Origin of the sequence: Citrobacter sp. Igbk 17, from assembly GCF_028069775.1 — a bacterium.
In the GTDB taxonomy this organism is placed as follows: domain Bacteria; phylum Pseudomonadota; class Gammaproteobacteria; order Enterobacterales; family Enterobacteriaceae; genus Citrobacter.
In genome coordinates this window covers 1-57,671 of record NZ_JANEWI010000013.1, presented here as the reverse complement: position 1 = coordinate 57,671, position 57,671 = coordinate 1, and the positions used below count along the sequence as shown (strand labels likewise).

Below are 57,671 nucleotides of genomic sequence, written 5' to 3'. Positions count from 1 at the left end.
GGCATTGTTGCTTCCGTTCCCTCCAGAGGCGCATCGCCAGGCTGCTTCCAGCCGCTTTCATGGCGTGGCAAATCAACGATAAACAGTTCCGGTACTTTTTCGCCACTGACAGACAACGTATCGCCGATAAAGGCCAGCGTATGATTTCCTACCCAACCCTCTTCATAAGCCCGGTTAATCTCATCGCTGCCCGGTTTGGGTTCCGGTGTAGTCTGACTGACCAGCACACACCAGTGGCTACCGCTGTACTCACGCGGATGATCTGCTGACACAGTCACCGGGCCATAGGGAACAGCCACGCCAACGTTACGTAAATCCAGTGTCGGAGAACGCTCATGCAGCACATGGTCGTTGTAGGTGAAGCTAACAAACTCACCGTTCGGACTAAAGACATGCACATGACTACCGCCACGCAGCGCGCCTGGGGTATATGGCGCGGTAATATCCATCGCATCCAGATTCGCCACTGCGGTCTGGGTTGCAATCACACCACGGCGATGATGAAAGTCGTAATGCCATGTTTCATCTGGGTTTTCTGGTCCATGAATAAAGACATACTGCTCAGACTTAGGATGAACGGTCACCACGCCGACATGTGCGCCTTGTGTAGCACGGTAAATGACGTCAACCTCACCATCCTGCACATTCACTCGCTCAATGGTTTCACCCGTAAATGACGCGCCGGAAGGACGCACATCATAGACCAGCCACTGGCTGTCCGGTGTCCAGGTGTTGATATTGGTAAGTTGATGATTACGCGCTGCAAAGGTGATTTGTTTCATGGCAGTGTCCCGGACAAAAAATACTGCTCCTTTTTACCACGCACAGCGCGTATCCCATAAGCCTTTAGCGGGCCGCAAGCGCATCAGCTTGCTGAGCGTTCACTGCCAAAGTAGGGAAGTCCTCGAAGGTGTAGTAACGAATGGGCGGCGGTAACCGCTCCATTGCTGTACCCGGCCACAGTTGCAGCTCTCCGACAGCATTAAGATCAATGCCCTGCCAGTGGTGCGGCAGCGCCAGTCGCTGCAGAACAGCTTGCTCGCCGGGCACGCGTGTCGGCAAACGATTATCCCCCATCTGATAGTTACGCCGCAGTACCAGATATTTTTCCGGCACCCGACGCCGACTGTTCCACCAGCGACCGTCCAGCATATCGAAATGGAAACGGGTGAGTTCCGGCGACTGAGCGCCAAGATGGACAAGTGCCTGCCGAAGCGCCGTTCCCATCGCCACCTCGTAAACCCCCTGAGAAACCGTTTGCCCCTCCAGAATCAGTGACACCGCCAGGCGGGCACCAAGCAGGTTGGAGTAAAGATCTTCTGGCGAAAAAGCAGAAACACCTTCAGAAAATCCGGGAACAGACTCAAAACCGTACCATTGCGCAATTTCATGCCACTCCGCGACCTGAAAAGCCAGATGAGCGGCCAGCCAGGCTGCCAGCGTATATCGCGCGACTGGATCGGTTGGTGGTGTAAAGGCATTAAACACCAACCGGCGCTGGGCCAGTTCGCTATCCAGATCGAGCGTAAAAGCCTGCCCCAGTTTCGGCAGGATCTGACTAAAGATATAGACCGTCATATCAGCGGTATCACGAACGTGGGCGGTATCAATAAAACCGCCACGGGCGGTATAGAGAATACCGTTATTCTCACGGCTTAAACCGCTCAGGTTTTCCAGCCCGGCCAGCATGCTATCGTTGTACTGATGCAATCCAAGGTGGCCTGCCGGGACCACGTTATCCAGCTGATAAAACGGTACCGGCATGCCCAGAAATTCCGCATGCAAGTTGTAGCCAAATGCACAGCAAGGACGTAACCCTTTAGGCAGTGGCTGTGGCGGCATAGCAGGCCACGCGGTGGTTGCCCTCGCTGTTGCCTGCGGAGCCAGATCTAATGCCACCGGTAATACCGCCCCAGCACTGCCTGCGAGAAGTAATGCCAGTAACGACGTGGTTTTCAGCAACCTGCTCAAAATGCCTCTCCAACCTGAAAATAGAAACCGCTGCTGCCTTTGCCGATGCCATAATCCAGGCGTACGTTGACGCGCGGCTTGAATTCAAAGCGATAACCGACTCCTGCCGAGGGCAGCCAACGTCCGTCGTCCAGCGCACTAAATGATGGCCCCATAGTACCTGCGCCCAGCCAACCGACCACGCCGTGCCGCCAATCGAGCTTGCGGCGATACTCAAGTTGTCCGCTGACAACATTCTTATCCCGATAGCGCCCTTCGTAATAACCGCGCATGCGTTGATTGCTACCGAGCAGCGGCATCATGCTCCACGGCACCGATCCCTGGGTAAACGTGCCATCCGCCTCCCATGCCAGCACGTTTTTATCGTCCAGCGAGTGGTAACGACTGTAATGCAACTGATATTCATCAAACCGGGTATCACTCCCCACCTCCGGATTAAAGCGGGTGTAGCGCACATCGGCATACTGTCCTTTACGCGGATTAGGGACGAAATCACGATCGTCCCAACTCAATTCTACGCTGCTCCCGGAACTGAGAACCGATGCCCCCTGCGGCGTATTTTCAATTTTCGGCGGATCGTTGTCGTCCATTTGCGCAGCATGCTGAGTATTCAGCGACCAGCCGAGTCCCAGATAGATGTTAGGTGCTAGCCGCCGGTATAGCGTTGGACGCAAATCCAGGACCTGAGCGGTATATTGCTGTTTTTGGCTATCTTTATCTCCGGCGCTAAAACCCTGTCCCCAGTAGTAGGTTGGGGTATCTGTTAATGCGCCATTAAGAAAGAAACGCCAGCGATCGTCGGCGAAAAAAGCATAATTTTGCATCGTGATGCCGAAAGCCCCCGTTGAGCTAAAGTAACCGCTCAGCGTCAGCGTCGAGTTTTGACTCACCGTATCGTTCGGATCGGGTCGATACATCCCCACCACCGCCGTACCGATCCCCAACCCCAGTTCCGGGGTATAAAACGGCCCAGGCATCACTCCCCAGTCGATACCTTTACTGGCGTTAAAGTTATCGCTGGCGCCCAGTTTTTTCAGCCAGCCGTCAACCTCGTTACGGGTCGGCAGCGCCGACTGAACGTATCCGGCAAACAGGCAGAAAAACAGAAGCAGGCCGATGCGCGTCAAAAACGATACTCTCCCGCAGCAAAGAAGCTATTACGATCGGCAAAGCCAATTTCGGTGGTGATATTAAAGTTGCGGGTCAACTCATATTGCGCGCCTACCAGCACATTCCAGGGTGATTGCAGGTGCTGTTTAACATCGAAGCGACCATTGCCATCCTTGTTCGCAATATCCACCATTTTTTGCAGTGCTGCAGAAGGCATTGTGAGATCGTTCAGGCTGCCGCTAAATTCTTGCTGCACATCCTGATACATGCTGCCCACCCACAGATTTAACTTGCCGGATGGCATGTGCAGGGCCTCCACGCCGGGAGTGGTAAAGCGATAACCTACACGCGGAGAGACGGTAAAGGCATTAATACTGCCATCAAGGATATCGAACTGCGTTTGCGTATAGTTGGCATCAAAAGCCGTAAACCAGTTGCCCACTCCGCCAACCAGAGTCGTTCCTACACCGTAGGTTGTACCTTTAAAGTCGAGCTGAAATGCCAGATTCTGCAAATTAGCTGGTGTGCGGTATTTACGTGGTCCTTTGACTCCTACACCTATCTGCGAAACAGAGTGCCCGTCGGTATAGCCAATCAGGCCATAGACGTTCATAAAAGGCAGTAGCCAGGCATCCAGTTTTAAGGTTTCGGTTTTACTTCTCTCTCGGGTATTGCCAACGTTGATTTTAAACGCGTTATCCAATGAGTGACCGCGCAGGGAAAGACCGTTGAAATTAATACTGTCTACATTAATATTTTGCCTGATATTCATGTAGTTAATATTCACGCCAAACGGCTCAGGCAGGTCGTAGCCACGTTTACGTGCCTCCTCACCTAAAAACGGCAAAACAGAGTGGCTTGCGGTTGGTTTAGCCGCGGGTTTTGTTGGCAAAGAAGTAGCCTGACCATCGTCCTGATAGTCATACAGCGGTGTCAATGTTGAGCCAGAATCCGTCGCAGCCCAGGCTTGAAAAGCCAAACAGGAAGACGTCATCAACACCAGGCGGATGCGTGTGTTAGTCATAAGGAAACATAGTTGCAGGCAGGAATCGCCCGAATATAAAAGAAGGGGGGAGAGTATAGAAGTTACGTGCTAAGTGGGGGGATTAATGTGCGATTTCACATCTGATAATACAAACATGATTTTTATAACATTCTTAATGTTCTATGCCTGGCCGAAGCCAGGCACAACGAGTATCAGGAGAGAACGTATTTCTCAATTGCCCAGGCAACGCCGTCTTCAAGATTGGATTTCGTCACGAAGTTAGCCACTTCTTTCACCGACGAAATAGCATTATCCATTGCAACACCTACGCCTGCGTATTCGATCATCGCGATATCATTTTCCTGATCGCCAATCGCCATAATCTCTTCTGCTTTAATTCCCAGCGCATCGGCCAGTGATTTTACGCCCGTCCCTTTATTGACGCGCTTATCCAGAATTTCGAGGAAGTACGGCGCACTTTTCAGCACGGTGTACTTCTCTTTTACCTCTGCTGGAATACGCGAGATAGCTTTATCGAGGATCTCTGGTTCATCAATCATCATCACTTTCAGGAACTGGGTCGCCGGGTCCATTTTCTCTGCTTCACAGAACACCAGTGGGATGGTCGCGACGAAAGACTCATGTACCGTGTAGTAGCTGATATCACGGTTGGCGGTATACAGCGTATTGCGATCGAGTGCGTGGAAATGCGAGCCGACCTCCCTGGAGAGTTGCTCCAGGAAACGGTAATCATCATAGCTCAGCGCGGTTTGCGCGACGGTACTTCCGTCTCCGGCTTTCTGCACCAGTGCACCATTGTAGGTAATGCAGTAATCACCGGGTTGTTCCATATGCAGTTCTTTCAGATAGCTGTGGACGCCAGCATACGGGCGCCCCGTGGTCAGCACCACATTCACACCTCGCGCGCGCGCAGCGGCAATGGCCGTTTTGACCGCAGGTGAAATGGTGTGATCGGGCAGCAGAAGTGTGCCATCCATGTCGATAGCAATAAGTTTGATAGCCATGAGTTCCCCGGATTAAATGAGTCCGTCCTCATGCTAACGCGATTCCGCTCAAAAAACAGCTACGAAAAGGGGGATAGAAAGGGGAATCGGGATTCCCCTTTTTGTAGATGGGTTGCCGTTTGTAGGCCTGATAAGCAACGCGCCATCAGGCACAATACAACGTCTTGCCGGATGGCGGCGTAAACCGCCTTATCCGGCCTACAGATTGGCTTAAATATCGATATTCGCCGCTTTCAGGGCGTTTTCTTCGATAAATGCACGACGTGGTTCAACAGCATCACCCATCAGGGTGGTGAAAAGTTGGTCAGCCGCAATCGCATCCTTCACAGTCACACGCAGCATACGGCGGCTTTCCGGATCCATGGTGGTTTCCCACAGCTGTTCCGGGTTCATCTCGCCCAGGCCTTTATAGCGCTGAATAGCGAGGCCGCGACGGGACTCTTTCACCAGCCAGTCCAGCGCCTGCTCGAAGCTGGCAACCGGTTGACGACGCTCGCCACGTTCGATAAACGCATCGTCTTCGATCAGGCCACGCAGTTTCTCACCCAGCGTGCAGATACGACGATATTCGCCGCCGGTCACAAACTCGTGGTCCAGTGCGTAATCGGTATCCACGCCGTGCGTACGCACGCGAATAATCGGTTCGAACAGCCCTTGTTCAGTGTTTTCCTGAATGTCGAACTTCCACAGGCTACCGTGCTGTTCATTTTCATTCAGTTCCGTCACCAGCGCATTAACCCAACGGGTAACGGTCTGCTCGCTCGCCAAGTCGGCTTCTGTCAACGTTGGCTGATAAACCAACTCTTTCAGCAGCGTTTTCGGGAAGCGGCGTTCCATACGGCCGATCATTTTCTGCGTCGCATTGTACTCAGAAACCAGTTTTTCTAACGACTCACCGGAAAGGGCCGGCGCATTAGCGTTGGTATGCAGCGTTGCGCCATCCAAAGCGATGGAGATCTGGTACTGATCCATCGCTTCATCGTCTTTAATATACTGTTCCTGCTTGCCTTTTTTCACTTTGTACAGCGGCGGCTGCGCAATGTAGACGTGACCGCGTTCCACGATTTCTGGCATCTGGCGATAGAAGAAGGTCAACAGCAGCGTACGGATATGCGAGCCGTCGACATCCGCATCGGTCATGATAATGATGCTGTGATAACGCAGTTTATCCGGGTTGTACTCGTCCCGGCCAATACCACAGCCCAGCGCGGTGATCAGCGTCGCCACTTCCTGGGAAGAGAGCATCTTGTCGAAACGCGCTTTCTCAACGTTGAGGATTTTACCCTTCAGCGGGAGGATCGCCTGATTCTTACGGTTACGGCCCTGCTTCGCAGAACCGCCCGCAGAGTCCCCTTCCACAAGGTACAGTTCAGACAGTGCCGGGTCACGTTCCTGACAGTCAGCCAGTTTGCCCGGCAGACCTGCTAAGTCCAGCGCGCCTTTACGACGGGTCATTTCACGGGCACGACGAGCCGCTTCACGCGCACGCGCAGCGTCAATAATTTTGCCGACAACGATTTTGGCGTCAGACGGGTTCTCAAGCAGGTATTCGCTCAGCAGTTCGTTCATCTGCTGTTCTACCGCCGATTTCACCTCTGAAGAAACCAGTTTGTCTTTGGTCTGAGAGGAGAATTTCGGATCCGGTACTTTTACCGATACGACGGCAATCAGGCCTTCACGGGCGTCGTCACCGGTGGCGCTAACTTTCGCTTTTTTGCTGTAACCTTCTTTGTCCATGTAGGCATTCAGAGTACGGGTCATCGCCGCACGGAAGCCTGCAAGGTGAGTACCGCCGTCACGCTGCGGAATATTGTTGGTAAAGCAGTAGATATTTTCCTGGAAGCCATCGTTCCACTGCAGCGCAACTTCAACGCCAATACCGTCTTTTTCGGTGGAGAAATAGAAGATATTTGGGTGGATCGGCGTTTTATTTTTGTTGAGATACTCAACAAATGCCTTAATACCACCTTCGTAATGGAAATGGTCTTCTTTGCCGTCGCGCTTGTCGCGCAGGCGGATGGATACGCCGGAGTTCAGGAAGGACAGCTCGCGCAGACGCTTCGCCAGAATGTCGTATTCGAACTCAACGACATTAGTGAAGGTTTCGTGGCTTGGCCAGAAACGAACCTGGGTACCCGTCAATTCTGTTTCACCGGTTACCGCCAGCGGTGCTTGTGGCACACCGTGCACGTAAGTTTGCTGATGCACTTTGCCTTCACGACGAATCACCAGCTCCAGTTTTTGCGACAGGGCGTTAACGACGGATACACCTACGCCGTGCAGACCACCAGACACTTTATAGGAGTTATCATCGAATTTACCGCCTGCGTGCAGAACGGTCATGATAACTTCCGCCGCCGAAACGCCCTCTTCCGGGTGGATACCGGTTGGGATACCACGGCCATCATCAGTAACGGACACGGAGTTATCAGCGTGAATCGTCACAACGATATCTTTACAGTGACCCGCGAGCGCTTCGTCGATAGCGTTATCTACCACCTCGAATACCATGTGGTGCAGACCGGTGCCGTCATCCGTGTCGCCGATATACATACCCGGGCGCTTACGCACCGCATCCAGCCCTTTCAGGACTTTGATACTGGAGGAGTCATAAGAATTCGACATCAACGTTTCTCGCTCATTTTATCTTGGGTTAATCCGTTATTTTACCCTTTTCCACGGTAAACATCTTCGAATTTTCATCGGACATGTCTATAACGTGTTCAGCGCTGATTGCGCTGACAAAGACCTGAGATTGCGTGGCTTTTAAGCGGCTGGCCAGCAGCCCGCGACGCGCATCATCCAGTTCAGAGGCAAAATCATCTATCAGGTACAGGCAGCGCCGTCCGCTTTCACGGGTCAGGAACTCCCCTTGCGCCAGACGTAAGGCGCACATCAGCAGCTTTAGCTGCCCACGCGACAACGTATCTTCCACCGGCGCACCGTCGGCACGAATGCGGAAATCCGCCTTGTGCGGACCGTGCGCGGTGTAGGTCAACATGCGGTCGCGTTCAAAACTGCGTTCCAGCACCTCAGCATAATCTGTCTCCTTCTCCCAGCCACGCTGGAAAGAGAACGAGAGAGAGAATTCGGGAAGAAACTGCTGGCAGGTATCTGCCATATCCTGCGCGATACCCGCGCTGTACTCCGCGCGCCAGGTGCTGATTTGTTCCGCCAGCGGGATAAGTTCTCTATCCCACGGGCGCAGTTGCTCATAACGACTCACCTGGCGCAGTGCCGCATTGCGCTGCTTGAGCAGTCGCTTCAGGTTGCTCCAGGCGGTGAAAAATCCAGCTTCATTGTGAAAGCATCCCCAGTCAAGGAACGCTCTTCTGTATTTGGGGCCGCCGTTGAGTAAAGTAAACCCTTCAGGCGTTATCAGCTGCATCGGCATCAGATGCGCCAGTTCTGCGACCTTATGCCCGTCAGTGCCATCAATGCGTACTTTACTGTCGCCCTGTTTGTCTTTCGTCAGGCCAATCGAGGTCTCGCGTTCCTCACCCTGTAAACGCCCGTGGAGGACAAACGATTCCTGCTCGTGGCGAATCACACGGCCAATCTGCAAACTGCGAAACGCCCGGCCATGGCCGAGTGTATAGATGGCTTCCAGCACACTGGTTTTGCCGCTGCCGTTCGCGCCAACCAGGAAGTTAAAGCCAGGGGATAAAGCGAGATCCGCGTTTTCGATATTGCGGAAGTCTTTGATTAGTAGTCGGGATAGCGACATATCAACTCGTCATCATTCAAGGGGCGTGGGTGTCGCAGCCAGTTCGTCTACCGCCAGCGCGCAGAAAGCGGAGCGTACACGAAGTACGTGAGCATTTCGAGCACTGCCGGAAGGCGAAATGGCAAGTAAACCAGCCCCTTTGCAGATTCTACAATCTCATAGGCATGACGACATAGGCTGCGGATTGTGACGCTGCATCTTCAATCTGTACGCTCGATACGGAATCGGTCAGCATAATGCGCACATTTTCGCACTTCAGCGCATTAAGTACGTCCAGCACGTAGCTGACGTTAAAACCGATTTCCAGTTCAGTGCCCGGATAGGTGACGTCGAGGATCTCTTCCGCCTCTTCCTGTTCCGGGTTGTTGGCCGTGATTTTGAGCTGATTTTCACTGACATACAGACGCACGCCGCGGAATTTCTCGTTAGAAAGAATTGCCGCTCGGGCAAACGCCTGTTTGAGAATATCGCAGCCCGCCTCCAGATGTTTGTCCGGGTTCTTCGGCAGTACACGACGGTAATCCGGGAAGCGGCCATCCACCAGTTTGGAGGTAAAGATGAAATCGCCCACGTGTGCGCGAATGTTATTGCTGCCGATCTGCACACGCAGCGGATTGTCGCCGCCGTCGAGCATACGCATCAATTCAATCACACCTTTACGCGGTACGATCACCGAATGGTTAGGCAGAGACTGACCAACCGGCATAGAACAAACAGCCAGACGGTGACCATCGGTCGCCACGGTACGCAGCTCTTCGCCTTCAGTTTCAAACAACATACCGTTTAAGTAATAACGCACGTCCTGATGCGCCATTGAGAACTGCGTGGCTTCAATCAGACGCTTCATCGTTGCCTGCGGCAAGGTGAATTCGACTTCGCTCTGCCAGTCATCCAGATTCGGAAAGTCAGCAGCAGGTAATGTGGACAGCGAGAAACGGCTGCGGCCAGAACGCACCAGCATACGGTCGCCTTCCAGTTGAACGGCAATTTCCGCACCTTCCGGCAACCCACGACAAATGTCGAAGAATTTACGCGCCGGAACGGTGGTTGCACCAGGCTCATGAGCCTGGATCAGCGCCACGCGTGCCACCATCTCCATTTCGAGATCGGTACCGGTCAGAGAAAGCGTTCCATCCGCAACCTGTAGCAACAGGTTTCCGAGGATCGGCAGTGTAGGACGACCACCCAGCGGGCCGCTGACCTGCTGAAGCGGTTTTAATAAATGTTCACGTTCAACGGTAAATTTCATAGCGTCACGAAGATAATGTTCTGATTAAATTGGAGAAATCTTCTTTAATATCATGGCTTTCTTCACGCAACTGCTCAATCTTGCGACAGGCATGAAGCACGGTAGTATGGTCACGCCCACCAAACGCATCGCCAATTTCCGGCAGACTGTGGTTAGTGAGCTCTTTTGCCAGCGCCATCGCCATCTGGCGCGGACGAGCTACCGAGCGAGATCGACGCTTAGAAAGCAGATCCGCAATTTTGATTTTGTAATACTCCGCCACCGTCTTTTGAATATTGTCGATGGTGACCAGTTTTTCCTGCAATGCCAGCAAATCGCGCAGTGCTTCACGCACGAAATCGATAGTAATCGCCCGGCCAGTAAAGTTAGCGTTGGCGATCACGCGGTTCAGTGCGCCTTCCAGTTCACGCACGTTAGAGCGTAGGCGCTTGGCAATAAAGAACGCCACCTCACCCGGCAGACGAATGTCGTTTTCATCTGCTTTTTTCATCAGGATCGCTACGCGCGTCTCCAGTTCAGGCGGTTCGATCGCGACGGTCAGCCCCCAGCCGAAGCGGGATTTCAGACGATCTTCAACGCCGTTGATCTCCTTCGGATAGCGATCCGATGTCAGGATGATCTGCTGATTACCTTCCAGCAGGGCATTAAAGGTGTGGAAAAATTCTTCCTGCGAACGTTCTTTATTGGCAAAGAATTGAATATCGTCAATCAGCAACGCATCAACGGAACGGTAATAGCGTTTAAACTCTTCGATCGCATTGTTTTGCAGGGCTTTAACCATGTCCTGCACAAAACGCTCGGAGTGCATATACACCACTTTTGCGTTCGGCTTACGCGCCATAATACCGTTACCTACAGCGTGCAGCAGGTGGGTTTTACCCAGACCTGTACCACCATAAAGGAATAACGGATTGTAGGCGCCGCCAGGATTGTCCGCCACCTGACGTGCCGCCGCGCGCGCCAGTTGGTTAGATTTACCTTCAACGAAGTTATCAAACGTATGTTTGACGTTGACGTTAGAGCGATAGGTAGGTTCTGCCGGGGCTGGTACGTTATCCCAGCCGGGACGCGCCGCCGGAGCGGCTCGTTGCGGTTGCACTTGTTGAGCCACATGCGCAGGTGTAACGATGTTATTCACCGGCGTCTTCAGCGTTTGCGTGACAGGTTTAGTGCCAACCTCAAAACGCAGCTGTGGGGCATCTGCTCCGCAGAAACTATTCAGCAATCCATTAATATTATTGAGGTATTTATCCCTTACCCAATCGAGCACAAAACGGTTTGGCGCATACAAAGCCAGCGTGTTATCGCTCAGTTCCGCCTGCAACGGGCGTATCCACATACTGAATTCTGTGGCTGGTAACTCATCCTGCAATCGGGCAAGACACTGCTGCCAAAGCGAAAGTGACACGGCGGACTCCACTCGAACAAAAGTCGATAAATGACAAAGGCTGAAACATTCATGATTGTTGACGCACATCGACAAGACCCTATGCAAAGGGTGACGTGCGAATTGCTATCTGCAATTTTTACCCGATCAGGATCCAATGAAACGATCAGGACCGCGGATCATAGCGTAAACTGAGAAAGAGATCTTCTGTTTCTCACAGATTCTTCCCGATTTATCCACAGGATGATCCAGAATCGGCTAAGTGTAAACGATCCTGGAGAAGTGCTGCAGGTTTTCGCGCGCATATTGAAAAAATTAATGAGTAAAGATGCTTTACTGCTTAAACGATCTAATAAAGATCCCGAGCGATCCTTGCGCTTTATCCACCAGCCCGTATAATTCTTACCCCCAGCGAGTAACGGTCGCCTTACGGCGTCAACGCTGCCTGTTTTTTACACAAAACCACGTGAAAAAAAACGGGATATAAGGAAAGAGAATTGACTCCGGAGTGTACAATTATTACAATCCGGCCTCTTTAATCACCCACACTGTGGCGTAAGTCGTTCGAAATTCGTTCGGGTATACGCAAAAGTCAGTGAATTTATTCAAGTTTAGGTAGAAATCGCCATGAAACGCACTTTTCAACCGTCTGTACTGAAGCGCAACCGTTCTCACGGCTTCCGTGCTCGTATGGCAAATAAAAATGGTCGTCAGGTTCTGGCACGTCGTCGTGCTAAAGGCCGTTCTCGTCTGACCGTTTCTAAGTAATAAAAGCTAGCCCCTGAGTGGTTAAGCTCGCATTTCCCAGGGAGTTACGTTTGTTAACTCCCACTCATTTCACATTCGTCTTCCAGCAGCCACAACGGGCTGGCACGCCGCAAATCACCATCCTCGGCCGCCTGAATTCGCTGGGGCATCCCCGTATCGGTCTTACAGTCGCCAAGAAAAATGTTAAACGTGCGCATGAACGTAATCGGATTAAACGTCTGACGCGTGAAAGCTTTCGTTTACGTCAGCACGAGCTTCCAGCAATGGATTTCGTGGTGGTGGCTAAAAAAGGGGTTGCCGACCTCGATAACCGTGCTCTCTCGGAAGCGTTGGAAAAATTATGGCGTCGCCATTGTCGCCTGGCTCGCGGGTCCTGATAGCCCTCATTCGGGTCTATCAACGCCTTATCAGTCCGCTGCTTGGGCCGCATTGCCGTTTCACTCCAACCTGTTCGAGCTACGGAATTGAGGCATTGCGCAGGTTTGGAGTGATAAAAGGCAGTTGGTTGACGGTGAAACGCGTATTAAAATGCCACCCTTTACACCCTGGTGGTGACGATCCCGTCCCGCCCGGACCATTTGATACCAGAGAACACTAACGATGGATTCGCAACGCAATCTTTTAGTCATCGCTTTGCTGTTCGTGTCTTTCATGATCTGGCAAGCTTGGGAGCAGGATAAAAATCCGCAACCTCAGGCCCAACAGACCACGCAGACAACGACCACCGCAGCGGGTAGCGCCGCCGACCAGGGCGTACCGGCCAGTGGCCAGGGGAAACTGATTACGGTTAAAACTGACGTGCTTGATCTGACCATCAACACCCGTGGTGGTGATGTGGAACAGGCTTCACTGCCAGCGTACCCGAAAGAACTGGGTTCAACCGAACCGTTCCAGTTACTGGAAACCACGCCACAGTTCATCTACCAGGCACAAAGTGGCCTGACAGGTCGTGACGGCCCGGATAATCCGGCTAACGGCCCGCGTCCGCTGTACAACGTCGAAAAAGACGCCTTTGTACTGGCTGATGGTCAGAACGAACTGCAGATCCCGATGACATATACTGACGCAGCGGGTAACACATTCACGAAGACGTTTGTCCTCAAACGTGGTGAATATGCTGTCAACGTTAACTACAGCGTGCAGAACGCCGGCGAGAAACCGCTGGAAGTCTCCACCTTTGGTCAGTTGAAGCAATCCATCAATCTGCCCTCTCATCGCGACACCGGTAGCAGCAACTTTGCACTGCATACCTTCCGTGGCGCAGCGTACTCCACGCCTGATGAGAAGTATGAGAAATACAAATTCGACACCATTGCTGATAACGAAAACCTGAACGTCAATGCTAAAGACGGCTGGGTTGCAATGCTGCAACAGTATTTCGCAACGGCATGGGTTCCGCGTAACGACGGCACCAATAATTTCTACACCGCTAATCTGGGTAATGGCATTGCCGCTATCGGTTATAAATCTCAGCCGGTACTGGTACAGCCAGGTCAGACTGGCGCGATGACCAGCACCCTATGGGTCGGCCCGGAAATTCAGGATAAAATGGCGGCCGTTGCACCGCACCTGGATCTGACAGTGGATTACGGCTGGTTGTGGTTTATCTCTCAGCCGCTGTTCAAACTGCTGAAGTGGATCCATAGCTTCCTGGGTAACTGGGGCTTCTCCATCATCGTTATCACCTTTATCGTTCGTGGCATCATGTACCCGCTGACCAAAGCGCAGTACACCTCCATGGCGAAGATGCGTATGCTGCAGCCGAAGATTCAGGCAATGCGTGAGCGTCTGGGCGATGACAAACAGCGTCAGAGCCAGGAAATGATGGCCCTGTACAAAGCTGAGAAGGTTAACCCGCTGGGTGGCTGCTTCCCGCTGATCATCCAGATGCCAATCTTCCTGGCGTTGTACTACATGCTGATGGGCTCCATTGAACTGCGCCATGCGCCGTTCGCACTGTGGATCCATGACCTGTCTGCACAGGACCCGTACTACATCCTGCCGATCCTGATGGGCGTGACGATGTTCTTCATCCAGAAGATGTCTCCGACCACCGTGACCGACCCGATGCAGCAGAAGATCATGACCTTTATGCCGGTCATCTTCACCGTGTTCTTCCTGTGGTTCCCATCAGGTCTGGTGCTGTACTATATCGTCAGCAACCTGGTAACCATTATTCAGCAACAGCTGATTTACCGTGGTCTGGAGAAACGTGGCCTGCATAGCCGCGAGAAGAAAAACTCCTGATTCGGTGTAGGCCGGATTAGGCGAAACCGCCATCCGGCAAACGGAACATAAAGCAAAGGGCGGTCATTAGACCGCCTTTTTTATTGCATGACAAAGAGACATATCATGAGCCATAACGACACCATCGTCGCTCAGGCAACCCCACCGGGACGTGGTGGTGTGGGTATTCTGCGCATCTCCGGCCTGAAAGCCCGCGAGGTCGCCGAAACCGTACTGGGTAAACTGCCAAAACCGCGTTATGCCGACTACCTGCCATTTAAAGACGCGGATGGCAGCGTGCTGGATCAGGGGATTGCGCTGTGGTTCCCTGGCCCGAACTCCTTTACCGGTGAAGACGTCTTAGAGCTTCAGGGTCACGGCGGTCCGGTCATTCTCGATCTGCTGCTTAAACGTATTCTGACCATTCCCGGCCTGCGCATTGCCAGACCGGGTGAGTTCTCCGAGCGCGCATTTCTTAACGATAAGCTCGATTTAGCCCAGGCTGAAGCAATTGCCGATCTGATCGACGCCAGCTCTGAGCAGGCGGCACGCTCGGCGCTAAATTCCTTACAGGGTGCGTTTTCTGCACGAGTCAATCATCTTGTGGAAGCACTCACTCACCTGCGCATCTATGTGGAGGCTGCGATTGATTTTCCTGATGAGGAAATTGACTTCCTGTCTGACGGCAAGATTGAAGCCCAGCTCAATAGCGTAATAGCCGATCTTGATGCCGTGCGTGCCGAAGCCCGTCAGGGCAGCCTGCTACGCGAAGGCATGAAAGTGGTGATTGCCGGGCGTCCTAACGCCGGTAAGTCAAGTCTGTTGAACGCCCTCGCTGGCCGTGAAGCAGCTATTGTCACCGATATCGCCGGCACCACCCGCGACGTGCTGCGTGAGCATATCCATATCGACGGTATGCCGTTGCACATCATCGATACCGCCGGTCTGCGCGACGCCAGTGACGAAGTTGAACGCATTGGTATTGAACGCGCCTGGCAGGAGATCGAACAGGCTGACCGCGTACTGTTTATGGTTGATGGCACCACCACCGACGCAGTTGACCCGGCAGATATCTGGCCAGACTTTATTGCGCGTTTACCTGCAAAACTGCCGATTACCGTCGTGCGTAACAAAGCGGATATCACGGGTGAAACGCTGGGTCTCAGCGAAGTAAATGGCCACTCACTGGTTCGCCTCTCTGCGCGTACCGGCGAAGGTGTTGACGTACTGCGCAACCATCTCAAACAGAGCATGGGCTTTGAAACCAATATGGAAGGCGGCTTCCTGGCGCGTCGTCGTCATCTGCAGGCACTGGCAGAAGCAGCGGAACATCTTCAGCAGGGTAAAGCGCAGCTATTAGGAGCATGGGCCGGAGAGTTGTTAGCAGAGGAGTTGCGCCTTGCACAGCAAAACCTCAGTGAGATAACTGGAGAATTTACTTCCGACGATCTGCTGGGGCGGATTTTCTCCAGCTTCTGTATTGGTAAATAACGATGTGTTACCCGGTGGCACGATGCTTACCGGGCCTACAGGCCCCGTAGGCCGGATACGGCAACAAGTGATTTCCCATAAGGAAATCACTGTTGTCCAAATGGCAACTCGCACAGGCATTCCTCTCCCCGTATTCTTAGCGCCACTTTCCTGATGAGGTCGCTATGACACGCTTTCTAATCTGCAGTTTTGCCCTGGTTCTCCTTTATCCCGCCGGGATTGATATGTATCTGGTGGGATTGCCCCGTATTGCTGCCGATTTACAAGCCAGCGAGGCTCAGTTGCATATCGCGTTCTCGGTCTACCTGGCGGGGATGGCGACGGCAATGTTGTTCGCCGGTAAAATTGCTGACCAGTCGGGTCGTAAACCGGTCGCCATTGTCGGTGCGGTGATCTTTATTATCGCCTCGGCCTTATGTTCATTCGCCGAGAGCGGTACGCCGTTCCTGGTCGGCCGTTTTGTTCAGGGCATCGGGGCAGGTTGCTGCTACGTGGTGGCCTTCGCCATCCTGCGCGATACACTCGACGATCGCCGCCGTGCGAAGGTGCTGTCGCTGCTAAACGGTATCACTTGTATCGTGCCGGTACTGGCTCCGGTGATGGGGCATCTGATTATGCTCAAATACCCCTGGCAGAGCCTGTTCTACACGATGATGGGTATGGGTGTGGTCGTTTGCCTGCTATCAGTGTTTATCCTGCGAGAATCGCGCCCAACGACGCTCCCGGCATCTGTGCAAAAGAACCAAACTACCGAATCACTGGTAAACCGCTTTTTCCTTAGCCGCCTGGCAATTACCACCCTCAGTGTGTCGGTCATCCTGACCTTTGTGAATACCTCTCCGGTGCTGCTGATGGAGGTGATGGGTTTTGACCGCGGTGAGTACGCCACGACAATGGCGATGACCGCGGGTGTCAGTATGGCAGTCTCCTTCTCAACGCCATTCGCACTGAGCATTTTTAAACCCCGCATCCTGATGCTGACTTCACAGGTATTGTTCCTGGCAGCGGGCATCGTGTTAACCCTTGCCAGTACGCACGCTGTAACGTTGTTCGGGTTAACCTTAATCTGCGCCGGATTCTCAGTCGGTTTCGGCGTTGCCATGAGCCAGGCGCTGGGGCCATTCTCGCTGCGCGCAGGCGTCGCCAGCTCGGCATTAGGCATTGCCCAGGTTTGCGGTTCATCGTTATGGATTTGGTTGGCCGCCATCCTCGGTCTCGATGCGCTGAATATGCTGATCGGGATTCTGATTGGCTGTAGCATAGTGAGTATCATGCTGATTATCACTGTTGCACCAAACCGGTCCACGCCAACTCATGAAGAAATCCCTCAGCAGTCTCGATCTTAATTTACTGCTCTGCCTGCAGTTGTTGATGCAGGAACGCAGTGTCACTAAAACCGCCAAACGGATGAACGTCACGCCGTCGGCGGTCAGCAAATCGCTGTCGAAGCTGAGGGCCTGGTTTGACGATCCGTTGTTTGTTAACACCCCGCTGGGGCTAACACCAACGCCGCTGATGCTCAACATGGAACAGAGCCTGGCGGAGTGGATGCAGATGGGCAATCAATTGCTCGATAAGCCACACCATGAAGCACCACGTGGGCTGAAGTTTGATTTGGTGGCTGAAACGCCGCTGGTGATGATCATGTTTAACGCGCTCTCCCAACAGATCTACCAGCGTTATCCACAGGCAACGATCAAAGTGCGCAACTGGGATTACGATTCGCTGGATGCCATTATCCGTGGCGAGGTCGATATCGGCTTTACCGGGCGTGAAAGTCACCCGCGCTCACGAGAATTGCTGAGTCTGCTACCGTTATCGATCGACCACGAGGTCCTGTTTTCCGATCTCCCCTGCGTCTGGTTACGTGAAGACCATCCGGCATTGCAGGAAGAGTGGAATCTGGAAACATTCCTGCGCTATCCCCATATCAGCATTAGCTGGGAGCAGAGCGACACCTGGGCACTGGACGATGTGCTTCAGGAGATGGGGCGTGCGCGTAACATCGCATTGTGTCTCCCGGGCTTTGAGCAATCGCTGTTTATGGCCGCGCAGCCCGATCACGCATTAATAGCCACCGCCCCGGTCTATTGTCAGCGTTACAACCAACTCCACCAGCTTCCGCTCGTGGCACGTCCAATGCCTTTTGATGCTGCGCAACTGGAAAAAATGCGCGTACCGTTCACCCTCCTTTGGCATAAACGCAACAGCCACAATCCTAAGATCGTATGGCTGAAAGAGACGATCAAGGCACTCTATCGCGAGATGTCATGAAGATCCTTTGCTATATTGTTGTTTTATTGACCTCCCTGGCTGTGGAAATGTAAATGTCGCGTAATGTATCCCGATTCCGTTTACTTTTTGGGCAGTAAAGCCTGCCTATAAGCTGCGTAAATGTTACTCTGATAATAATCACGGACCATTAATCACGGAGCGAAAAATGGCGACACATTTTGCCAGAGGGATTCTTACGGAGGGACACCTGGTTTCAGTTCGTCTCCCTACTCCATGTCATTTTGAAGCAAGAAATCTCCCCACTCACCGCCGAACACGCTTTCTGGCCTCCCGAAGCCTTCTCGCTGAACTGATGTTTATGCTTTACGGCACCAGCACATTGCCTGAGATTGTTACCGAGGCGAAAGGGAAACCCATTTTTCGCGATAAAAACCTGCCTGGTTTTTCGATTTCCTATGCCGGGAATATCGTCGGCGTCGCGATTACTACAGAGGGTTCATGCGGCCTGGATATGGAGCTTCAGCGAGCAACCCGCGGGTTCCATACCCCGAATGCTACAGAAACCTACCGCTTTTCCAGCAACGAAAATCTGTGGATCAATAACCAAAACGACCCCAATGAAGCACGTGCTCAACTCATTACGTTACGCCAGAGCGTTCTCAAGCTCACTGGCGACGTGTGCAATGACGATCCACGTGAACTCCAGCTATTACCGGGTGCGGGCCGTCTGAGATGTGCTCACGTTACGCAGATAGAAGCCATTTGCGATGCCGAAGATGTGCTGGTGTGGTCGGTCGCGGTCACGCCAACCATTGAAAAACTCAAGGTTTGGGAGTTTGATGGTAAACAGGACTGGAAAAGCTTGCCTGATATCCAGACCCGCGCGAATGAGCCAACGGGTCGCCTGATCCGGTTTTCACAATTATCCGCAGCAAAAAGCCATACGCTTAACTGATTTGACCTTCATGATGAAACAGGAGTAACCATGTCTGAAACATTGAATGTTGTTACGTTACTGGGGAGCCTGCGCAAGGGTTCGTTTAATGGAATGGTTGCCCGTACGCTGCCAAAAATTGCCCCCGCGGGGATGGAAGTGAATGCGTTACCGTCGATTGGGGATATTCCTCTGTACGATGCCGACCTTCAGCAGGAAGAGGGGTTTCCGGCAAGTGTAGAAGCGCTGGCGGAACAAATCAGGAAGGCTGATGGCGTCGTTATCGTCACGCCGGAATACAACTATTCTGTTCCTGGCGGGCTGAAAAACGCCATCGACTGGCTGTCTCGTCTGCCCGATCAACCATTATCAGGCAAGCCAGTACTGATCCAAACCAGCTCAATGGGCGCCATTGGCGGCGCTCGCTGTCAGTATCATCTGCGCCAAATTCTGGTATTCCTCGATGCGATGGTGATGAACAAGCCAGAGTTTATGGGCGGCGTTATTCAGAATAAAGTAGACCCGCAGACCGGCGAAGTGATCGACCAAAGCACGCTGGACCATCTGACTGGCCAACTGACCGCGTTCGGTGATTATATTCAGCGCGTAAAAGCGTAAAAGAAAAAGCCCAGCGATATGCTGGGCTTTTTTTGCTATGGTCGAATAGACAGCGATTAATGCGCGTCGATAAACACAATCTTCAACACAAACAGCAGCGCAACAACGATGACGCACGGGCTGAGATCGCGGAAACGGCCAGTACCAATTTTCATCACGCAGTAGGAAATAAAGCCCAGCGCGATGCCTTCAGTGATGGAGAAGCTAAACGGCATCATCACAGCGGTAATAAACGCCGGAACAGCTTCAGTCAGATCATCCCACTTCACGCGCGACAGGCTGGACGTCATCAATACGCCCACGTAAATCAGCGCACCCGCTGCGGCATAGCCCGGCACCATTCCCGCCAACGGTGACAGGAAGATAACCAGCAGGAACAGCAGACCGACAACCACGGCTGTCAGACCTGTACGTCCACCGACAGAAACCCCGGAAGAGGATTCAATATATGCGGTAACGGAAGAAGTGCCGATAAACGCACCGGTAACAGACGACACGCTATCGACAAACAGAGCCTGCTTCATGCGCGGGAACTTGCCCTTGGCATCTGCCAAACCCGCTTTATCTGTGACGCCAATCAACGTACCGGAGGAGTCAAACAGGTTCACCAGCATGAACGAGAAAATAACGCCCGCCAGACCAATGTTAAATGACCCCGCCAGGTCAACATGACCAATAACAGACGTGACGCTCGGCGGCGCAGAAACGATACCGCTGTAATGAACATCACCCAACATCCATCCTAACAGCGTGGTCACAATAATGGAGATCAGCACTGCCGCGTGAATGTTGCGTGATGCCAGAATCGCGATGATAAAGAAGCCCAGAATCCCCAACAGCACGCTATGGGAAGTCAGGTTACCGATGGAAACCAGCGTGTCTTTGTTCGCAACAATAACACCGGCATTTTTCAGCCCCATCATGCCGATGAACAGGCCGATACCACTGGTGATGCCCACGCGCAGACTGACCGGGATATTCGCAATCATCCAGTAGCGTACGCGGAAAATCGTCAGCAGCAGCAGACCAATTGCGCCCCAGAAGATCGCGCCCATACCAATCTGCCATGGCAGCCCCATCGCACCGACCACCACGAAGGCAAAGAATGCGTTCAGACCCATAGCAGGTGCCAGCGCAACCGGCAGGTTGGCAAACAGCCCCATCAGGATGCTACCAAATGCAGCAATAAGACAGGTGGTAACAAAGACGGCGCTGGTGTCCATGCCAGCTACGCCAAGAATTTGCGGGTTAACAAAAACGATATACACCATCGTCAGGAAGGTGGTTAAACCGGCGATCACTTCGGTCCGTGCCGTCGTGCCATGCTCGCGCAGTTTGAACACGCGTTCCAGCATCCCCTGGCCAGAAGCCTGGGTTGTGTGTTGTTGACTCATTATCAATTTCCGAACAAGGAGGGAAAATTCGTCGCTATCCTATACCAAAATGCGACAATAGGGTTGGGTTATGAGCAACTTTTTTCATTGATTTTGCTTATACGGCAACGATTGCGTCCCCCCAATATGCATTACGAAAACGTTAAACTTGTTAAAATGGAAATGACATGTCCCAGATAGAAGCCGTATTTTTTGACTGTGACGGTACCCTTGTCGACAGTGAAGTAATTTGTTCTCGCGCGTATGTCAGCATGTTCCAGGCGTTCGGCATTACGCTCGATCTTGAAGAGACGTTTAAACGCTTCAAGGGGGTAAAGCTCTACGAAATCATCGACATTATTAACGAAGAACACGGTGTCGAACTGGCAAAAGCCGAGTTAGAACCGGTTTACCGTGCTGAGGTCGCACGTCTGTTCGATACCGAGCTGGAAGTCATTGCTGGTGCGAACACGCTGCTGGACAGCATGGCTGTGCCAATGTGCGTGGTGTCTAACGGTCCGGTCAGCAAAATGCAGCATTCATTGGGTAAGCTGGGCATGTTGCATCATTTTCCTGATTTACTGTTCAGCGGTTATGATATTCAGCGCTGGAAGCCTGACCCGGCACTGATGTTCCATGCGGCGAAAGCGATGAACGTCAACGTTGAGAACTGTATCCTGGTCGATGACTCCAGTGCGGGTGCCCAGGCGGGGATTGCTGCAGGAATGGAGGTTTTTTACTTCTGCGCCGATCCGCACAACAAACCGATCGATCATCCTAAAGTGACGACCTTTACCGATTTGGCACAGTTGCCGGAATTGTGGAAGGCGCGGGGTTGGGATATTACGCGGTAATTTTTTGTAGGCCCGGTAAGCATGCGCCACCGGGCGAATGGCGCAGAATGCCGGATGCGGCTTAACGCCTTATCCGGCCTACAATAGCGACGCCGGGGGATCCCGGCGAACGCAACAAGCCGCTTATTCCTTCGGATCTTTACCCGCCAGCAGCTTATCCAGCTCATCCCCGCCCACGTGACGGAAATCTTGCCCCTTCACGAAGTAGAAAATGTATTCGCAGATATTCTGGCAACGGTCACCGATACGCTCGATAGAACGCGCGCAAAACAGCGCGGTCAGCACGCTTGGAATAGTGCGCGGGTCTTCCATCATGTAGGTCATCAGCTGGCGCACAATGCCTTCATATTCCTGGTCGACTTTCTTATCTTCACGGTAGATACGTACCGCTTCATCCAGATCCATACGCGCAAAGGCATCCAACACGTCGTGCAACATCTGCACGGTGTGACGGCCCAGCGACTCCAGACTGACCAACAGCGGTTGATGCTGCTGGGAGAATTTCTCCAGCGCAGTACGGCAGATTTTATCCGCGACGTCACCAATACGCTCCAGCTCAGCGATGGTTTTGATGATCGCCATCACCAGGCGCAGGTCGCTCGCTGTCGGCTGACGTTTGGCGATGATACGCACGCAGGCTTCATCAATCGCCACTTCCATCATGTTGACGTTTTTATCGCCCTCAATGACGCGCTTCGCCAGATCGCTGTCCTGATTGTGCATGGCGGTAATCGCATCAGAAAGCTGCTGCTCAACCATGCCGCCCATGGTCATCACCTGGGTACGAATGCTCTCCAGTTCAGCGTTGAACTGACCGGAAATATGTTTATTAAGGTTAAGGTTATCCATCATTTCTCCAGATGCCCGGGCATATCAACCGTAGCGGCCAGTAATGTAGTCTTCTGTTTGTTTCTTCGCGGGTTTGGTGAACAGATCGTCCGTGTTGCTGAACTCAATCAACTCGCCCAGGTACATAAACGCCGTATGGTCAGAACAACGCGCAGCCTGCTGCATGTTGTGGGTGACGATAACGACGGTGTAATCCTCTTTCAGCTCAGTGATCAGCTCTTCAATACGCCCGGTGGAGATCGGGTCAAGCGCTGAACACGGTTCATCAAGCAGAAGCACTTCCGGGCGAATGGCGATACCACGCGCAATGCACAAACGCTGCTGCTGACCACCGGAGAGAGAGTATCCGCTCTGGTGTAATTTATCTTTGGTTTCATTCCACAGTGCGGCTTTGGTCAACGCCCACTGCACGCGCTCGTCCATATCGGCACGGGAAAGCTTCTCAAACAGACGCACGCCAAACGCGATATTGTCGTAGATAGACATCGGAAACGGCGTTGGCTTCTGGAAAACCATGCCGACTTTGGCACGCAGCAGCGCGATATCCTGGGTATTGGTGAGAATATTGTCACCATCCAACAGGATTTCACCTTCCGCACGCTGCTCCGGGTACAGTTCAAACATTTTGTTGAAGGTACGCAGCAGCGTTGATTTACCACAGCCTGACGGCCCGATAAACGCCGTTACCTGGTTCTTCGCAATATCCAGGTTGATGTTCTTCAGGGCATGGAATTTGCCATAGTAGAAGTTCAAATCACGAACCTGAATCTTACCTGGGGCAGTATCAACCATACTCATTTCAATCTCTTCCTCATCCGGCGCCGCATCAGCCACGCCGTAAAAATTAACCGTGTTTCTTCTTCGCGAAAATCACGCGCGCCAGAATGTTCAGCAGCAGTACGCACAGGGTAATAATCAGTACCCCAGCCCAAGCCAGTTGCTGCCATTCAGCAAATGGGCTCATCGCAAACTTAAAGATAGTGACCGGCAGGTTGGCGATTGGCTGCATCATGTCAGTGCTCCAGAATTGGTTGGAGAGCGACGTAAACAGCAGCGGAGCCGTTTCACCAGCAATACGGGCAATTGCCAGCAGAATACCGGTAATAATGCCCGACACAGACGCCTTCAGGGTGATCGCGGAAATCATCTTCCACTTTGGTGTACCCAACGCATAGGCGGCTTCTCGCAGACTATCCGGCACCAGTTTGAGCATGTTCTCAGTGGTTCGAATAACGATAGGTACCTGCAGCAGCGCCAGCGCAATCACGCCCGCCCAGCCGGAGAAGTGTTCCATTTTTGCCACCACGATGGTGTAAACGAACAGACCGACCACAATCGATGGTGCAGACAACAGGATATCGTTGATAAAGCGGATGACTTCAGCCAGCCAGGACTTACGCCCGTATTCCGCCAGGTAGATGCCCGCCATAATACCGAGCGGTGTACCAAACACGGTCGCCCACAGAATCAACAGCCCACTCCCGGCAAGCGCGTTCGCCAGACCACCACCCGCGGTGTTCGGCGGCGGAGTCATTTCAGTGAACAGTGCCAGCGACATACCGTCAATGCCACGGGTAATCGTGGACATCAGGATCCAGATAAGCCAGAACAGACCAAATGCCATCGTCGCCATCGAGAGCGTCAGCGCGATGCGGTTCTTCAGACGGCGACGCGCCTGCATTTTACGGCGTGATTCTGCCAGTGCGGCGGTGTTTTGCATTTCCAGCGTAGCCATTAGCGTGCCCCCTCGTTTTTCGCAAGGCGCATGATCATGAACTTAGACGCTGCCAGTACGATGAAGGTGATCACAAACAGGATCAGACCCAGTTCCATCAGTGCCGCAACATGCAGACCCGATTCCGCTTCAGCAAATTCGTTTGCCAGCGCAGAGGTGATACTGTTGCCCGGCATATACAGCGATGCGCTGTCGAGTTGGTAGGTGTTACCGATGATAAAGGTCACCGCCATGGTTTCACCCAGCGCGCGGCCAAGCCCCAGCATTACGCCGCCAATCACACCGTTTTTAGTGAACGGCAGAACGATACGCCAGATAACTTCCCAGGTAGTACAGCCAATACCGTAAGCTGACTCTTTCATCAGTACCGGCGTTTGCTCGAACACATCACGCATAACCGCCGCAATGTACGGGATGATCATGATGGCGAGGATCACACCAGCAGCCAGAATACCGATACCAAATGCAGGGCCAGCAAACAGTGCGCCAACAAACGGAATGTTGGAAAGAATATTACCGACCGGCTCCTGGAAATACGTCGCAAACAACGGGGCAAAGATAAACAGACCCCACATGCCGTAAACGATACTCGGGATCGCCGCCAGCAGTTCAATAGCGATACCCAGCGGGCGTCTCAGCCAGCCAGGTGCAAGTTCCGTCAGGAACAAAGCAATACCGAAACTCACCGGAACTGCGATCAGCAGTGCGATAAGTGAGGTGACCAACGTACCGTAAATCGGTACCAGTGCGCCGTAGATATCATTTGGCGCATCCCAGTCTTTGGTCCAAAGGAATGAGAAACCAAATTTCTGGATGCTTGGCCAGGAGGAGATGATCAGAGAGACAATAATGCCACCCAACATCAATAGCACAATCAGCGCAGCCAGTTTTACCAGCGCGCTGAATATCATGTCACCCTTTTTACCCGGCGGGTTAAAAGCAGGCTTGGTTGCAGCCATAAATCACTCTTCTGTTTGAGACGTCTTACGAATATGCCCGGTGGCGCTGGCGCTTACCGGGCCTACAGGATGAACCGTAGGGCGGGAAAGCACCAGCGCCACCCGCCATCTTCGTCAAAAATATCCTGTTAGTACAGCGCTTTACCGCTGCTGTCTTTCACGTTGGTCTTCCATGCAGCACGAATCTGCTCAACCACGCTGTCCGGCAAGCTGGCGTAATCCAGGTCGTTAGCCTGTTTGCCGCCATTTTTATATGCCCAGTCAAAGAATTTCAGCACTTCAACGCCTTGCTCTGGTTTCTTCTGCTCTTTATGAACCAGGATGAAGGTGGTGGAAGTGATTGGCCACGCATTGTCACCTTTCTGGTTCGTCAGATCCTGAGCGAAGGTTTTGCTCCAGTCAGCACCTTTAGCCGCATTGGCAAAGTTTTCTTCTGTCGGGCTTACCGGTTTGCCATCAGCAGAAACCAGTTTGGTGTATGCCAGGTTGTTCTGCTTAGCATAAGCATACTCAACGTAGCCAATAGAGCCTGGCAGACGCTGTACGAACGCAGCGATACCGTCATTACCTTTACCGCCCAGACCGGTCGGCCAGTTCACAGTAGAGCCTGCGCCAATTTTAGATTTCCACTCTTCGTTCACTTTCGCCAGGTAGCTGGTGAAGACGAAGGAGGTACCGGAACCATCTGCACGACGCACAACGGCAATGTTCTGAGAAGGCAGCTTCAGACCCGGGTTCAGTTTGGTGATGGCTTCATCATCCCACTTCTTAATTTTGCCGAGGTAGATATCGCCCAAGGTTTTACCGTCAAGCACCAGTTCACCGGACTTCAGGCCAGGGATATTCACCGCCAGCACCACACCGCCGATCACTGTCGGGAACTGGAACAGGCCTTCCTGAGCCAACTTCTCGTCAGATAACGGCGCATCTGATGCACCGAAATCAACGGTATTTGCGGTAATTTGTTTTACACCACCGGAGGAGCCGATACCCTGGTAGTTTACTTTGCTACCGGTCTCTTTCTGATAAGTATCAGCCCATTTGGCATACACTGGCGCAGGAAAAGTTGCACCAGCACCTGTCAGGCTCGCTGCAGCAAAGGCAGAGAACGCGCTCATAGATAAGGTCGCGGCGACAACAGTTGCGACAGTGGTACGCATAACTTTCATAATGTCTCCTGCAAGATTTTCGTAAATCATTGTTTAGTGGCTACGATGAGCAAAATAGGACAAACAGGTGACAGTTAAATGTACGAAATATGACAGTTTTATGACAATGAAAAATAATGCGCCAGGAACAATTAAAAATCTCATAAAAACAGCAAATTAACTGATTGTACGACAATCATATTTCGGCAAAATTTTCTTTTTATGACACTGAAAACAGTAGCTGAAGATGACGGACTGTCACATAAAACAGGCGGGATAATTGATTAAAAACAGAACACGTTTAAAAAAATGCCCCGCTTTGAGCAGGGCATTTTCAGTTCAGCGAGGTATTGCTTATTCCACAGTAACCGATTTTGCCAGGTTACGCGGCTGATCCACGTCAGTACCTTTAATCAGCGCGACGTGATACGCAAGCAACTGCAGCGGAACGGTATAGAAGATCGGTGCAATCACCTCTTCCACATGCGGCATCTCGATGATGTGCATATTTTCATTACTGATAAATCCTGCATCCTGATCAGCGAAGACGTACAACTGGCCGCCACGGGCACGCACTTCTTCAATGTTGGATTTCAGTTTTTCCAGCAACTCATTGTTCGGTGCAACCACGATAACCGGCATATCAGCGTCAATCAGCGCCAGCGGACCATGCTTCAGTTCACCAGCGGCATACGCTTCTGCGTGAATATAAGAAATCTCTTTCAGCTTCAGGGCGCCTTCCAGCGCAATAGGGTACTGATCACCACGACCAAGGAACAGTGCATGGTGTTTGTCAGAGAAGTCTTCCGCCAGTGCAGCAATACGTTTGTCCTGTGACAGCATCTGCTCAATACGGCTCGGCAGCGCCTGCAACCCGTGAACAATCTCTTGTTCAATAGACGCATCCAGCCCTTTCAGACGAGACAGCTTCGCCACCAGCATCAACAGAACTGTCAGCTGGGTGGTAAATGCTTTCGTTGAGGCCACGCCGATTTCGGTCCCGGCATTTGTCATCATCGCCAGGTCAGATTCACGAACCAGAGAAGAGCCAGGAACGTTACAGATTGCCAGCGACCCCAGATAGCCCAGCTCTTTAGATAAGCGCAGACCCGCCAGGGTATCCGCCGTTTCACCGGACTGAGACAGGGTAATCATCAGACTGTTACGACGCACAGCGGATTTGCGATAACGGAACTCAGAAGCGATTTCCACATCACAGGGAATGCCAGCCAGCGACTCAAACCAGTAACGGGATACCATGCCTGAGTTGTATGACGTACCGCAGGCAATAATCTGAATATGCTCAACCTGAGACAGCAACGCGTTGGCATTAGGGCCAAGCTCACTTAAATCCACTTCGCCATGACTGATACGCCCGGTCAGCGTATTTTTAATCGCGTTCGGTTGCTCATAGATCTCTTTCTGCATGTAGTGGCGATAAATACCTTTTTCGCCCGCGTCATATTGCAGATTAGATTCAATATCCTGACGTTTTACTTCAGCGCCAGTCTTGTCAAAAATAGAGACTGAACGACGCGTTACCTCGGCGATATCACCTTCTTCCAGGAAGATAAAGCGACGGGTTACCGGCAGCAGCGCCAGCTGGTCGGAAGCGATAAAGTTTTCACCCATGCCCAGACCGATAACCAGCGGGCTACCAGAACGCGCCGCCAGCAGTGTTTCAGGATTACGGGTATCCATAATCACCGTACCGTATGCGCCGCGCAATTGCGGAATAGTACGCAGTACCGCTTCACGCAGTGTACCGCCCTGTTCCAGCTCCCAGTGCACCAGGTGAGCAATCACTTCGGTGTCCGTTTCAGATACGAAGGTGTAACCACGCGCTTTCAACATTTCACGCAGCGGTTCATGGTTTTCGATGATGCCGTTATGCACCACCACAATGTGCTCAGAAACATGCGGATGCGCGTTCGCTTCTGAAGGTTCGCCATGTGTTGCCCAGCGGGTGTGGGCGATACCCGTACCACCGTGTAACGGATGTTCTTCCGCTGCAGCAGTCAGCATCTGAACTTTACCCAGACGACGCAGACGGGTCATGTTACCTTCAGCATCAACAACAGCCAGGCCGGCTGAGTCATAACCACGATATTCCAGACGACGTAAACCTTCGAGAAGGATTTCAGCTACATCACGCTGCGCGATAGCGCCAACAATTCCACACATATTTTTTGATTCCGAATTTAGGCATTGTGCCTGTCGTTGTCGGTCAACCTGTTTCCCCTTCGTCTTTCACTCCGTAGCTACGTTGGTTACGCTTGCTACAGCACGAAAAACTTTGGGTAATCCCCGTATTCCGGGTGCCCCGAGCCTTGTAGAGAGTGGGGTTATTTTTATAGGTACTGCTTTTAGAGTGGAGGATTATGTTATCCCCTCATCTCCTGTCTGCCTGATAGCGTAAGCACTTATTAACCTACAAAACGTCGCCGCACGTAGGCCGGATAAGGCAAAACCGCCATCAGGCAAAAATTATTACTTCTTCTTCACCGGGCGCTGCCAGCCCTGTTTATGGACCTGAGGTACACGGCTTAATACCAGCTCGTTATCAGCAATATTACGCGTCACTGTGGTTCCGGCAGCGATCGTCGCGCCTTTACCCACGGTGACGGGAGCCACCAGCTGAGTATCAGAACCGACAAAAACATCATCGCCAATAATGGTTTTAAACTTATTAGCGCCATCGTAGTTACAGGTAATCGTACCCGCGCCGATATTCACGTTATCGCCAATTTCAGCGTCGCCGAGATACGTCAGATGACCCGCTTTAGAACCTTTACCCAGACGCGCTTTTTTCATTTCGACGAAGTTACCCACGTGCGCACCTTCCAGCAGCTCAGCGCCTGGGCGCAGACGCGCAAAAGGCCCGATTGTACAGGCCGCTTCCAGATGGGCATCTTCCACCACGCTGTACGGGCTAAGCTCACAGCCATCGCCAATTACGCTGTTTTTGATAATGCAGCCAGTACCAATCTTGACGCGATCGCCAAGGGTTACGTTGCCTTCAATGATAACGTTAGTATCAATTTCAACATCGCGCCCGTGAATAAGCGAACCGCGAAGATCAAAACGTGCTGGATCGCGCAGCATAACGCCTGCTAACAGCAGTTTCTCTGCTTGTTCGGACTGATAGACACGTTCAAGACGGGATAACTGAAGACGGTTATTCACCCCTTCGGTTTCGCTAATACGTGCCGGATGTACCGCAGCAATTTCGCGACCTTCCTGGTACGCCATCGCAATGATATCGGTGATGTAATATTCACCCTGCACGTTGTTGTTGGTCAGTTTAGACAACCAGCGCTTCATATCAGCGCCATTGGCAATCAGGATGCCGGTGTTAATTTCCTGGATCTGGCGTTGCTCGTCGGTCGCATCTTTGTGCTCAACGATGCCAGTAACTTTGCCGTTATCACGCGTAATACGCCCATAGCCGGTTGGGTCGTCCAGTTTTACGGTTAATAAGCCAATACCACCCTGAGGTTTAGCATCGCGCAGGCGGCGTAACGTTTCGGTGGAGATTAACGGCACATCGCCATAAAGCATTAAAATGTCTTCGTCATCACCAAAGAACGGTGCAGCCTGCTGCATTGCATGACCGGTTCCCAACTGCTCTGCCTGCAGAACCCAGTTCAGATTGCCATCTTTCAACGTCTGCTGAAGCAAATCACCACCATGCCCGTAGACCAGGTGTACATGAGTTGCGCCTAATTCATTAGCGGCATCAATAACATGCTGCACCATCGCTTTTCCTGCGAGAGTGTGCAGCACTTTAGGAAGATCGGAATACATACGTGTACCTTTGCCTGCGGCAAGGATCACGACGCTCATAGCATTATTCAACATACACATCCTGACTGTCATTTGAGAACGAATTTATACCCTTTCACATTGAAAATACTACATTTTTTTCATCATGAAATGGGCCGAAGATAAAACGTTCAATAGGGGAAAATCCCTAACTATTAACTCACTATTTTCGACTATATCGGCGCCTTTTGTCTCCCAAAAACCAGGAGCATGCTCTTATTAAAGCCTTAGGTTAATGTTTTTGCTATTTTTTTGCCCCATGAATAAAGAATTGGGTAAGCAACGCACGATTTTTTTATATGATTCAGTGACAAGCAGAAAAATGGAGAAGGTAACAATTAGGGGGAGAGGAGGAGTGTACAAACAAGAGGGTAAGGAGCTAAATAAATGGCGCTTGCTCTCAACGATGTGAAGCCTCGCGCCACATAACAGACAGGTATGACTAAACGTCCATACTGCTGAAAAGGGCGATGATTTTGTTGAACAATTTCATGTTGGTATCCTGTTTTTATCTGAGTTAATTATGTGACATACATCACAAAAACAAGTCTACGCTTCATTTTTTAATCGATCAATAGTTATGTGATGCAGATCACATAAAATCAAAACGCCTTTTCAGTTTCAAAATATCTAAAACACAGGCAAAAAAAAACCAGCCTGCGAGCAGACTGGTTTTCGTATTTTCAAGCCGGTGTTACATCGCTTTTTTGGTCAACTCGATAACGCGCAGTTTCGCGATCGCTTTGGCCAGTTCCGCAGATGCCTGAGCGTAATCCACGTCACCATGAGAGCTCTTAATATGCTCTTCAGCCTTGCGTTTCGCTTCCAGGGCTCTCGCTTCATCGAGATCCTGACCGCGAATCGCGGTATCAGCCAGTACGGTCACGTTGCCAGGCTGCACTTCAAGAATGCCGCCGGACAGATAGATAAACTCTTCATGACCGAACTGTTTAACGATGCGGATCATACCAGGCTTAATGGCGGTGAGCAGCGGTGCGTGACCCGGGAAAATACCCAGTTCACCTTCACTACCCGTTACCTGGATTTTTTCGACCAGACCAGAGAACATTTGTTGCTCTGCGCTGACGACGTCCAGGTGGTAAGTCATTGCCATATCACCCTCCGATTAAGGCGTTAAAGTTTTTTGGCTTTTTCTACGGCTTCGTCGATAGAACCAACCATGTAGAACGCCTGCTCTGGCAGGTGGTCGTATTCGCCTTCCATGATGCCTTTAAAGCCACGGATGGTGTCTTTCAGGGAAACGTATTTACCCGGAGAACCGGTGAATACTTCCGCAACGAAGAACGGCTGGGACAGGAAGCGCTGGATCTTACGCGCACGAGCTACCACCAGTTTATCTTCTTCAGACAGTTCATCCATACCCAGGATGGCGATGATGTCTTTCAGTTCCTGATAACGCTGCAGCAGGGACTGTACGCCACGCGCAGTGTCATAGTGTTCCTGACCAACAACCAGCGGATCCAGCTGACGGCTGGTGGAGTCCAGCGGATCAACTGCCGGGTAAATACCCAGAGAAGCGATCTGACGGCTCAGTACCACGGTTGCATCCAGGTGAGCAAAGGTGGTTGCTGGGGATGGGTCAGTCAAGTCATCCGCAGGTACGTATACCGCCTGAACGGAGGTGATAGAACCGGTTTTGGTAGAAGTGATACGTTCCTGCAGAACACCCATCTCTTCCGCCAGGGTCGGCTGGTAACCTACCGCTGATGGCATACGACCCAGCAGTGCGGATACTTCCGTACCGGCCAGGGTGTAACGATAGATGTTATCGACGAACAGCAGTACGTCACGACCTTCGTCACGGAATTTCTCAGCCATGGTCAGACCGGTCAGCGCAACGCGCAGACGGTTTCCCGGCGGCTCGTTCATCTGGCCATAAACCAGGGATACTTTATCCAGAACGTTGGAGTCGGTCATTTCGTGGTAGAAGTCGTTACCCTCACGAGTACGTTCACCCACACCCGCAAACACAGAGTAACCGGAGTGCTCGATCGCGATGTTACGGATCAGCTCCATCATGTTTACGGTTTTACCTACACCCGCACCACCGAACAGACCAACTTTACCGCCCTTAGCGAACGGACACATCAGGTCGATAACTTTGATGCCGGTTTCCAGCAGTTCCTGAGAGCTGGACAGCTCTTCATAGGAAGGTGCTGCGCGGTGGATAGCCCAACGCTCTTCTTCACCGATATCGCCTTTCATGTCGATCGGGTGACCCAGAACGTTCATGATACGACCCAGAGTTGCTTTACCTACCGGGACTTCGATCGGGTGTTCGAGGTCTTTAACTTCCAGACCACGACGCAGACCGTCGGAAGAACCCATGGCGATGGTACGTACGATACCGCCGCCGAGCTGCTGCTGAACTTCCAGCACCAGGCTCTCTTTACCATTCATAACCTCAAGAGCATCGTACACGCGCGGTACGGCATCCTGAGGGAATTCGACGTCAACCACGGCGCCGATTACCTGGACAATTTTTCCAGTAGCCATCTTGAATCCTCTACGAATTAACCTGGTTATACCGCGGATGCACCACCGACGATTTCGGTGAGTTCCTGAGTAATGCTGGCCTGACGAGCTTTGTTGTATACCAACTGCAGCTCTTTAATCAGGCTGCCGCCATTGTCGGTCGCGGCTTTCATCGCCACCATACGTGCGGCCTGCTCGCTGGCCAGGTTTTCTACCACGCCCTGATAAACCTGAGATTCAACGTAACGACGCAGCAGGGTATCCAGCAGCGGTTTCGGGTCTGGTTCATACAGGTAATCCCAGGCTTTTTGTTTTAACTCTTCATCTTCTGAAGCCGGTAAAGGCAGCAGCTGAGTGAGAGTCGGAACCTGAGACATGGTGTTAATAAATTTGTTGCTGACAACGTACAGTCTGTCCAGACGACCTTCATCGTAGGCCTGCAGCATCACTTTAACCGGGCCAATCAGTTCGGACAGGGAAGGGTTATCCCCCATACCGGTTACCTGAGCAACCACGTTACCGCCTACGGAATTAAAGAAAGACACGCCCTTAGAGCCGATCATTGCGATGTCGCACTGAACGCCTTTATCGGACCATGTTTTCATATCCGCCAGCAGCTTTTTAAACAGGTTAATGTTCAAGCCACCGCACAGACCACGGTCGGTCGACACCACCAGGTAGCCCACGCGCTTAACGTCGCGTTCTTCCAGGTAAGGGTGCTTATATTCCAGATTACCATTCGCAAGGTGACCAATCACTTTGCGCATGGTCTCTGCATAAGGACGGCTGGCCGCCATGCGATCCTGCGATTTACGCATTTTGGAAGCGGCGACCATCTCCATCGCTTTAGTGATCTTCTGCGTGTTCTGGACGCTTGCGATCTTACTACGTATCTCTTTTGCGCCGGCCATGAGCTTCTCCTCAATGCCTTGCGGTCCGTCCTAAGACAGACCGCCAGACGTTACCAGGACTGGGTTGCTTTGAAGGAATCGAGGATAGCTTTCAGCTTGCCTTCGATTTCATCGTTATAGCCACCGGACTGGTTAATCTCTTGCATCAGCGGAGCGTGATCACGGTCAACGTAAGCCAGCAGAGCCGCTTCGAAGCTACCGATTTTCGCCAGTTCCACATCTTCGAGGTAACCGCGTTCAGCCGCAAACAGCACCACACCCTGCTGTGCAACAGACATTGGGGCATACTGTTTCTGCTTCAGCAGTTCAGTTACTTTCTGACCGTGGCTCAACTGCTTACGCGTAGCTTCGTCAAGGTCGGAAGCGAACTGAGAAAACGCTGCCAGTTCACGATACTGTGCCAGAGCGGTACGGATACCACCGGACAGTTTCTTGATGATCTTGGTCTGCGCTGCACCACCTACACGAGATACGGAGATCCCCGGGTTAACTGCCGGACGAATACCGGAGTTGAACAGGTTGGTTTCCAGGAAGATCTGACCATCGGTAATGGAAATTACGTTGGTCGGAACGAACGCAGAAACGTCACCCGCCTGGGTTTCGATAATCGGCAGCGCGGTCAGGGAGCCGGTTTTACCTTTGACTTCACCATTGGTGAATTTCTCAACGTATTCCGCGTTAACGCGGGATGCGCGTTCCAGCAGACGGGAGTGGAGGTAAAATACGTCACCTGGGAATGCTTCACGTCCTGGTGGACGACGGAGCAGCAGGGAAACCTGACGGTAAGCAACAGCCTGTTTGGACAGGTCATCATAAACGATCAGTGCATCTTCACCGCGGTCACGGAAGTATTCGCCCATTGCGCAACCGGCATAAGGTGCCAGGTATTGCAGTGCAGCAGATTCAGACGCGGTCGCCACAACAACGATGGTGTTGGACAGTGCGCCATGTTCTTCCAGTTTACGAACCACGTTAGAAATGGTGGACGCTTTCTGGCCGATAGCCACGTACACACATTTGATGCCGGAGTCACGCTGGTTGATGATGGCATCGATTGCCATCGCGGTTTTACCGGTCTGACGGTCACCGATGATCAACTCACGCTGGCCACGACCGATTGGGATCATGGCATCAACGGATTTATAACCGGTCTGTACCGGCTGATCTACGGACTGACGTTCGATTACGCCTGGTGCGATAACTTCGATTGGCGAGAAGCCATCGTTATCAACCGGACCTTTACCGTCAATTGGGGAACCCAGAGTGTTCACCACACGACCCAGCAGGCCACGGCCAACCGGAACTTCCAGAATACGCCCCGTACACTTAACCTTCATGCCTTCGGCGAGGTCAGCGTACGGACCCATCACAACTGCACCTACGGAGTCGCGCTCCAGGTTCAGTGCGATAGCGTAACGGTTACCCGGCAGAGAGATCATTTCCCCCTGCATACAGTCAGCAAGACCGTGGATGCGGATAACACCGTCACTTACAGAAACAATAGTACCTTCGTTGTGAGCTTCACTCACAACACTGAACTGAGCAATGCGCTGCTTGATCAGTTCGCTGATTTCGGTGGAATTCAGTTGCATGCTCCAGTCCCCTTAAGACTGCAAGACGTCTGCAAGGCGCTCAAGACGGCCGCGTACGCTGCCATCAATGACCATATCACCCGCACGGATGATTACGCCTGCCATTACAGACTTATCGATTTTGCAATTCAGCTTAACTTTGCGTGACAGACGTTTTTCCATCGCTGCACTAATCTTCGTAAGCTGTTCATCACTCAGTGCATTGGCAGAAGTGACTTCTACCTCAGAGATAGCCTCACTGGCTGCACGCAGGTGAATAAACTGCTCAAGAACATCCGGGAGCGCATTAAGACGGTTATTTTCAGCCATTACCTTAATCAGGTTTTGACCGCTTTCGTCTAACTGCTCACCGCAGATTGCGATAAACGACTCAGCGAGCGTTTCCGGCGCCAGTGCGCCAGAGAGAAGCTCTGCCATTTGTTCGTTCTTCGTCACCTCAGCGGCAAACGTCAGCATATCCTGCCAACGGTCAACGCTTTGGTGCTCAACGGCAAAGTCAAAAGCTGCTTTGGCGTAGGGGCGAGCTACCGTAATAAATTCAGACATCAGCCCCTCCCTCCTTACAGTTCAGCGACAAGTTTGTCCACGATGTCGCTGTTAGCAGCTTCATCCACGGAACGTTCGATGATCTTCTCGGCGCCAGCAACAGCCAGGACAGCAACTTGCTTACGCAGCTCTTCGCGAGCACGTTTACGCTCGGCGTCAATTTCCGCCTGCGCTTGTGCCACGATTTTAGTACGTTCCTGCTCTGCTTCAGTTTTAGCTTCGTCCAGGATCTGAGCGCGGCGTTTGTTTGCCTGCTCGATAATTACCTGAGCTTCCGCCTTCGCTTTTTTCAGCTGGTCAGTCGCGCTGGCCTTTGCAAGGTCAAGATCCTTATGTGCTCGTTCAGCAGAAGCAAGACCGTCAGCAATTTCTTTTTGACGTTTTTCGATGGCTGCCATTAATGGCGGCCATACGTACTTCATGCAGAACAGAACGAACAGGACAAACGCGATGGCCTGGCCGAGGATTGTTGCGTTAAGATTCACAGCACAATGCCTCTATCTAGTTAACGTTCTGATATTGCTCTTAATTCAAGCAACGCTTACTACGCGACAGCGAACATCACGTACAGACCCAGACCTACAGCGATCATCGGGATAGCATCCACCAGACCCATAACGATAAAGAACTGAGTACGCAGCAGAGGAATCAGATCAGGTTGACGCGCTGCGCCTTCCAGGAATTTACCCCCGAGGATGCCGATACCGATCGCAGCACCGATTGCCGCCAGACCCATCATCACAGCGGCAGCCATGTACAGCAGATCCATATTCAGGTTTTCCATGACAGTCTCCAGTTTGTTTCAGTTAAAACGTAGTAGTGTTGGTAAATTAATGCTCTTCAGACGCCATCGACAGATAGACAATCGTCAGAACCATGAAGATGAAGGCTTGCAGCGTGATAATCAGTATGTGGAAAATGGCCCACGGCACATTCAGAATCCACTGTGACCACCACGGCAACAGACCAGCAATCAGAATGAAAATCAGCTCACCAGCGTACATGTTGCCGAACAGTCGCAGACCAAGAGAAACTGGTTTGGACAGCAGGCTTACCCCTTCAAGGATTAAGTTGACAGGAATGAACGCCCAGTGATTGAACGGCTGCAGCGTCAACTCTTTCGCGAAGCCGCCGATGCCTTTCATTTTGATGCTGTAGAACAGAATCAGGATAAACACGCCCAGCGCCATCGACAGGGTGATGTTTACGTCCGCAGACGGAACTACGCGCAGCGCCGGCAGGCCCAGTATATGCTCAGCAATATACGGCAGCAGGTCGATTGGCAGTAAATCCATCAGGTTCATCAGGAAGACCCAGACGAAGATCGTCAGGGCAAGCGGTGCGATAACCTTGCTTTTGCCATGGTACATGTCTTTGACACTGCCATGAACAAAGCCGATTACCAGCTCAATCGCGGTCTGAAATTTCCCTGGTACGCCGCTGGTTGCCTTTTTGGCCACGCTACGGAACATAAGCAGGAACAACAGACCCAGCACCACCGAGAAGAACATGGAGTCAATATTGAGCGTCCAGAAGGTGGCTGGGGGGTTATGCGGATCTACCAGCGAGAAAGTACGCAGGTCCAACTGAAGGTTATTCAGATGGTGCCCTATGTATTCCTGCGGCGTCATATTTTCAGAAGCCATGATGCCTTTTACCCTTTGTTGTTAATTACAGCCGGTGCCAGTATCTGAACCACCAGCACCAAAACCCACGTAACGATCAGCGGTAAGAACACCGCCTTCAAAACCGCCAACGCCACCACAAGCAAAACCAGCATCGCTAACACCTTGAAGGCTTCGCCGAAAGCGAACGACCAGGCCACTCGGCCCTTTGCTGGTGTATGTGCCTGGTGACGCCAGGCAAATATCATAAACAACATATTAGGCAGTAACACTGCCAATCCCCCGCACAATGCGGAGATGCCCCAGAAAGGGTCTTTGAGGCTAAACAGCAATCCACTTGCTATTACCGCCAGAAGCTGTGTGAGCAGAAGCTTACGAGCAACGTTTCGACTCAAGAGCGACATAGACATCACGTTTTTACTCCTGCTCCCTTCGAGGTATGCCGCGTGTCGTATAAAACGTTCTTTATGGCTTAGAGTCAAGCATCAAAAAGCGGTCAAATTATACGGTGCGGCTTCGTGATTTCAAACAATAAGTAGCTAAAAAGTGAATAAATGTTTAAATATTTTTCTCCAGGCCACATTTATTACTTTTCGGCAAACTGTGAACGATCATGCAAAACTGCAAATACCGCGTAAACACTGGCGACAAAGCGTGCACCAGATCACATATTGAACATATTCACCTTCGCACAATTAATTTACGTGGCAAATGATGCCTTTTCATCTTTTTGATATTTAAGCGTAAAAATCGTCACTATTTTAGAAATAGACCCTAACAACAAAAAAACCGCTCATTGACATTTATAATAAATAATTAACACAAAACGGTGATTCTTAGGTTCTATTTTTAGCAGACTGATATTTTCACAGTTGACTTGTTTCGCTTTTAACAAAAAACGGTACGTTATAGTTATGATGCAAAACAGTAAGACAGAGGTGAAATGTAACACCACTTCCCCCCTCTATAACCCCCGGTATTTAACACCTGCAGGGCTGCTTTTTTTCTGTTTTTTTTGATAAATATTAAATTTTGTTTGGCTTAATAACCACCAAATGGCGCTCACCATCCAGTTGCGGAACCCGTAATTTTACAACTGATTCTACGCTGAACGCCGCAGGCAGTGTGGCGATCTCATCTTCCGGTAATTGCCCTTTTAAAGCATAAAAACGCCCGTTCTGACCGGGTAAATGGTGGCACCAGCTCAGCATGTCGTTAAGAGACGCAAAAGCACGACTTATCACGCCATCAAAAGGTGGCTCGGAAGGGAATTCTTCTACCCTGCTTTGTACTGGAGTGATGTTGTCCAGTTTAAGCTCATGTTGTACCTGACGCAGAAAGCGTACGCGTTTTCCCAGACTATCCAGCAGAGTAAAATGCGCCTCAGGACGCACGATAGAAAGTGGAATTCCCGGTAAGCCCGGTCCCGTGCCGACATCAATAAAACGCTCGCCCAGCAGATGGGGGGCAACAACAATGCTGTCCAGAATATGGCGCACCAGCATTTCGTTGGGGTCCCGCACCGATGTCAGGTTGTACGCTTTATTCCATTTGTGCAGCATATCGACATACGCAATCAGCTGATTTTTCTGGTGATCGGTAAGAGAAATACCAGCATCAGCCAGCAGACGAGAGAGTTTGTTGAGCACGGTCGTTACCTGTTAATAATCAATTACCCGCTGCGCTATAGCTTATCGGGTCGACAAATTTGCAGGGCGGGCAAGCGTAGCGCCCCCGCCCAAATAGTGTGATTAAGCGCTACGGCGCAGCATACCTTGTTTTTTCAGCCAAACCAGCAGAATGGAGATGGCGGCAGGCGTGACACCAGAAATGCGCGATGCCTGGCCGATTGACACAGGTTTGTGATCGTTCAGCTTGGCAATAACTTCATTCGACAAACCGGAAACCTGACGATAATCCAGAGTCGCAGGCAGCAACGTGTTCTCATTGCGCTGTTGTCTTTCGATTTCATCCTGCTGACGGGCAATATAACCTTCGTACTTAACCTGAATCTCAACCTGTTCAGCCGCCTGAGGATCATCAAGCGCTGGTGCAAATGCGGACAATGATGTCAGCTGCGCATAGGTCATGTCCGGACGACGCAGCAGATCTTCACCACTGGCCTCGCGTGACAGCGGCGTTGCCAGGTGCGCGTTCACTTCCGCAGCAGATTCAGCAAGCGGGTTCACCCAGGTTGATTTCAAACGCTGACGTTCTTGTTCGATGCGTTCCAGTTTTTCATTGAAGCGCGCCCAGCGTTCATCCCCCACCAGACCCAGTTCACGACCAATTTCGGTCAGACGGAGATCGGCGTTATCTTCGCGCAGCATCAAACGGTATTCTGCGCGCGAAGTAAACATGCGGTACGGTTCTTTAGTGCCCAACGTACACAGGTCATCCACCAGCACACCAAGATAGGCCTGAGAACGCGCAGGAGCCCACCCCTCTTTGTCAGCGGACAAGCGTGCAGCGTTCAGACCCGCCAGCAAACCTTGCGCGGCGGCTTCTTCGTAACCGGTTGTACCGTTAATCTGACCGGCAAAGAACAGACCCTGAATGAATTTACTTTCCAGAGTTGGCTTCAGGTCGCGTGGATCGAAGAAATCATATTCAATAGCATAGCCAGGACGAACAATTTTGGCGTTTTCCATCCCCTGCATGGAGCGGACAATTTGCATCTGCACGTCAAACGGCAGGCTGGTGGAAATACCGTTCGGGTAAATTTCGTTAGACGTCAGACCTTCCGGTTCAAGGAAGATCTGGTGCTGGTTACGATCGGCAAAGCGCATCACTTTGTCTTCGATCGACGGGCAGTAACGTGGGCCGATACCTTCGATCACGCCAGCATACATCGGGCTACGATCGAGGTTATTACGGATCACGTCATGGGTTTTCTCGTTAGTATGCGTGATGTAGCACGGCATCTGGCGCGGATGTTGAGAAACATCGCCAAGGAACGAAAAGACCGGCATCGGGTTATCGCTGTTTTGCTGGCCAAGTACGCTGAAATCGATGGTACGCGCATCAATACGCGGCGGTGTACCTGTTTTCAAACGACTAACGCGCAGCGGAAGCTCACGCAGGCGACGTGACAGTGGAATAGACGGCGGATCGCCTGCACGGCCACCGCTGTAGTTGTCCAGACCAATGTGAATTTTTCCGTCGAGGAAGGTCCCTACGGTTAATACAACCGCTTTAGCACGGAACTTCAGACCCATCTGAGTCACCGCACCCACAACACGATCGTTTTCAACAATCAGATCTTCAACCGCTTGCTGGAAGATCATCAGATTCGGCTGGTTCTCCAACGCAGTACGTACCGCCTGACGATAGAGCACGCGATCCGCCTGAGCACGAGTGGCGCGAACTGCCGGGCCTTTGCTGGCGTTTAGTATCCTAAACTGGATGCCGGCATGGTCGATCGCGGTTGCCATCAGGCCGCCAAGCGCATCCACTTCTTTTACCAGGTGTCCCTTCCCAATGCCGCCAATCGCTGGGTTGCAGCTCATTTGCCCCAGAGTGTCGATATTGTGTGTCAAAAGCAGAGTCTGTTGACCCATTCGCGCCGCGGCCATTGCGGCCTCGGTGCCTGCATGACCCCCGCCAATGATGATGACGTCAAAAGGATCCTGATAAAACATGGTAATTGCCTCGCATAACGCGGTGTGAAAATGGATTGAAGCCCGGGCCGTGGATTCTACTCAACTTTAGTCGATGGAGAAAGACCTCGGATCCTGGGTATTAAAAAGAAGATCTTTTTATTTAGAGATCTGTTTTATTGTGATCTCTTATTAGGATCGCAACTATCTGTGGATAAGGGCGATCCTTTGAATAAGATCAACGGGTTGTTGAGGATCATTAGCTGTGAATGATCGGTGATCCTGGTCCGTATAAGCTGGGATCAGAATGAAGGGTTATACACAACTCAAAAACTGAACAACAGTTATTCTTTGGATAACTACCGGTTGATCCAAGCTTTTAACCAGAGTTATCCACATAAAAAAGTACGATCTTTACAAATCTCTGAGCAATGGATGCCAGGATCCCAACCAAATTTCAGCCGGATCTTCCGGAATCTCATGTTCCAGTACGTTGATCCTGAGCGTTTCACCGATCTGTTTCGCCCCGCAGGCCTTCAGTTCAGCTTCCAGCTTGTCAATCGCACCGCAGAACGTGTCATATTCACGGCTACCAATGCCGATGGCACCAAAGCGTACCTGCGAAAGATCCGGTTTCTGCTCGCGCAATGCGTCATATAAAGGTTGCAGGTTATCAGGAATGTCTCCCGCACCGTGCGTTGAGCTGATTACCAGCCAGACCCCTTGAGTTGGAACCTCGTCGAGCATCGGTCCATGCAGTATTTCGCTGGAAAAACCAGCGTCATCCAGCTTTTCAGCCAAATGTTCTGCTACATATTCCGCACTGCCAAGCGTGCTGCCGCTGATAAGAGTGATATCTGCCATTGATCGCTACCTCGATGAAGAGGCAGCATTGTACGCTGTGAGCGAGCTGGGATCTACCTGTGGAAAAATAGGGGATTAAAAAAAGCGATCATGGCTTGATAGTACGCATGATCGGGTTCTGCAAGACGATCAAGGTTTCTGTGGATTGAATTTCATCAATTGTTTGGATCTTGTTGATAAGTACTTGTTGCAGAGCATCGATAGATTTACACATCACCTTAATAAAGATGCTGTAATGTCCGGTGGTGTAATACGCCTCGGTCACTTCATCGAGACTTTCCAGTCTGGCTAATGCAGATGGATAATCCTTAGCACTTTTCAGGATGATGCCAATAAAGCAGCCGACGTCATAACCCAGTTGTTTTGGACTGACATCAATACGTGCGCCGGTAATGATCCCAGCCTGCTTCATCTTTTCAACGCGTACGTGGATGGTACCCGGGCTGACACCAAACTGTTTTGCCAGTTCGGCGTAGGCGGTACGGGCATTTTCCATCAGGGCATCAAGGATGCCGCGGTCCAGATTGTCGATCTGATAATTTTCCATAGGTTTTTCTTATGTAGATTAATGATTCTTTCTATTTTAGACGTTAATTTTAATGAATCAAAATCGAAGTCGGCTTTTTGTTTGTTGATTATTGAATATTACCTCCATTCTGTTGCTTAATCATAGGCAACAGGACACAGGAGTAAACATAATGAAAACCGCTTACATTGCCAAACAACGTCAAATTAGCTTCGTGAAATCTCATTTTTCTCGTCAACTGGAGGAGCGTTTAGGTCTGATCGAAGTTCAGGCACCGATCCTCAGCCGCGTAGGAGATGGCACGCAGGATAACTTGTCTGGCTGTGAAAAAGCGGTGCAGGTGAAAGTGAAAGCATTACCAGACGCTCAGTTCGAAGTGGTTCATTCACTGGCGAAGTGGAAGCGTCAAACGCTGGGACAACACGACTTCAGCGCGGGCGAGGGGCTGTACACGCATATGAAAGCTCTGCGCCCGGATGAGGACCGTCTCTCTCCGCTTCACTCGGTCTATGTTGACCAGTGGGACTGGGAGCGCGTTATGGGTGACGGTGAGCGTCAATTCTCCACTCTGAAAAGCACAGTAGAGGCTATCTGGGCGGGAATTAAGGCAACCGAAGCTGCGGTAAGCAAAGAATTTGGTCTGGCACCGTTCCTGCCAGAGCAGATCCACTTTGTGCATAGCCAGGAGCTGTTATCTCGCTACCCGGATCTTGATGCAAAAGGTCGTGAACGTGCGATCGCAAAAGAGCTGGGCGCGGTGTTCCTGGTCGGGATCGGCGGCAAACTTAGCGACGGTCACCGTCATGACGTTCGTGCTCCGGATTATGATGACTGGAGTTCCGCTTCCGAGCTGGGCCATGCTGGTCTGAACGGTGATATCCTGGTGTGGAACCCTGTTCTGGAAGATGCGTTTGAACTGTCTTCGATGGGGATCCGCGTGGATGCCGATGCGCTGAAACACCAGCTTGCTCTGACCGGTGATGAAGACCGCCTGAGTCTGGAGTGGCACCAGGCACTGTTGCGTGGCGAAATGCCGCAGACCATTGGCGGCGGTATTGGGCAGTCACGCCTGACTATGCTGCTGCTGCAGTTGCCGCACATTGGCCAGGTTCAGTGCGGTGTGTGGCCTGCACAGGTCCGTGAAAGCGTCGCTTCTCTGCTGTAAAAAATTAACGCCGCCAGCGTCTGAGCAGGCGGCTTCGCATCCCGGTATCAAAGCGCCAGATATGATCGAAAATGCGCATGATGCCGGGTTTGCCGTGTGCTGACATCGCGACCGCATGAAAACGGTGCTGATGTACCCGCTGTAATTCCCCCACTTTGTTGACAACTTCATCGGGTAATCGCTGGGCGATAAAATCCGAAATCACCACCGCATCTGCATCAAACCATTCCCGACCTTGCATACGTTCAATAATGGCGCGAAAGCAACTGGCAATGTCAGTACCGCCGCGAAAACGCTGGCTTAAAAAACGGATTGCCTGCTCAATGCCTTCCGGACCGGATAGCTCATAGCGCACGACTTCTGTTGAAAATAGCATGATGAAACAGCGACGGTTATCGGCGAGTGCAACGCGCATGAGTGCGAGGCAAAAGGCTTTCGCACACTGTTCGTTAAATCCGCCCATCGATCCCGAGGTATCGACACAGACAATAAACGGTCCACGAGGTTGTTCGTCAAAATCCTGGTGTATAACCGGCCGCTCTGTGACTTTCTCGCGCCAGGCTTCTCCATGCAGGCGGTATGTCAGGAGCTGCTTTTCCACCAGCCGCCGATAGAACTCATATTCCAGTTCGGTAATACCCAACGTGGCCAGTTCGGGGGGGAGTAAACGCAGGATATCATCGCTTTGTTGAATGCCATCCACCTGTTCCGGGACGGTGGCCGGTTCACGCACCAGCGTACGGAATGTTTCCATTGGCGCATCTTTACGCGGCACGGATTTCGCTTCTCTGGAGCGCCCCAACTGTTCGGCCAGACGTTGAAGTTCGGGTTGTTGCGTTAGAAACTCACCGTATTTCACCATCAGCTGATAATCACCGCGCTTGATTTGACCTGCGCTCATGTCCCACAAACGACCCGCTGCGTTGTCATTTTCCGCCAGCACAGGTTCCAGTTGGCCACTGAGCGTCATCCGTTCCTGCACTTCACTGAGCAACTGTTCGCGTTCTTCTTCCAGTAGCTGCTGATTGAGCGTGGTGGTTTGAACCACCAGGCTCAGGCGCCAGCGCTGGAGAAATAGTGTATGCAGTGCGGGCGTAAAAGTACTGTTGTCATCGACCAGTTGCTGCGCTTGCCCAGCCCATGGTGAGTGGAGTCGGTGCAGGAGCGCTAAGATTTGCGGTAGCTGGACGATAAACTGCGGAGTGGAGAGGAGCTGGCTTTGCTGATAGCACATTACCTCTTCTGTTAGCTCCGGCGGTACGTGGGTATCTTTGAGGCGGCTACGTAACGCTTCACGCCAGCGGGGAACATCGTCAGTAATCGCTTTTTTTAGCCGGGGAAATTTTTTGAAAAAGACCGCCATCTGCGGGGAAGCCAGCAGTGCGATGATCATCTCTTCGATCATCCCCTCTTCGCCGACCGCCAGCATGATATTCAGCGTATCAAGGGTCAGCATTGTTGTGCCTGTCGGATCTGTGTACCGACGTCCTGCAGGCTGGCTTCAATGCGGCCTAACCAGTCACTATGGATAAACAGACATTTTTGCTGTTCACTGAATTCGCTGTGCTGCTGGTGCCATTCGTTGTCGAGCGCTTCAAGCTGCTGTTTTATCTCACTGGGCATGCCTTCTTCTGATGCACCGGGTAACGCCAGTCGAGAACCTTGCAAGCTGACGTCGCGTACGACCAGGTGCTGAGCGCTGTCGACTTCCATGTTCAGCGTCTGGGCAAATCCGATACCGTTTAATTTTCCGCGGATCTCGCCGCCTTTAGTCAGCCACAGCTCCAGAGCGCCGCGTTCAAAGGTAATATGGATAACGTCCATATCGTGCAGCTTTAGGGGTTTTTGCAGTAGCAGTGTCAGTACGGAAGTGTTGGCTTCCGGAGGTAAATCATAATGAGGACGGCGGCTGAACATTCCGCCCTGACGAATCACCGTGAACGCTGTTTTATCACTTTGCTGCTGCTGTAGCTGGATGCGACGCTGCATTATTGCCCCAAGGCGAGTCAACATTGTCTGCTGCTGCCAGGCGTGCCCGGTCATCAATATTTCGATTTGTTGCTGCATCAGATTCAGGCTTTGCGCGTCATACCATAAGCAATCTTTCAGTAGAATAAGGTCGATAGGTGCAACGGCATCGCGCCCGCTAAAGAAGGCGCTGGCCTGGAGTAAGCGGATTGCTTTTTTCCAGCGACGGTCAGAGACGTAGGGTGCGTTCGGTAGCGCATCCAGTTGCTGACGCAGGGTGAAAATCAATTCAAATACACGATCGGGAAGCGTGATTTTGCCAATGTCTTTTTGCCACTGGTAGTACTCTTCATCCGTCACTTGTAACGTTGTTGGAACAGGGTTGTCACTTTCATCCTGCTGGCTTAACAGCATAGATCGGAAGTTAGCCTTGTCCTGGACTTTATCCAGCCACAGGCGAATCAGCATACGGTCATACAATGCTTCCAGGCTGCTGTCCGCTTCAGGTAGTTCGTTAGAGGCCGCGACCAGCAGGCGCATCGGGATTTTCTCCTCGTGTGCACCGTTGCGGAAGTGGCGTTCGTTAATGGCGGTAAGCAGGGTGTTGAGAATGGCCGGGCCTGCTTTCCAGATTTCATCGAGAAAAACAATTTCGGCTTCCGGAAGGTAGCCTGCTGTTAAGCGCTCATAGCGACCTTCGTCTTTAAGCGCCTGAATGGATAGCGGGCCAAAGACCTCTTCAGGTGTCGAGAAGCGCGTCATCAGATATTCGAAAGCTCGGGCATTTTTAAAGGCAAACTTCAGTCGGCGAGCGATTAAGCTTTTCGCGATCCCTGGAGGGCCTAATAAGAAGACGCTCTCGCCGCTGAGTGCGGCCAGCAGACACAGGCGAATGGCGTGGCTACGTTCATAAAGTCCCTTTTCCAGCGCATTGCTCAGACGGGAAATTCTTTCCGCTAATAAATGTGGGTGAGCCATAATGAAGTGGCGTCCTTTCGCCAAATGTACCGCGTTAAACAGCGAGTATAGATGTTTAGCCCCTGGGCTGTAATAGACTGAAGGCGCGTTTATTTTTCTTTGAGCCAGATTAATCTGGTCTCATTTAGGGGTACGATTTTGCGATTAATCGTGCATACTGTGCGCCTTTTTGTGGGCCAAGGGACGACGCACACATTTCTAATATATACACCATATCAATCAAGCTGCACCAAGGCGGCAATGGAGTTATTCCCTGGGATGGGCGGAATAACGAATGCAGCCAACGCGGAGGTAGCTTGAACGATGATGTGTATAAACGAAAGACGAGTCTATGAGCACTGATAATAAGCAATCATTGTCTGCGATTACCCTCGCGGCCATTGGGGTTGTCTACGGTGATATTGGTACCAGCCCACTTTATACGCTTCGTGAATGTTTGTCCGGGCAGTTTGGTTTTGGCGTTGAACGTGATGCCGTGTTTGGTTTTCTCTCGCTGATTTTCTGGCTGCTGATCCTGGTTGTTTCCGTTAAATATCTGTCATTTGTTATGCGTGCTGATAACGCCGGGGAAGGCGGGATCCTGACGTTGATGTCGTTGGCCGGGCGTAATACGTCGGCGAGAACGACCTCGATGCTGGTGATTATGGGATTGATTGGCGGCAGCTTTTTCTATGGCGAGGTGGTGATTACGCCAGCGATTTCGGTGATGTCGGCGATTGAAGGTCTGGAGATTATTGCTCCACAGCTGGACACCTGGATAGTTCCTCTCTCTATTATCGTACTTACCCTGCTGTTTTTGATTCAAAAACACGGTACCGGCATGGTCGGTAAGCTGTTTGCGCCGATTATGCTGATATGGTTCCTCGTGCTTGCCGTGCTGGGTGTACGCAGCATTATTGCGAATCCGGAAGTGTTGCATGCCCTTAATCCGTATTGGGCTGTTCATTTCTTCCTGGAATTCAAAACGCTATCCTTTATTGCGCTGGGCGCGGTGGTGCTGTCGATTACCGGTGTTGAAGCGCTGTATGCTGATATGGGCCACTTTGGTAAGTTACCGATTCGCCTGGCATGGTTCTCCGTCGTATTGCCTTCGCTGGTGTTGAATTATTTTGGTCAGGGAGCGTTGTTGTTAAAGCATCCCGAAGCGATCAAAAACCCGTTCTTCCTGCTGGCACCGGACTGGGCACTGATTCCGCTGCTGATCCTTGCCGCTCTGGCAACGGTTATCGCCTCTCAGGCGGTTATCTCCGGCGTATTCTCACTGACGCGCCAGGCTGTGCGTCTGGGGTATTTATCGCCGATGCGGATTATCCATACTTCAGAAATGGAATCGGGTCAGATCTATATTCCTTTCGTAAACTGGATGCTTTATTTCGCCGTGGTTATCGTGATAGTGAGCTTTGAGCACTCCAGTAATCTGGCTGCTGCGTACGGTATTGCGGTAACGGGAACAATGGTGCTGACGTCCATCTTGTCGACGACTGTGGCGCGGCAAAACTGGCACTGGAATAAATACTTCGTCTTCCTGATTCTGGTCGCGTTCCTGTGCATCGATGTTCCGTTATTCTCTGCAAACCTCGATAAGCTCGTTTCAGGCGGCTGGTTGCCGCTCTCGCTGGGCCTGGTGATGTTCACTATTATGACGACCTGGAAAAGCGAACGCTTCCGTCTGCTGCGTCGCATGCATGAGCACGGCAACTCTCTGGAGGCGATGATTGCCTCGCTGGAGAAATCCCCACCGGTGCGTGTACCAGGAACGGCGGTGTATATGTCCCGTGCGTTGAACGTCATCCCGTTTGCGCTGCTGCATAATCTCAAACACAACAAAGTGTTGCATGAACGCGTTATTCTGCTGACGTTGCGCACTGAAGACGCACCCTATGTACACAATGTACGTAGAGTGCAGATTGAGCAACTGTCGCCTACCTTCTGGCGCGTGGTGGCCAGTTATGGCTGGCGTGAAACGCCAAACGTTGAGGAAGTGTTCCACCGCTGTGGTCTGGAAGGCTTAAGTTGCCGGATGATGGAAACCTCCTTCTTTATGTCGCATGAGTCGCTGATTGTTGGTAAACGACCATGGTATCTGCGCCTGCGCGGTAAGCTGTATTTGCTGTTGCAGCGTAACGCGCTACGTGCGCCGGACCAGTTTGAAATTCCGCCTAACCGGGTTATTGAACTCGGTACTCAGGTCGAGATTTAATGTTGTTGACGCCCTCTTTCATCGTGAAAGGGGGCGTTTTGTTTGACCCCTCTCAGTTTTCTTTTCATCTCATGATAATCCTTGCGAAACGTTTCGATGGCGATCACATTTTCGTAACCTCGCGGTGGTTTTCTGTGCACCCTTCAGACTAAACTTATCGTCAGCGAAACGTTTCGCTAGTGGGGAAAGAAAATGAAGAAAGGCACGGTACTCAACTCTGAAATTTCATCGGTGATCTCCCGTCTGGGGCATACCGATACGCTGGTGGTATGTGATGCGGGTTTACCCATCCCGAATAGCACAACCCGTATCGATATGGCATTAACCCAGGGCGTACCTTCTTTTATGCAGGTATTGGATGTGGTCACGCGTGAAATGCAGGTCGAGGCGGCCATTCTCGCGACGGAAATTAAACAACATAATCCGCAACTCCACGAAACGTTGCTCAACCACATTGAGCAACTGCAACAACACCAGGGAAACACCATAGAAATTCGTTACACCACGCATGAGCATTTCAAAAAACAAACCGCTGACAGTCAGGCGGTAATTCGCAGCGGAGAGTGTTCTCCGTATGCGAATATTATTCTTTGTGCTGGCGTCACGTTCTGAGGCCATCATGAACGCATTACTGCAACTCAAAGGGATCGATAAAGCGTTCCCGGGCGTAAAAGCGCTATCTGGCGCCGCATTGAATGTCTATCCAGGTCGCGTAATGGCGCTGGTAGGCGAAAACGGCGCGGGCAAATCCACCATGATGAAAGTACTGACCGGTATCTATACCCGTGATGCCGGTTCTTTATTATGGTTGGGGAAAGAAACCACCTTCAACGGCCCAAAATCCTCCCAGGAAGCCGGGATTGGCATTATTCACCAGGAGCTGAACCTGATCCCTCAACTCACCATCGCTGAGAACATTTTTCTTGGCCGTGAGTTTGTAAATCGCTTTGGCAAAATAGACTGGAAGAAGATGTATGCCGAAGCCGATCTGCTGCTTGCCAAACTCAATCTGCGTTTTAAAAGCGACAGGCTGGTGGGTGAGTTGTCGATTGGCGATCAGCAGATGGTTGAAATTGCCAAAGTGTTGAGCTTTGAGTCGAAGGTCATCGTTATGGATGAACCGACCGACGCCCTTACCGATACCGAAACGGAATCCCTGTTCCGCGTGATCCGCGAACTTAAATCGCAGGGGCGCGGTATCGTCTATATCTCCCACCGTATGAAAGAGATCTTCGAGATTTGCGATGACGTGACCGTTTTCCGCGATGGACAGTTTATTGCCGAGCGTGAAGTGTCCTCGTTAACCGAAGATTCGCTCATTGAAATGATGGTGGGACGTAAGCTGGAAGATCAGTACCCGCGGCTGGATAAAGCGCCGGGTGAAGTACGCCTGAAAGTCGATAACCTGTGCGGCCCAGGGGTGAACAGTGTTTCATTCACGCTGCGCAAAGGTGAGATCCTTGGGGTATCGGGTCTGATGGGGGCCGGGCGAACCGAATTGATGAAAGTCCTGTATGGCGCACTGCCGCGTACCAGCGGTTACGTCACACTGGATGGCCATGAAGTTGTCACCCGTTCGCCGCAGGATGGCCTGGCTAACGGTATCGTCTATATTTCTGAAGACCGTAAACGCGATGGTTTAGTGCTGGGCATGTCGGTGAAAGAGAATATGTCATTGACCGCGTTGCGCTATTTCAGCCGTGCCGGCGGAAGCCTGAAGCATAAAGATGAGCAGCAGGCGGTAGGTGATTTTATTCGTCTGTTCAATGTGAAAACGCCATCGATGGAACAGGCTATCGGCCTGCTTTCTGGCGGTAACCAGCAGAAAGTGGCGATTGCACGCGGTTTGATGACCCGACCCAAAGTGCTGATCCTCGATGAGCCAACACGCGGCGTTGATGTTGGCGCCAAGAAAGAAATCTACCAGCTTATCAATCAGTTTAAAGCCGATGGGCTGAGCATCATTCTGGTCTCTTCTGAGATGCCAGAAGTATTGGGCATGAGCGATCGAATTATCGTTATGCATGAAGGGCATCTCGGCGGTGAGTTCACTCGCGAGCAGGCCACTCAGGAAGTATTAATGGCTGCCGCTGTGGGCAAGCTTAATCGCGTGAATCAGGAGTAAAAAAGATGACAACCCAGGCTGTTTCTGGTCGCCGTTATTTCACTAAAGCATGGCTTCTGGAGCAAAAGTCGCTCATCGCTCTGTTAGTGCTGATTGCGATTGTTTCCACCATGAGCCCGAACTTTTTTACTGTTAATAACCTGTTCAACATTCTCCAGCAAACGTCGGTAAACGCCATTATGGCCGTTGGCATGACGCTGGTCATCCTGACGTCGGGTATCGATCTGTCCGTCGGTTCCCTGCTGGCGCTCACTGGTGCGGTTGCGGCTTCCATTGTAGGAATTGAAGTCAACGCGCTGGTCGCCGTCGCGGCAGCATTGGCGCTGGGCGCTGCTGTTGGTGCGTTAACCGGGGTGATTGTCGCAAAAGGTCGCGTACAGGCATTTATCGCTACGCTGGTGATGATGCTGCTGCTGCGTGGTGTAACCATGGTCTACACCAACGGCAGTCCGGTAAATACCGGCTTTACCGACAACGCCGACCTGTTTGGCTGGTTTGGTATTGGTCGTCCGTTAGGCGTCCCGACGCCGGTGTGGATTATGGGTATTGTCTTCCTGGCGGCGTGGTACATGCTGCATCACACCCGTCTGGGCCGTTATATCTATGCGCTGGGTGGTAACGAAGCGGCAACGCGTCTGTCTGGTATCAGCGTCAGCAAAATCAAAATCATCGTCTATTCACTCTGTGGGCTGCTGGCTTCGCTGGCGGGCATCATTGAAGTGGCACGTCTTTCCTCTGCACAACCCACGGCGGGTACCGGTTACGAGCTGGATGCTATCGCTGCGGTCGTATTAGGTGGTACCAGCCTGGCGGGTGGCAAAGGACGAATTGTTGGGACGCTGATCGGCGCATTGATTCTTGGTTTCCTCAATAATGGTTTGAATTTGTTAGGTGTATCCTCCTATTACCAGATGATCGTCAAAGCGGTGGTGATTTTGCTGGCGGTACTGGTAGACAACAAAAAGCAGTAACAACGATTACAGGACATCTTAAATATGAACATGAAAAAACTGGCTACCCTGGTTTCTGCTGTTGCGCTGAGCGCCACCGTGAGCGCGAATGCGATGGCGAAAGATACCATTGCGCTGGTGGTCTCCACGCTTAATAACCCGTTCTTTGTCTCCCTGAAAGATGGTGCGCAAAAAGAGGCGGATAAGCTGGGCTATAACCTGGTTATTCTGGATTCACAGAATAACCCGGCGAAAGAACTGGCAAACGTTCAGGATTTAACGGTTCGCGGTACTAAAATACTGCTGATTAACCCGACGGACTCCGATGCCGTGGGTAATGCTGTGAAGATGGCTAACCAGGCGAAGATTCCGGTTATCACTCTCGACCGCGTAGCGTCTAAAGGTGAAGTGGTAAGCCATATTGCGTCTGATAACGTGCTGGGCGGCAAAATTGCGGGTGATTACATCGCGAAAAAAGCCGGTGAAGGCGCGAAAGTTATCGAGCTGCAGGGTATTGCCGGAACGTCCGCGGCGCGTGAGCGTGGCGAAGGTTTCCAGCAGGCCGTTGCGGCACATAAATTTAACGTACTGGCCAGCCAGCCGGCAGACTTCGACCGTACGAAAGGCTTGAACGTTATGCAGAACCTGCTGACCGCACATCCTGATGTGCAGGCGGTATTTGCCCAGAACGATGAAATGGCGCTGGGTGCATTGCGCGCACTGCAAACTGCGGGTAAATCTGATGTGATGGTGGTTGGATTTGACGGCACACCTGATGGCGAAAAAGCAGTAAATGATGGCAAACTGGCTGCGACTATTGCTCAGTTGCCGGATCAGATTGGCGCGAAAGGCGTTGAGACTGCGGATAAAGTCCTGAAAGGCGAGAAGGTTCAGGCTAAATATCCGGTTGACCTGAAGCTGGTCATCAAGCAGTAATACCGATTCAGGCCGCTCGTGGCCTGATGGAGACATAAATACGCCATCGTTAGATCTGGTTCTGAAGATGAAAGCGTAAAAAGAAAAGCAGGGCACGCGCCACCCTAACCCGGTGGCGCACTTTGACTTGGAATACCTAACATGAAAACCGCAGGCAACCTCGTTGTTCTTGGCAGCATTAATGCCGATCACATCCTCAACCTTAACTCTTTCCCGACACCGGGTGAAACCGTAACCGGTAGCCAATATCAGGTGGCGTTTGGCGGTAAAGGCGCGAATCAGGCGGTTGCTGCAGGGCGTAGTGGCGCGAATATCGCGTTCATTGCCTGTACGGGTGATGACGATATTGGCGAAAGTGTTCGTAAACAGTTAGCCCGCGATAATATTGATATTGCCCCGATTAGCGTTATTTCGGGTGAATCGACCGGTGTGGCGTTGATTTTTGTTAATGCCGAAGGTGAGAACGTTATCGGTATTCATGCCGGCGCGAATGCTGCACTTTCTCCGGCGTTGGTCGAAGCACAGCGTGACCGTATTGCTCAGGCGTCTGCGTTACTGATGCAATTAGAATCACCGATCGAAAGCGTGTTGGCTGCGGCAAAGATAGCGCAGCAAAACAAGACTACGGTTGCCCTGAATCCAGCCCCGGCACGTGAACTATCCGACGAGTTGCTGGCGCTGGTGGATATTATTACCCCAAATGAAACCGAAGCTGAGAAGCTGACGGGGATCCGGGTAGAAAACGATGAAGATGCAGCCAAAGCGGCGCAGGCGTTGCACGCGAAGGGTATTCATACTGTACTGATTACCTTAGGTAGTCATGGTGTGTGGGCCAGCGTAAACGGTGAAGGTCGTCGAGTGCCCGGGTTTAAAGTGGATGCTGTTGATACTATCGCTGCCGGAGATACCTTTAACGGCGCGTTAATCACGGCGTTACTGGAAGAGACTCCGCTATCGGAAGCCATCCGTTTTGCACATGCTGCCGCGGCGATTGCGGTCACACGTAAAGGTGCACAGCCTTCCGTTCCATGGCGTGAAGAAATCGAAGCGTTTTTAAGTCAACAGAGGTAACGCTTGGCTACAATGAAGGACGTTGCCCGCCTGGCGGGTGTTTCCACGTCGACGGTTTCTCACGTCATTAATAAAGATCGCTTTGTCAGTGAGGCGATCACTGACAAAGTTGATGCGGCGATCAAAGCGCTTAACTATGCGCCTTCCGCGTTGGCGCGTAGTCTCAAACTGAATCAGACCCGCACTATTGGTATGTTAATCACAGCCAGTACTAATCCCTTTTATTCTGAGCTGGTTCGTGGTGTTGAACGTAGCTGCTTTGAGCGCGGCTACAGCCTGGTGTTGTGCAACACCGAAGGTGATGAGCAGCGTATGAACCGTAATCTGGAAACCTTGATGCAAAAGCGGGTAGACGGCTTGCTGCTGCTCTGCACGGAAACACATCAGCCTTCCAGAGAAATCATGCAGCGTTACCCGTCTATACCCACCGTTATGATGGACTGGTCGCCTTTTGATGGTGAAAGCGATCTGATTCAGGATAACTCCCTGTTGGGTGGGGATTTAGCCACCCAGCATCTTATCGAAAAAGGGTTTACGCGCATTGCCTGCATCACGGGCCCTCTGGATAAAACACCGGCGCGTCTGCGTCTGGAGGGGTATCGCGCGGCAATGAAGCGTGCAGGGCTGGCTATCCCGGACGGTTATGAGATCACCGGTGACTTCGAGTTTGGCGGTGGGTTTGAAGCTATGCAAACGCTGTTGTCGCATAAAGACCGCCCACAGGCTGTTTTTACCGGCAATGACGCGATGGCGGTTGGAGCATATCAGGCTTTATATCAGTCTGGATTGCGTATCCCGCAGGATATGGCGGTAGTCGGTTATGATGACATAGAACTGGCGCGCTATATGACGCCGCCGCTGACAACTATTCACCAACCGAAAGATGAGTTGGGCGAGCTGGCCATTGATGTGTTAATCCACCGTATGGCACAGCCCGCATTGCAGCAGCAGCGCTTGCAGCTTACTCCTGTTCTGATGGCGCGGGGGTCGGTTTAGGCTTATGCCGCTCTTTGATCAAATTGCGCCCATCTTTGGCTCTTAACAGCATAAACATCAACGCCGATACGACGGTGATCGCGCCCATAGTAATAAAGGTATAGTGGAACTGTTCGACCGTATTGGTTCCTTCCATACCTTCGTAGATACGCAGGACCGCGGCACTGATGGCAACCCCTAAACTAATAGACAGCTGCTGCGTAACGGCTAAAACGCTGTTACCGCTGCTGGCGTTCTCATCAGTCAAATCTGCCAGAGTAATGGTATTCATCGAGGTAAACTGGGTGGACATTGCCATACCTAAAATGAACAGTGGCAGGATTAGCATCCAGACCGGCATGGCTGGAGACTGCAAAGAGAACTGTGCAATCATCAGGCCGATAAACACTGTAATACCGACCAGTGTGGTCCGGTAGCCGAGTCGGCGCAGTACCTGCGTCACCATCGATTTTGCCAGAATTGATCCCAGTGCTGTCGGAGCCATCATGCAACCGGCAATGAGTGCCGGGTATCCAAAGCCTACCTGCAGCATCAGTGGCATTAAGAAAGGTACGCATCCCGTCCCCAGGCGAGTAGCAAGGTTTCCGGCGATGCCAACAGAAAAGGTTCGCGTTTTAAAAATAGGAAGCGCAATCAATGGGGTCGGATGGCGACGCGCATGACGGATGTAGGCGAGAAGTAACACAATGCTGGCGAGAATAATGCCAAGTGCGACCCAACTGGCAACAAGTTTCTCGCCAAACAATTCAACACCGCTGGAAAACAGCACCAGGCTTAGACCAAAGAGAAAGAAACCGGTCATATCGAAGCCGCGGCGTGGTGTGGTGAAGTTCGGCATATATTGGCGGGCATAGAAGATACCGGCAATGCCGATGGGAATATTAATCAGGAAGATCCAGTGCCAACTGGCCCACGTTACCAGCACACCACCCAGTACCGGACCTAAAATCGGTCCAACAAGGCCGGGCATGGTCACGAAATTAAGCACGGGGAGTAGTTCGCTGCGCGGGTAAGCACGCAATAATGCCAGACGGGCAACTGGCATCATCATTGCGCCACCGATACCCTGTATCACGCGGAAAACCACCAGTTCACTTAATGAGCTGGAAAGTGCACAAGCTAACGACCCCAACGTAAACAGGCTAACGGCAATCATAAATACGCGCCGGGTCCCGAATCTGTCAGCCAACCATCCACTCACCGGGATCAGCATAGCGACTGTCAGGGTATAGCTGATAATGGCTGACTGCATGGCAAGCGGGGAGCGGTTAAGACTATGTGCTATTGCGGGTAAGGCCGTGTTGAGGATAGTGGCATCTAATGCCTGCATAAAAAAGGCCATGGCGGCTATCCATGGCAATCCAGCCATACTGCGCGATTTCTTTTCTGACATAGATTATTTATCCGGGAGCTCGTTCGGTGCTATCAGTAATGCCTGACAAGCGGCAAATGCGCGTTCGCCATCGCTATCTTCTATTGCATCGACAATGGCCTGGTGCAAATCCAGCTTGACCACATCGTTATAGGTAATCGACGTAAAGTAGGTCTGATAAACGGAATGGAACAATGATGCGAAGGATATCAGGAATGGATTCGCGCTCATTTCATAAATGTGCTCATGCCAGGCAATATCAACTTCAATCCAACGTTCGCGTCTGAAGTTTCTTTTCAGCTCGACCATCTCTTCCATTAATGTATTGAGATGGGCTTTCTGCTCTGCTGTACCAATCGTCGCAGCCAGTAAACAAGCTTGAGGTTCCAGGCTAATACGCATCACCAGAAAGTGCTTAATGACCTGTGGGAAATTATCTTCCGTCATCCACCAGGTGAGCAGCTCCTGATCGAGGAAGTTCCAGTTTGCCTGCGGCATAACGCGTGTACCAATACGTGGGCGCGGTAATACCATACCTTTAGCCGTTAATGTCTTAACTGCTTCCCTTACCGCAGTTCGGCTCACGCCAAACTGATCGCCCAGCTCAATTTCACCTGGCAGGATAGCGCCGGGTGCGTATTCACCTTTTAATATTCTCTGAGCCAGCTTTTCTGCCAGAACATAGGAAAGATTCTTTTGGGCAGCTATCTGTTGGGCATTTAAAGGCATGAATGTTCTTCCTTACGCTTTTTCTTATTCATTAGTATGCCATCAGGGAGTGTGATTGCGGCTGCAAAAACGGCAAATTGCTTATTTTATGGCATGTTAATGGTTGTTTTGGTGAAAAAATACGCATTCGGAAAGTTATTTTAAATTTCCCCTTGTCAGCCTGAAATAACTCCCTATAATGCGCCTCCACTGACACGGAACAACGGATTACAAGCCGCCGGGTCAGCGGGGTTCCACTGAGAACTTCGGCGAAGAAAGCGAAATTAAATGCTTGACTTCGTAGCGGGATGGCGTAATATGCACACCCCGCGCCGCTGAGAAAAAGCGAAGCGGCACTGCTCTTTAACAATTTATCAGACAATCTGTGTGGGCACTCGAAGATACGGATTCTTAACGTCGCAAGACGAAAAATGAATACCAAGTCTCTGAGTGAACATACGTAATTCATTACGAAGTTTAATTCACGAGCATCAAACTTAAATTGAAGAGTTTGATCATGGCTCAGATTGAACGCTGGCGGCAGGCCTAACACATGCAAGTCGAACGGTAGCAC

At 51.6% G+C, this 57,671-nt stretch carries 53 protein-coding genes and 1 rRNA gene (1 of these 54 running past the window's edge); 20 read left to right on the top strand and 34 right to left on the bottom strand.

The features are described 5' to 3' along the window. From NNO08_RS10055 to dnaA, 9 genes are all read right to left on the bottom strand, one after another. Nucleotides 1–782, bottom strand: partial view of a DUF3748 domain-containing protein gene (locus NNO08_RS10055; RefSeq protein ID WP_271456647.1) — the 5' portion only. It extends 445 nt beyond the left edge of the window; only the first 782 of its 1,227 coding nucleotides appear in the window; it begins with the start codon at nucleotides 780–782; its stop codon lies off the left edge, out of view. 64 nt (nucleotides 783–846) lie between these two features. Continuing rightward, on the bottom strand, nucleotides 847–1,971 hold the full coding sequence (locus NNO08_RS10050) for a DUF4056 domain-containing protein (RefSeq protein WP_271456646.1): 1,125 nt from the start codon (nucleotides 1,969–1,971) through the stop codon (nucleotides 847–849). Next, nucleotides 1,968–3,098, bottom strand: a complete 1,131-nt coding sequence (locus NNO08_RS10045) for a BamA/TamA family outer membrane protein (protein ID WP_442870779.1) — start codon at nucleotides 3,096–3,098, stop codon at nucleotides 1,968–1,970. The genes NNO08_RS10050 and NNO08_RS10045 overlap by 4 nt, the downstream gene beginning before the upstream one ends. After that, entirely contained in the window at nucleotides 3,095–4,105 is a 1,011-nt protein-coding gene (locus NNO08_RS10040; RefSeq protein ID WP_271449748.1) for a hypothetical protein, read from the bottom strand. The genes NNO08_RS10045 and NNO08_RS10040 overlap by 4 nt, the downstream gene beginning before the upstream one ends. Nucleotides 4,106–4,278: 173 nt before the next feature. Beyond that, nucleotides 4,279–5,091: a sugar-phosphatase gene (gene yidA, locus NNO08_RS10035; RefSeq protein ID WP_271441436.1), complete on the bottom strand. Its 813-nt coding sequence runs from the start codon at nucleotides 5,089–5,091 to the stop codon at nucleotides 4,279–4,281. A 210-nt stretch (nucleotides 5,092–5,301) separates the two neighbouring features. Next, the gene (gene gyrB / locus NNO08_RS10030; RefSeq protein WP_271441437.1) at nucleotides 5,302–7,716 is read right to left on the bottom strand and encodes a DNA topoisomerase (ATP-hydrolyzing) subunit B; all 2,415 of its coding nucleotides are present in this window, start codon (nucleotides 7,714–7,716) and stop codon (nucleotides 5,302–5,304) included. A 28-nt stretch (nucleotides 7,717–7,744) separates the two neighbouring features. Next, nucleotides 7,745–8,818, bottom strand: coding sequence for a DNA replication/repair protein RecF (recF, locus tag NNO08_RS10025; RefSeq protein WP_271441438.1), 1,074 nt, complete (start codon nucleotides 8,816–8,818; stop codon nucleotides 7,745–7,747). Between the two features lie 148 nt (nucleotides 8,819–8,966). Next, a complete protein-coding gene (dnaN, locus tag NNO08_RS10020; RefSeq protein WP_137382192.1) occupies nucleotides 8,967–10,067 on the bottom strand; it encodes a DNA polymerase III subunit beta in 1,101 nt (366 codons plus the stop codon). 4 nt (nucleotides 10,068–10,071) lie between these two features. Next, the gene (dnaA, locus tag NNO08_RS10015) at nucleotides 10,072–11,475 is read right to left on the bottom strand and encodes a chromosomal replication initiator protein DnaA (protein WP_271456645.1); all 1,404 of its coding nucleotides are present in this window, start codon (nucleotides 11,473–11,475) and stop codon (nucleotides 10,072–10,074) included. A 222-nt stretch (nucleotides 11,476–11,697) separates the two neighbouring features. Here dnaA and NNO08_RS23195 point away from each other — a divergent pair, with 222 nt between their 5' ends. The 10 genes from NNO08_RS23195 to NNO08_RS09970 all read left to right on the top strand — a co-directional run bounded on the left by NNO08_RS23195 (nucleotide 11,698) and on the right by NNO08_RS09970 (nucleotide 19,726). Beyond that, on the top strand, nucleotides 11,698–11,853 hold the full coding sequence (locus NNO08_RS23195) for a hypothetical protein (protein ID WP_423244543.1): 156 nt from the start codon (nucleotides 11,698–11,700) through the stop codon (nucleotides 11,851–11,853). Between the two features lie 228 nt (nucleotides 11,854–12,081). Beyond that, the gene (gene rpmH / locus NNO08_RS10010) at nucleotides 12,082–12,222 is read left to right on the top strand and encodes a 50S ribosomal protein L34 (RefSeq protein WP_003023858.1); all 141 of its coding nucleotides are present in this window, start codon (nucleotides 12,082–12,084) and stop codon (nucleotides 12,220–12,222) included. 17 nt (nucleotides 12,223–12,239) lie between these two features. After that, nucleotides 12,240–12,599, top strand: a complete 360-nt coding sequence (gene rnpA, locus NNO08_RS10005) for a ribonuclease P protein component (protein WP_003844432.1) — start codon at nucleotides 12,240–12,242, stop codon at nucleotides 12,597–12,599. Continuing rightward, nucleotides 12,563–12,820, top strand: a complete 258-nt coding sequence (gene yidD / locus NNO08_RS10000) for a membrane protein insertion efficiency factor YidD (protein ID WP_003023846.1) — start codon at nucleotides 12,563–12,565, stop codon at nucleotides 12,818–12,820. Before rnpA ends, yidD begins: the two co-directional genes overlap by 37 nt. A 2-nt stretch (nucleotides 12,821–12,822) precedes the next feature. Further along, nucleotides 12,823–14,469 carry a membrane protein insertase YidC gene (gene yidC, locus NNO08_RS09995; RefSeq protein WP_048213774.1) on the top strand — a complete coding sequence of 549 codons (1,647 nt, stop codon included), beginning with the start codon at nucleotides 12,823–12,825 and terminating at the stop codon, nucleotides 14,467–14,469. A 105-nt stretch (nucleotides 14,470–14,574) separates the two neighbouring features. After that, a complete protein-coding gene (gene mnmE / locus NNO08_RS09990) occupies nucleotides 14,575–15,939 on the top strand; it encodes a tRNA uridine-5-carboxymethylaminomethyl(34) synthesis GTPase MnmE (RefSeq protein WP_271441439.1) in 1,365 nt (454 codons plus the stop codon). A gap of 164 nt (nucleotides 15,940–16,103) precedes the next feature. After that, nucleotides 16,104–17,285 (top strand): MFS transporter, encoded by a 1,182-nt coding sequence (locus NNO08_RS09985; RefSeq protein ID WP_271441440.1) that lies wholly within the window; start codon nucleotides 16,104–16,106, stop codon nucleotides 17,283–17,285. Then, on the top strand, nucleotides 17,254–18,213 hold the full coding sequence (yidZ, locus tag NNO08_RS09980) for an HTH-type transcriptional regulator YidZ (protein ID WP_101742130.1): 960 nt from the start codon (nucleotides 17,254–17,256) through the stop codon (nucleotides 18,211–18,213). Before NNO08_RS09985 ends, yidZ begins: the two co-directional genes overlap by 32 nt. Nucleotides 18,214–18,379: 166 nt before the next feature. Continuing rightward, nucleotides 18,380–19,129, top strand: a complete 750-nt coding sequence (locus NNO08_RS09975) for a 4'-phosphopantetheinyl transferase family protein (RefSeq protein ID WP_271449743.1) — start codon at nucleotides 18,380–18,382, stop codon at nucleotides 19,127–19,129. Between the two features lie 30 nt (nucleotides 19,130–19,159). Then, complete coding sequence (locus tag NNO08_RS09970) at nucleotides 19,160–19,726, top strand: NADPH-dependent FMN reductase (RefSeq protein WP_003827046.1); 567 nt, start codon at nucleotides 19,160–19,162, stop codon at nucleotides 19,724–19,726. Nucleotides 19,727–19,782: 56 nt separating this feature from the next. Here the strand turns inward: NNO08_RS09970 and adeP are convergent, their stop codons facing one another. Beyond that, complete coding sequence (adeP, locus tag NNO08_RS09965) at nucleotides 19,783–21,120, bottom strand: adenine permease AdeP (RefSeq protein ID WP_271449742.1); 1,338 nt, start codon at nucleotides 21,118–21,120, stop codon at nucleotides 19,783–19,785. Between the two features lie 167 nt (nucleotides 21,121–21,287). Here adeP and yieH point away from each other — a divergent pair, with 167 nt between their 5' ends. After that, nucleotides 21,288–21,953, top strand: coding sequence for a 6-phosphogluconate phosphatase (gene yieH / locus NNO08_RS09960; protein WP_271441444.1), 666 nt, complete (start codon nucleotides 21,288–21,290; stop codon nucleotides 21,951–21,953). A gap of 123 nt (nucleotides 21,954–22,076) precedes the next feature. Here the strand turns inward: yieH and phoU are convergent, their stop codons facing one another. The 20 genes from phoU to asnC all read right to left on the bottom strand — a co-directional run bounded on the left by phoU (nucleotide 22,077) and on the right by asnC (nucleotide 42,649). Continuing rightward, nucleotides 22,077–22,802, bottom strand: a complete 726-nt coding sequence (gene phoU / locus NNO08_RS09955) for a phosphate signaling complex protein PhoU (RefSeq protein ID WP_006687755.1) — start codon at nucleotides 22,800–22,802, stop codon at nucleotides 22,077–22,079. Between the two features lie 24 nt (nucleotides 22,803–22,826). Next, a complete protein-coding gene (gene pstB, locus NNO08_RS09950; RefSeq protein ID WP_003023821.1) occupies nucleotides 22,827–23,600 on the bottom strand; it encodes a phosphate ABC transporter ATP-binding protein PstB in 774 nt (257 codons plus the stop codon). A gap of 46 nt (nucleotides 23,601–23,646) precedes the next feature. Next, nucleotides 23,647–24,537: a phosphate ABC transporter permease PstA gene (gene pstA / locus NNO08_RS09945; protein WP_271441445.1), complete on the bottom strand. Its 891-nt coding sequence runs from the start codon at nucleotides 24,535–24,537 to the stop codon at nucleotides 23,647–23,649. Continuing rightward, entirely contained in the window at nucleotides 24,537–25,496 is a 960-nt protein-coding gene (pstC, locus tag NNO08_RS09940) for a phosphate ABC transporter permease PstC (protein ID WP_048213782.1), read from the bottom strand. Before pstC ends, pstA begins: the two co-directional genes overlap by 1 nt. Before the next feature lie 128 nt (nucleotides 25,497–25,624). After that, the gene (gene pstS / locus NNO08_RS09935; protein WP_005121464.1) at nucleotides 25,625–26,665 is read right to left on the bottom strand and encodes a phosphate ABC transporter substrate-binding protein PstS; all 1,041 of its coding nucleotides are present in this window, start codon (nucleotides 26,663–26,665) and stop codon (nucleotides 25,625–25,627) included. A gap of 333 nt (nucleotides 26,666–26,998) precedes the next feature. Next, nucleotides 26,999–28,828 (bottom strand): glutamine--fructose-6-phosphate transaminase (isomerizing), encoded by a 1,830-nt coding sequence (gene glmS, locus NNO08_RS09930; protein ID WP_005121462.1) that lies wholly within the window; start codon nucleotides 28,826–28,828, stop codon nucleotides 26,999–27,001. Nucleotides 28,829–29,134: 306 nt separating this feature from the next. Beyond that, nucleotides 29,135–30,505 carry a bifunctional UDP-N-acetylglucosamine diphosphorylase/glucosamine-1-phosphate N-acetyltransferase GlmU gene (gene glmU / locus NNO08_RS09925; protein ID WP_271442714.1) on the bottom strand — a complete coding sequence of 457 codons (1,371 nt, stop codon included), beginning with the start codon at nucleotides 30,503–30,505 and terminating at the stop codon, nucleotides 29,135–29,137. 658 nt (nucleotides 30,506–31,163) lie between these two features. Continuing rightward, nucleotides 31,164–31,583, bottom strand: a complete 420-nt coding sequence (locus NNO08_RS09920) for a F0F1 ATP synthase subunit epsilon (protein WP_005121460.1) — start codon at nucleotides 31,581–31,583, stop codon at nucleotides 31,164–31,166. 20 nt (nucleotides 31,584–31,603) lie between these two features. After that, a complete protein-coding gene (gene atpD, locus NNO08_RS09915) occupies nucleotides 31,604–32,986 on the bottom strand; it encodes a F0F1 ATP synthase subunit beta (RefSeq protein ID WP_003023806.1) in 1,383 nt (460 codons plus the stop codon). 26 nt (nucleotides 32,987–33,012) lie between these two features. Then, nucleotides 33,013–33,876: a F0F1 ATP synthase subunit gamma gene (gene atpG, locus NNO08_RS09910; protein ID WP_005121458.1), complete on the bottom strand. Its 864-nt coding sequence runs from the start codon at nucleotides 33,874–33,876 to the stop codon at nucleotides 33,013–33,015. A gap of 50 nt (nucleotides 33,877–33,926) precedes the next feature. After that, nucleotides 33,927–35,468, bottom strand: a complete 1,542-nt coding sequence (gene atpA, locus NNO08_RS09905) for a F0F1 ATP synthase subunit alpha (protein WP_003827026.1) — start codon at nucleotides 35,466–35,468, stop codon at nucleotides 33,927–33,929. A gap of 12 nt (nucleotides 35,469–35,480) precedes the next feature. Continuing rightward, entirely contained in the window at nucleotides 35,481–36,014 is a 534-nt protein-coding gene (gene atpH, locus NNO08_RS09900) for a F0F1 ATP synthase subunit delta (RefSeq protein ID WP_005121457.1), read from the bottom strand. Between the two features lie 14 nt (nucleotides 36,015–36,028). Continuing rightward, nucleotides 36,029–36,499, bottom strand: a complete 471-nt coding sequence (atpF, locus tag NNO08_RS09895) for a F0F1 ATP synthase subunit B (RefSeq protein WP_040232304.1) — start codon at nucleotides 36,497–36,499, stop codon at nucleotides 36,029–36,031. A gap of 59 nt (nucleotides 36,500–36,558) precedes the next feature. Beyond that, nucleotides 36,559–36,798: a F0F1 ATP synthase subunit C gene (gene atpE, locus NNO08_RS09890; protein WP_000429386.1), complete on the bottom strand. Its 240-nt coding sequence runs from the start codon at nucleotides 36,796–36,798 to the stop codon at nucleotides 36,559–36,561. A gap of 46 nt (nucleotides 36,799–36,844) precedes the next feature. Next, complete coding sequence (atpB, locus tag NNO08_RS09885; RefSeq protein ID WP_005121454.1) at nucleotides 36,845–37,660, bottom strand: F0F1 ATP synthase subunit A; 816 nt, start codon at nucleotides 37,658–37,660, stop codon at nucleotides 36,845–36,847. A gap of 8 nt (nucleotides 37,661–37,668) precedes the next feature. Then, a complete protein-coding gene (gene atpI / locus NNO08_RS09880) occupies nucleotides 37,669–38,049 on the bottom strand; it encodes a F0F1 ATP synthase subunit I (RefSeq protein WP_045449005.1) in 381 nt (126 codons plus the stop codon). 615 nt (nucleotides 38,050–38,664) lie between these two features. Next, nucleotides 38,665–39,288, bottom strand: a complete 624-nt coding sequence (gene rsmG, locus NNO08_RS09875; protein ID WP_271456644.1) for a 16S rRNA (guanine(527)-N(7))-methyltransferase RsmG — start codon at nucleotides 39,286–39,288, stop codon at nucleotides 38,665–38,667. Nucleotides 39,289–39,390: 102 nt separating this feature from the next. Continuing rightward, nucleotides 39,391–41,280 carry a tRNA uridine-5-carboxymethylaminomethyl(34) synthesis enzyme MnmG gene (mnmG, locus tag NNO08_RS09870; protein WP_271442569.1) on the bottom strand — a complete coding sequence of 630 codons (1,890 nt, stop codon included), beginning with the start codon at nucleotides 41,278–41,280 and terminating at the stop codon, nucleotides 39,391–39,393. Between the two features lie 372 nt (nucleotides 41,281–41,652). After that, the gene (gene mioC, locus NNO08_RS09865; protein WP_048213790.1) at nucleotides 41,653–42,102 is read right to left on the bottom strand and encodes an FMN-binding protein MioC; all 450 of its coding nucleotides are present in this window, start codon (nucleotides 42,100–42,102) and stop codon (nucleotides 41,653–41,655) included. Between the two features lie 88 nt (nucleotides 42,103–42,190). Next, complete coding sequence (gene asnC / locus NNO08_RS09860; protein ID WP_003023780.1) at nucleotides 42,191–42,649, bottom strand: transcriptional regulator AsnC; 459 nt, start codon at nucleotides 42,647–42,649, stop codon at nucleotides 42,191–42,193. A gap of 151 nt (nucleotides 42,650–42,800) precedes the next feature. On the opposite strand from asnC, the gene asnA reads away from it, so the two are divergent. Then, on the top strand, nucleotides 42,801–43,793 hold the full coding sequence (asnA, locus tag NNO08_RS09855) for an aspartate--ammonia ligase (protein ID WP_005121446.1): 993 nt from the start codon (nucleotides 42,801–42,803) through the stop codon (nucleotides 43,791–43,793). A 4-nt stretch (nucleotides 43,794–43,797) separates the two neighbouring features. On the opposite strand, the gene viaA is transcribed toward asnA, so the two are convergent. Then, complete coding sequence (gene viaA / locus NNO08_RS09850) at nucleotides 43,798–45,249, bottom strand: ATPase RavA stimulator ViaA (RefSeq protein ID WP_137381317.1); 1,452 nt, start codon at nucleotides 45,247–45,249, stop codon at nucleotides 43,798–43,800. Continuing rightward, complete coding sequence (ravA, locus tag NNO08_RS09845; RefSeq protein ID WP_271456643.1) at nucleotides 45,243–46,739, bottom strand: ATPase RavA; 1,497 nt, start codon at nucleotides 46,737–46,739, stop codon at nucleotides 45,243–45,245. Before ravA ends, viaA begins: the two co-directional genes overlap by 7 nt. A 331-nt stretch (nucleotides 46,740–47,070) precedes the next feature. Here ravA and kup point away from each other — a divergent pair, with 331 nt between their 5' ends. The 7 genes from kup (at nucleotide 47,071) to rbsR (ending at nucleotide 55,017) form a co-directional block, all read left to right on the top strand. Further along, complete coding sequence (gene kup, locus NNO08_RS09840) at nucleotides 47,071–48,939, top strand: low affinity potassium transporter Kup (protein WP_048213793.1); 1,869 nt, start codon at nucleotides 47,071–47,073, stop codon at nucleotides 48,937–48,939. Nucleotides 48,940–49,131: 192 nt separating this feature from the next. Then, a complete protein-coding gene (gene rbsD, locus NNO08_RS09835) occupies nucleotides 49,132–49,551 on the top strand; it encodes a D-ribose pyranase (protein WP_271449740.1) in 420 nt (139 codons plus the stop codon). A 7-nt stretch (nucleotides 49,552–49,558) separates the two neighbouring features. Beyond that, complete coding sequence (gene rbsA, locus NNO08_RS09830; RefSeq protein ID WP_271449739.1) at nucleotides 49,559–51,064, top strand: ribose ABC transporter ATP-binding protein RbsA; 1,506 nt, start codon at nucleotides 49,559–49,561, stop codon at nucleotides 51,062–51,064. Between the two features lie 5 nt (nucleotides 51,065–51,069). Continuing rightward, the gene (gene rbsC / locus NNO08_RS09825) at nucleotides 51,070–52,035 is read left to right on the top strand and encodes a ribose ABC transporter permease (protein ID WP_137381321.1); all 966 of its coding nucleotides are present in this window, start codon (nucleotides 51,070–51,072) and stop codon (nucleotides 52,033–52,035) included. Between the two features lie 24 nt (nucleotides 52,036–52,059). Next, nucleotides 52,060–52,950 carry a ribose ABC transporter substrate-binding protein RbsB gene (rbsB, locus tag NNO08_RS09820; protein ID WP_003023760.1) on the top strand — a complete coding sequence of 297 codons (891 nt, stop codon included), beginning with the start codon at nucleotides 52,060–52,062 and terminating at the stop codon, nucleotides 52,948–52,950. 141 nt (nucleotides 52,951–53,091) lie between these two features. Next, nucleotides 53,092–54,021, top strand: coding sequence for a ribokinase (gene rbsK, locus NNO08_RS09815; RefSeq protein ID WP_271456642.1), 930 nt, complete (start codon nucleotides 53,092–53,094; stop codon nucleotides 54,019–54,021). 3 nt (nucleotides 54,022–54,024) lie between these two features. Continuing rightward, nucleotides 54,025–55,017: a ribose operon transcriptional repressor RbsR gene (rbsR, locus tag NNO08_RS09810; protein WP_137381323.1), complete on the top strand. Its 993-nt coding sequence runs from the start codon at nucleotides 54,025–54,027 to the stop codon at nucleotides 55,015–55,017. Here the strand turns inward: rbsR and mdtD are convergent. Beyond that, nucleotides 54,983–56,410, bottom strand: coding sequence for a multidrug transporter subunit MdtD (gene mdtD / locus NNO08_RS09805; RefSeq protein ID WP_271456641.1), 1,428 nt, complete (start codon nucleotides 56,408–56,410; stop codon nucleotides 54,983–54,985). The genes rbsR and mdtD overlap by 35 nt on opposite strands. Before the next feature lie 3 nt (nucleotides 56,411–56,413). Next, on the bottom strand, nucleotides 56,414–57,118 hold the full coding sequence (locus tag NNO08_RS09800; protein WP_101742141.1) for a FadR/GntR family transcriptional regulator: 705 nt from the start codon (nucleotides 57,116–57,118) through the stop codon (nucleotides 56,414–56,416). Between the two features lie 478 nt (nucleotides 57,119–57,596). On the opposite strand from NNO08_RS09800, the gene NNO08_RS09795 reads away from it, so the two are divergent. Continuing rightward, nucleotides 57,597–57,671 (top strand): 16S ribosomal RNA (locus NNO08_RS09795); the annotation flags it as partial.

What these genes read in the sequence shown, in the direction of transcription:
- NNO08_RS10040 (WP_271449748.1), bottom strand. Translation starts at nt 4,105, where the DNA reads ATGACTAACACACGCATCCGCCTGGTGTTGATGACGTCTTCCTGTTTG.
- mdtD (WP_271456641.1), bottom strand. Translation starts at nt 56,410, where the DNA reads ATGTCAGAAAAGAAATCGCGCAGTATGGCTGGATTGCCATGGATAGCC.
- yidC (WP_048213774.1), top strand. Translation starts at nt 12,823, where the DNA reads ATGGATTCGCAACGCAATCTTTTAGTCATCGCTTTGCTGTTCGTGTCT.
- yidD (WP_003023846.1), top strand. Translation starts at nt 12,563, where the DNA reads ATGGCGTCGCCATTGTCGCCTGGCTCGCGGGTCCTGATAGCCCTCATT.
- phoU (WP_006687755.1), bottom strand. Translation starts at nt 22,802, where the DNA reads ATGGATAACCTTAACCTTAATAAACATATTTCCGGTCAGTTCAACGCT.
- mioC (WP_048213790.1), bottom strand. Translation starts at nt 42,102, where the DNA reads ATGGCAGATATCACTCTTATCAGCGGCAGCACGCTTGGCAGTGCGGAA.
- atpE (WP_000429386.1), bottom strand. Translation starts at nt 36,798, where the DNA reads ATGGAAAACCTGAATATGGATCTGCTGTACATGGCTGCCGCTGTGATG.
- atpA (WP_003827026.1), bottom strand. Translation starts at nt 35,468, where the DNA reads ATGCAACTGAATTCCACCGAAATCAGCGAACTGATCAAGCAGCGCATT.
- rbsD (WP_271449740.1), top strand. Translation starts at nt 49,132, where the DNA reads ATGAAGAAAGGCACGGTACTCAACTCTGAAATTTCATCGGTGATCTCC.
- NNO08_RS09970 (WP_003827046.1), top strand. Translation starts at nt 19,160, where the DNA reads ATGTCTGAAACATTGAATGTTGTTACGTTACTGGGGAGCCTGCGCAAG.
- NNO08_RS09800 (WP_101742141.1), bottom strand. Translation starts at nt 57,118, where the DNA reads ATGCCTTTAAATGCCCAACAGATAGCTGCCCAAAAGAATCTTTCCTAT.
- rpmH (WP_003023858.1), top strand. Translation starts at nt 12,082, where the DNA reads ATGAAACGCACTTTTCAACCGTCTGTACTGAAGCGCAACCGTTCTCAC.
- atpD (WP_003023806.1), bottom strand. Translation starts at nt 32,986, where the DNA reads ATGGCTACTGGAAAAATTGTCCAGGTAATCGGCGCCGTGGTTGACGTC.
- NNO08_RS09985 (WP_271441440.1), top strand. Translation starts at nt 16,104, where the DNA reads ATGACACGCTTTCTAATCTGCAGTTTTGCCCTGGTTCTCCTTTATCCC.
- asnA (WP_005121446.1), top strand. Translation starts at nt 42,801, where the DNA reads ATGAAAACCGCTTACATTGCCAAACAACGTCAAATTAGCTTCGTGAAA.
- yidA (WP_271441436.1), bottom strand. Translation starts at nt 5,091, where the DNA reads ATGGCTATCAAACTTATTGCTATCGACATGGATGGCACACTTCTGCTG.
- mnmG (WP_271442569.1), bottom strand. Translation starts at nt 41,280, where the DNA reads ATGTTTTATCAGGATCCTTTTGACGTCATCATCATTGGCGGGGGTCAT.
- glmU (WP_271442714.1), bottom strand. Translation starts at nt 30,505, where the DNA reads ATGTTGAATAATGCTATGAGCGTCGTGATCCTTGCCGCAGGCAAAGGT.
- dnaN (WP_137382192.1), bottom strand. Translation starts at nt 10,067, where the DNA reads ATGAAATTTACCGTTGAACGTGAACATTTATTAAAACCGCTTCAGCAG.
- atpH (WP_005121457.1), bottom strand. Translation starts at nt 36,014, where the DNA reads ATGTCTGAATTTATTACGGTAGCTCGCCCCTACGCCAAAGCAGCTTTT.
- gyrB (WP_271441437.1), bottom strand. Translation starts at nt 7,716, where the DNA reads ATGTCGAATTCTTATGACTCCTCCAGTATCAAAGTCCTGAAAGGGCTG.
- atpI (WP_045449005.1), bottom strand. Translation starts at nt 38,049, where the DNA reads ATGTCTATGTCGCTCTTGAGTCGAAACGTTGCTCGTAAGCTTCTGCTC.
- rbsB (WP_003023760.1), top strand. Translation starts at nt 52,060, where the DNA reads ATGAACATGAAAAAACTGGCTACCCTGGTTTCTGCTGTTGCGCTGAGC.
- recF (WP_271441438.1), bottom strand. Translation starts at nt 8,818, where the DNA reads ATGTCGCTATCCCGACTACTAATCAAAGACTTCCGCAATATCGAAAAC.
- yieH (WP_271441444.1), top strand. Translation starts at nt 21,288, where the DNA reads ATGTCCCAGATAGAAGCCGTATTTTTTGACTGTGACGGTACCCTTGTC.
- pstA (WP_271441445.1), bottom strand. Translation starts at nt 24,537, where the DNA reads ATGGCTACGCTGGAAATGCAAAACACCGCCGCACTGGCAGAATCACGC.
- ravA (WP_271456643.1), bottom strand. Translation starts at nt 46,739, where the DNA reads ATGGCTCACCCACATTTATTAGCGGAAAGAATTTCCCGTCTGAGCAAT.
- yidZ (WP_101742130.1), top strand. Translation starts at nt 17,254, where the DNA reads ATGAAGAAATCCCTCAGCAGTCTCGATCTTAATTTACTGCTCTGCCTG.
- NNO08_RS09975 (WP_271449743.1), top strand. Translation starts at nt 18,380, where the DNA reads ATGGCGACACATTTTGCCAGAGGGATTCTTACGGAGGGACACCTGGTT.
- rbsC (WP_137381321.1), top strand. Translation starts at nt 51,070, where the DNA reads ATGACAACCCAGGCTGTTTCTGGTCGCCGTTATTTCACTAAAGCATGG.
- atpG (WP_005121458.1), bottom strand. Translation starts at nt 33,876, where the DNA reads ATGGCCGGCGCAAAAGAGATACGTAGTAAGATCGCAAGCGTCCAGAAC.
- NNO08_RS09920 (WP_005121460.1), bottom strand. Translation starts at nt 31,583, where the DNA reads ATGGCAATGACTTACCACCTGGACGTCGTCAGCGCAGAGCAACAAATG.
- viaA (WP_137381317.1), bottom strand. Translation starts at nt 45,249, where the DNA reads ATGCTGACCCTTGATACGCTGAATATCATGCTGGCGGTCGGCGAAGAG.
- asnC (WP_003023780.1), bottom strand. Translation starts at nt 42,649, where the DNA reads ATGGAAAATTATCAGATCGACAATCTGGACCGCGGCATCCTTGATGCC.
- mnmE (WP_271441439.1), top strand. Translation starts at nt 14,575, where the DNA reads ATGAGCCATAACGACACCATCGTCGCTCAGGCAACCCCACCGGGACGT.
- pstC (WP_048213782.1), bottom strand. Translation starts at nt 25,496, where the DNA reads ATGGCTGCAACCAAGCCTGCTTTTAACCCGCCGGGTAAAAAGGGTGAC.
- adeP (WP_271449742.1), bottom strand. Translation starts at nt 21,120, where the DNA reads ATGAGTCAACAACACACAACCCAGGCTTCTGGCCAGGGGATGCTGGAA.
- kup (WP_048213793.1), top strand. Translation starts at nt 47,071, where the DNA reads ATGAGCACTGATAATAAGCAATCATTGTCTGCGATTACCCTCGCGGCC.
- pstS (WP_005121464.1), bottom strand. Translation starts at nt 26,665, where the DNA reads ATGAAAGTTATGCGTACCACTGTCGCAACTGTTGTCGCCGCGACCTTA.
- glmS (WP_005121462.1), bottom strand. Translation starts at nt 28,828, where the DNA reads ATGTGTGGAATTGTTGGCGCTATCGCGCAGCGTGATGTAGCTGAAATC.
- pstB (WP_003023821.1), bottom strand. Translation starts at nt 23,600, where the DNA reads ATGAGTATGGTTGATACTGCCCCAGGTAAGATTCAGGTTCGTGATTTG.
- rbsK (WP_271456642.1), top strand. Translation starts at nt 53,092, where the DNA reads ATGAAAACCGCAGGCAACCTCGTTGTTCTTGGCAGCATTAATGCCGAT.
- atpB (WP_005121454.1), bottom strand. Translation starts at nt 37,660, where the DNA reads ATGGCTTCTGAAAATATGACGCCGCAGGAATACATAGGGCACCATCTG.
- rbsA (WP_271449739.1), top strand. Translation starts at nt 49,559, where the DNA reads ATGAACGCATTACTGCAACTCAAAGGGATCGATAAAGCGTTCCCGGGC.
- NNO08_RS23195 (WP_423244543.1), top strand. Translation starts at nt 11,698, where the DNA reads ATGATCCAGAATCGGCTAAGTGTAAACGATCCTGGAGAAGTGCTGCAG.